The sequence below is a fragment of the Meiothermus ruber DSM 1279 genome, assembly GCF_000024425.1.
Classification (GTDB): domain Bacteria; phylum Deinococcota; class Deinococci; order Deinococcales; family Thermaceae; genus Meiothermus; species Meiothermus ruber.
Genome location: NC_013946.1, coordinates 2,449,004 through 2,504,236 on the forward strand (window position 1 = coordinate 2,449,004; position 55,233 = coordinate 2,504,236).

At 61.7% G+C, this 55,233-nt stretch carries 57 protein-coding genes and 1 pseudogene (2 of these 58 only partly in view); 23 read left to right on the plus strand and 35 right to left on the minus strand.

Translation table 11 applies throughout. From position 1 onward, the window contains the following. Positions 1-411, plus strand: partial view of a uracil phosphoribosyltransferase gene (upp, locus tag MRUB_RS12060; RefSeq protein WP_013014643.1) — the 3' portion only. It extends 216 nt beyond the left edge of the window; 411 of the gene's 627 nt are visible here — the last part of the coding sequence; the start codon falls outside the window, past its left edge; the stop codon is at positions 409-411. 46 nt (positions 412-457) lie between these two features. Next, the gene (locus MRUB_RS12065) at positions 458-1,576 is read left to right on the plus strand and encodes an MraY family glycosyltransferase (protein WP_013014644.1); all 1,119 of its coding nucleotides are present in this window, start codon (positions 458-460) and stop codon (positions 1,574-1,576) included. A gap of 12 nt (positions 1,577-1,588) precedes the next feature. Here MRUB_RS12065 and MRUB_RS12070 read toward each other — a convergent pair whose 3' ends face one another. Continuing rightward, positions 1,589-1,993: an NADH-quinone oxidoreductase subunit 15 gene (locus MRUB_RS12070; RefSeq protein ID WP_013014645.1), complete on the minus strand. Its 405-nt coding sequence runs from the start codon at positions 1,991-1,993 to the stop codon at positions 1,589-1,591. Positions 1,994-2,111: 118 nt separating this feature from the next. Between MRUB_RS12070 and uvrC the strand changes: the two genes are divergently transcribed. The 6 genes from uvrC to MRUB_RS12100 all read left to right on the plus strand — a co-directional run bounded on the left by uvrC (position 2,112) and on the right by MRUB_RS12100 (position 9,323). Then, a complete protein-coding gene (uvrC, locus tag MRUB_RS12075) occupies positions 2,112-3,908 on the plus strand; it encodes an excinuclease ABC subunit UvrC (protein ID WP_013014646.1) in 1,797 nt (598 codons plus the stop codon). 11 nt (positions 3,909-3,919) lie between these two features. Further along, complete coding sequence (locus tag MRUB_RS12080) at positions 3,920-4,846, plus strand: DNA-methyltransferase (RefSeq protein ID WP_015586750.1); 927 nt, start codon at positions 3,920-3,922, stop codon at positions 4,844-4,846. Continuing rightward, positions 4,843-5,391 (plus strand): BglII/BstYI family type II restriction endonuclease, encoded by a 549-nt coding sequence (locus tag MRUB_RS12085; protein WP_013014648.1) that lies wholly within the window; start codon positions 4,843-4,845, stop codon positions 5,389-5,391. The genes MRUB_RS12080 and MRUB_RS12085 overlap by 4 nt, the downstream gene beginning before the upstream one ends. Positions 5,392-5,449: 58 nt before the next feature. Next, entirely contained in the window at positions 5,450-6,466 is a 1,017-nt protein-coding gene (locus MRUB_RS12090) for a homoserine dehydrogenase (RefSeq protein ID WP_013014649.1), read from the plus strand. A 169-nt stretch (positions 6,467-6,635) separates the two neighbouring features. Beyond that, on the plus strand, positions 6,636-7,934 hold the full coding sequence (gene thrC / locus MRUB_RS12095; RefSeq protein ID WP_013014651.1) for a threonine synthase: 1,299 nt from the start codon (positions 6,636-6,638) through the stop codon (positions 7,932-7,934). Positions 7,935-8,120: 186 nt separating this feature from the next. Beyond that, positions 8,121-9,323, plus strand: a complete 1,203-nt coding sequence (locus MRUB_RS12100) for a methyltransferase C-terminal domain-containing protein (protein ID WP_013014652.1) — start codon at positions 8,121-8,123, stop codon at positions 9,321-9,323. Between the two features lie 353 nt (positions 9,324-9,676). Here the strand turns inward: MRUB_RS12100 and MRUB_RS12105 are convergent, their stop codons facing one another. Beyond that, complete coding sequence (locus MRUB_RS12105; RefSeq protein ID WP_013014653.1) at positions 9,677-10,024, minus strand: winged helix-turn-helix domain-containing protein; 348 nt, start codon at positions 10,022-10,024, stop codon at positions 9,677-9,679. A 196-nt stretch (positions 10,025-10,220) separates the two neighbouring features. On the opposite strand from MRUB_RS12105, the gene MRUB_RS12110 reads away from it, so the two are divergent. Beyond that, positions 10,221-12,086: a hypothetical protein gene (locus tag MRUB_RS12110; protein WP_013014654.1), complete on the plus strand. Its 1,866-nt coding sequence runs from the start codon at positions 10,221-10,223 to the stop codon at positions 12,084-12,086. A 70-nt stretch (positions 12,087-12,156) separates the two neighbouring features. Here the strand turns inward: MRUB_RS12110 and MRUB_RS12115 are convergent, their stop codons facing one another. The 4 genes from MRUB_RS12115 to MRUB_RS12130 form a co-directional block, all read right to left on the minus strand. Next, the gene (locus MRUB_RS12115; RefSeq protein WP_013014655.1) at positions 12,157-13,203 is read right to left on the minus strand and encodes a chymotrypsin family serine protease; all 1,047 of its coding nucleotides are present in this window, start codon (positions 13,201-13,203) and stop codon (positions 12,157-12,159) included. 87 nt (positions 13,204-13,290) lie between these two features. Continuing rightward, positions 13,291-13,524 carry a hypothetical protein gene (locus MRUB_RS12120; protein ID WP_013014656.1) on the minus strand — a complete coding sequence of 78 codons (234 nt, stop codon included), beginning with the start codon at positions 13,522-13,524 and terminating at the stop codon, positions 13,291-13,293. Between the two features lie 251 nt (positions 13,525-13,775). After that, the gene (locus MRUB_RS12125; protein WP_013014657.1) at positions 13,776-14,927 is read right to left on the minus strand and encodes a pyridoxal phosphate-dependent aminotransferase; all 1,152 of its coding nucleotides are present in this window, start codon (positions 14,925-14,927) and stop codon (positions 13,776-13,778) included. A gap of 43 nt (positions 14,928-14,970) precedes the next feature. Continuing rightward, positions 14,971-15,495: a ribonuclease FAU-1 family protein gene (locus MRUB_RS12130; RefSeq protein ID WP_013014658.1), complete on the minus strand. Its 525-nt coding sequence runs from the start codon at positions 15,493-15,495 to the stop codon at positions 14,971-14,973. Positions 15,496-15,637: 142 nt separating this feature from the next. Here MRUB_RS12130 and paaA point away from each other — a divergent pair, with 142 nt between their 5' ends. The 5 genes from paaA to MRUB_RS12155 all read left to right on the plus strand — a co-directional run bounded on the left by paaA (position 15,638) and on the right by MRUB_RS12155 (position 19,118). Further along, on the plus strand, positions 15,638-16,609 hold the full coding sequence (gene paaA, locus MRUB_RS12135) for a 1,2-phenylacetyl-CoA epoxidase subunit PaaA (protein ID WP_013014659.1): 972 nt from the start codon (positions 15,638-15,640) through the stop codon (positions 16,607-16,609). An 18-nt stretch (positions 16,610-16,627) separates the two neighbouring features. Then, positions 16,628-17,191 (plus strand): phenylacetic acid degradation protein, encoded by a 564-nt coding sequence (locus MRUB_RS12140; RefSeq protein ID WP_013014660.1) that lies wholly within the window; start codon positions 16,628-16,630, stop codon positions 17,189-17,191. Beyond that, a complete protein-coding gene (gene paaC / locus MRUB_RS12145; protein ID WP_013014661.1) occupies positions 17,181-17,939 on the plus strand; it encodes a 1,2-phenylacetyl-CoA epoxidase subunit PaaC in 759 nt (252 codons plus the stop codon). Before MRUB_RS12140 ends, paaC begins: the two co-directional genes overlap by 11 nt. Before the next feature lies 1 nt (position 17,940). Next, positions 17,941-18,435, plus strand: coding sequence for a 1,2-phenylacetyl-CoA epoxidase subunit PaaD (gene paaD, locus MRUB_RS12150; protein WP_013014662.1), 495 nt, complete (start codon positions 17,941-17,943; stop codon positions 18,433-18,435). Positions 18,436-18,530: 95 nt separating this feature from the next. Next, positions 18,531-19,118, plus strand: coding sequence for a type II secretion system protein GspN (locus MRUB_RS12155; protein ID WP_013014663.1), 588 nt, complete (start codon positions 18,531-18,533; stop codon positions 19,116-19,118). Positions 19,119-19,283: 165 nt separating this feature from the next. Here MRUB_RS12155 and MRUB_RS12160 read toward each other — a convergent pair whose 3' ends face one another. From MRUB_RS12160 to MRUB_RS12225, 15 genes and pseudogenes are all read right to left on the minus strand, one after another. After that, a complete protein-coding gene (locus tag MRUB_RS12160) occupies positions 19,284-20,285 on the minus strand; it encodes a FecCD family ABC transporter permease (protein ID WP_013014664.1) in 1,002 nt (333 codons plus the stop codon). Positions 20,286-20,289: 4 nt separating this feature from the next. Next, a complete protein-coding gene (locus tag MRUB_RS12165; RefSeq protein WP_013014665.1) occupies positions 20,290-21,225 on the minus strand; it encodes an ABC transporter substrate-binding protein in 936 nt (311 codons plus the stop codon). Further along, a complete protein-coding gene (locus MRUB_RS12170) occupies positions 21,222-22,046 on the minus strand; it encodes an ABC transporter ATP-binding protein (protein ID WP_013014666.1) in 825 nt (274 codons plus the stop codon). The genes MRUB_RS12165 and MRUB_RS12170 overlap by 4 nt, the downstream gene beginning before the upstream one ends. Further along, positions 22,043-23,050, minus strand: coding sequence for a FecCD family ABC transporter permease (locus MRUB_RS12175; RefSeq protein WP_013014667.1), 1,008 nt, complete (start codon positions 23,048-23,050; stop codon positions 22,043-22,045). The genes MRUB_RS12170 and MRUB_RS12175 overlap by 4 nt, the downstream gene beginning before the upstream one ends. Before the next feature lie 34 nt (positions 23,051-23,084). After that, positions 23,085-23,615, minus strand: coding sequence for a flavodoxin (locus MRUB_RS12180; RefSeq protein WP_013014668.1), 531 nt, complete (start codon positions 23,613-23,615; stop codon positions 23,085-23,087). 16 nt (positions 23,616-23,631) lie between these two features. Continuing rightward, positions 23,632-23,997 (minus strand): hypothetical protein, encoded by a 366-nt coding sequence (locus MRUB_RS12185; protein WP_013014669.1) that lies wholly within the window; start codon positions 23,995-23,997, stop codon positions 23,632-23,634. A 3-nt stretch (positions 23,998-24,000) separates the two neighbouring features. Next, the gene (locus MRUB_RS12190) at positions 24,001-24,930 is read right to left on the minus strand and encodes an ABC transporter substrate-binding protein (RefSeq protein WP_013014670.1); all 930 of its coding nucleotides are present in this window, start codon (positions 24,928-24,930) and stop codon (positions 24,001-24,003) included. Between the two features lie 16 nt (positions 24,931-24,946). Then, a complete protein-coding gene (locus tag MRUB_RS12195; RefSeq protein WP_013014671.1) occupies positions 24,947-25,849 on the minus strand; it encodes an ABC transporter substrate-binding protein in 903 nt (300 codons plus the stop codon). Beyond that, the gene (locus tag MRUB_RS12200) at positions 25,846-26,253 is read right to left on the minus strand and encodes an SRPBCC domain-containing protein (protein WP_013014672.1); all 408 of its coding nucleotides are present in this window, start codon (positions 26,251-26,253) and stop codon (positions 25,846-25,848) included. Before MRUB_RS12200 ends, MRUB_RS12195 begins: the two co-directional genes overlap by 4 nt. 2 nt (positions 26,254-26,255) lie before the next feature. Beyond that, positions 26,256-27,212 (minus strand): ABC transporter substrate-binding protein, encoded by a 957-nt coding sequence (locus MRUB_RS12205; protein WP_013014673.1) that lies wholly within the window; start codon positions 27,210-27,212, stop codon positions 26,256-26,258. 163 nt (positions 27,213-27,375) lie between these two features. Next, positions 27,376-28,233, minus strand: a complete 858-nt coding sequence (locus MRUB_RS16285; RefSeq protein ID WP_327037107.1) for an ABC transporter ATP-binding protein — start codon at positions 28,231-28,233, stop codon at positions 27,376-27,378. Continuing rightward, positions 28,234-29,082 (minus strand): annotated as a pseudogene (locus MRUB_RS16290) (ATP-binding cassette domain-containing protein); the annotation flags it as partial. 10 nt (positions 29,083-29,092) lie between these two features. Further along, positions 29,093-30,028, minus strand: coding sequence for an ABC transporter substrate-binding protein (locus tag MRUB_RS12215; protein WP_013014675.1), 936 nt, complete (start codon positions 30,026-30,028; stop codon positions 29,093-29,095). Further along, entirely contained in the window at positions 30,025-30,768 is a 744-nt protein-coding gene (locus tag MRUB_RS12220; protein WP_013014676.1) for a VOC family protein, read from the minus strand. The genes MRUB_RS12215 and MRUB_RS12220 overlap by 4 nt, the downstream gene beginning before the upstream one ends. 317 nt (positions 30,769-31,085) lie before the next feature. Then, positions 31,086-31,688 (minus strand): nitroreductase family protein, encoded by a 603-nt coding sequence (locus MRUB_RS12225; RefSeq protein ID WP_013014677.1) that lies wholly within the window; start codon positions 31,686-31,688, stop codon positions 31,086-31,088. Positions 31,689-32,021: 333 nt separating this feature from the next. On the opposite strand from MRUB_RS12225, the gene MRUB_RS12230 reads away from it, so the two are divergent. Both MRUB_RS12230 and MRUB_RS12235 read left to right on the plus strand, forming a co-directional pair. After that, the gene (locus MRUB_RS12230) at positions 32,022-33,443 is read left to right on the plus strand and encodes a sigma 54-interacting transcriptional regulator (RefSeq protein ID WP_013014678.1); all 1,422 of its coding nucleotides are present in this window, start codon (positions 32,022-32,024) and stop codon (positions 33,441-33,443) included. 14 nt (positions 33,444-33,457) lie between these two features. Further along, positions 33,458-34,678 carry a vWA domain-containing protein gene (locus MRUB_RS12235; protein ID WP_013014679.1) on the plus strand — a complete coding sequence of 407 codons (1,221 nt, stop codon included), beginning with the start codon at positions 33,458-33,460 and terminating at the stop codon, positions 34,676-34,678. 132 nt (positions 34,679-34,810) lie between these two features. On the opposite strand, the gene MRUB_RS12240 is transcribed toward MRUB_RS12235, so the two are convergent. Beyond that, positions 34,811-35,086, minus strand: coding sequence for a Txe/YoeB family addiction module toxin (locus tag MRUB_RS12240; RefSeq protein ID WP_013014680.1), 276 nt, complete (start codon positions 35,084-35,086; stop codon positions 34,811-34,813). Beyond that, complete coding sequence (locus tag MRUB_RS12245; protein WP_013014681.1) at positions 35,070-35,357, minus strand: type II toxin-antitoxin system Phd/YefM family antitoxin; 288 nt, start codon at positions 35,355-35,357, stop codon at positions 35,070-35,072. The genes MRUB_RS12240 and MRUB_RS12245 overlap by 17 nt, the downstream gene beginning before the upstream one ends. A 95-nt stretch (positions 35,358-35,452) precedes the next feature. Between MRUB_RS12245 and MRUB_RS12250 the strand changes: the two genes are divergently transcribed. Together MRUB_RS12250 and MRUB_RS15825 are read left to right on the plus strand one after the other, a co-directional pair. Next, positions 35,453-35,698: a hypothetical protein gene (locus MRUB_RS12250; protein ID WP_013014682.1), complete on the plus strand. Its 246-nt coding sequence runs from the start codon at positions 35,453-35,455 to the stop codon at positions 35,696-35,698. Between the two features lie 84 nt (positions 35,699-35,782). Further along, a complete protein-coding gene (locus MRUB_RS15825; protein WP_156113856.1) occupies positions 35,783-37,072 on the plus strand; it encodes a hypothetical protein in 1,290 nt (429 codons plus the stop codon). Between the two features lie 180 nt (positions 37,073-37,252). Here MRUB_RS15825 and MRUB_RS12260 read toward each other — a convergent pair whose 3' ends face one another. The 3 genes from MRUB_RS12260 to MRUB_RS12270 form a co-directional block, all read right to left on the minus strand. Beyond that, on the minus strand, positions 37,253-39,463 hold the full coding sequence (locus tag MRUB_RS12260; protein ID WP_015586744.1) for an FTR1 family protein: 2,211 nt from the start codon (positions 39,461-39,463) through the stop codon (positions 37,253-37,255). 20 nt (positions 39,464-39,483) lie between these two features. After that, positions 39,484-40,512 carry an EfeM/EfeO family lipoprotein gene (locus MRUB_RS12265; RefSeq protein ID WP_013014685.1) on the minus strand — a complete coding sequence of 343 codons (1,029 nt, stop codon included), beginning with the start codon at positions 40,510-40,512 and terminating at the stop codon, positions 39,484-39,486. A 418-nt stretch (positions 40,513-40,930) separates the two neighbouring features. Further along, the gene (locus MRUB_RS12270) at positions 40,931-41,515 is read right to left on the minus strand and encodes a LutC/YkgG family protein (protein WP_013014686.1); all 585 of its coding nucleotides are present in this window, start codon (positions 41,513-41,515) and stop codon (positions 40,931-40,933) included. 62 nt (positions 41,516-41,577) lie between these two features. Between MRUB_RS12270 and aroQ the strand changes: the two genes are divergently transcribed. Beyond that, positions 41,578-42,018: a type II 3-dehydroquinate dehydratase gene (aroQ, locus tag MRUB_RS12275; RefSeq protein WP_013014687.1), complete on the plus strand. Its 441-nt coding sequence runs from the start codon at positions 41,578-41,580 to the stop codon at positions 42,016-42,018. Beyond that, complete coding sequence (locus MRUB_RS12280; protein ID WP_013014688.1) at positions 42,015-42,242, plus strand: hypothetical protein; 228 nt, start codon at positions 42,015-42,017, stop codon at positions 42,240-42,242. The genes aroQ and MRUB_RS12280 overlap by 4 nt, the downstream gene beginning before the upstream one ends. Positions 42,243-42,261: 19 nt before the next feature. Here MRUB_RS12280 and MRUB_RS12285 read toward each other — a convergent pair whose 3' ends face one another. The 7 genes from MRUB_RS12285 to MRUB_RS12315 all read right to left on the minus strand — a co-directional run bounded on the left by MRUB_RS12285 (position 42,262) and on the right by MRUB_RS12315 (position 47,845). Next, positions 42,262-43,074, minus strand: coding sequence for a heme ABC transporter ATP-binding protein (locus MRUB_RS12285; RefSeq protein ID WP_013014689.1), 813 nt, complete (start codon positions 43,072-43,074; stop codon positions 42,262-42,264). Between the two features lie 15 nt (positions 43,075-43,089). Beyond that, on the minus strand, positions 43,090-44,118 hold the full coding sequence (locus tag MRUB_RS12290) for a FecCD family ABC transporter permease (protein ID WP_013014690.1): 1,029 nt from the start codon (positions 44,116-44,118) through the stop codon (positions 43,090-43,092). Between the two features lie 15 nt (positions 44,119-44,133). Further along, positions 44,134-44,760 (minus strand): DUF3386 family protein, encoded by a 627-nt coding sequence (locus MRUB_RS12295; protein WP_013014691.1) that lies wholly within the window; start codon positions 44,758-44,760, stop codon positions 44,134-44,136. A 9-nt stretch (positions 44,761-44,769) separates the two neighbouring features. After that, positions 44,770-45,684: a heme/hemin ABC transporter substrate-binding protein gene (locus tag MRUB_RS12300; protein WP_013014692.1), complete on the minus strand. Its 915-nt coding sequence runs from the start codon at positions 45,682-45,684 to the stop codon at positions 44,770-44,772. Positions 45,685-45,725: 41 nt separating this feature from the next. Continuing rightward, entirely contained in the window at positions 45,726-46,055 is a 330-nt protein-coding gene (locus MRUB_RS12305; protein ID WP_013014693.1) for an antibiotic biosynthesis monooxygenase family protein, read from the minus strand. Positions 46,056-46,328: 273 nt separating this feature from the next. After that, the gene (locus MRUB_RS12310) at positions 46,329-46,925 is read right to left on the minus strand and encodes a biotin transporter BioY (RefSeq protein WP_013014694.1); all 597 of its coding nucleotides are present in this window, start codon (positions 46,923-46,925) and stop codon (positions 46,329-46,331) included. Next, a complete protein-coding gene (locus MRUB_RS12315) occupies positions 46,922-47,845 on the minus strand; it encodes a biotin--[acetyl-CoA-carboxylase] ligase (RefSeq protein ID WP_013014695.1) in 924 nt (307 codons plus the stop codon). Before MRUB_RS12315 ends, MRUB_RS12310 begins: the two co-directional genes overlap by 4 nt. A 161-nt stretch (positions 47,846-48,006) precedes the next feature. On the opposite strand from MRUB_RS12315, the gene MRUB_RS12320 reads away from it, so the two are divergent. The 3 genes from MRUB_RS12320 to MRUB_RS12330 all read left to right on the plus strand — a co-directional run bounded on the left by MRUB_RS12320 (position 48,007) and on the right by MRUB_RS12330 (position 51,773). Further along, positions 48,007-49,206: a DUF1800 domain-containing protein gene (locus tag MRUB_RS12320; RefSeq protein WP_013014696.1), complete on the plus strand. Its 1,200-nt coding sequence runs from the start codon at positions 48,007-48,009 to the stop codon at positions 49,204-49,206. 21 nt (positions 49,207-49,227) lie between these two features. Continuing rightward, positions 49,228-50,400, plus strand: coding sequence for a DUF1501 domain-containing protein (locus tag MRUB_RS12325; protein WP_013014697.1), 1,173 nt, complete (start codon positions 49,228-49,230; stop codon positions 50,398-50,400). Between the two features lie 155 nt (positions 50,401-50,555). Further along, on the plus strand, positions 50,556-51,773 hold the full coding sequence (locus MRUB_RS12330; RefSeq protein ID WP_015586740.1) for a Gfo/Idh/MocA family protein: 1,218 nt from the start codon (positions 50,556-50,558) through the stop codon (positions 51,771-51,773). Between the two features lie 69 nt (positions 51,774-51,842). Here MRUB_RS12330 and MRUB_RS12335 read toward each other — a convergent pair whose 3' ends face one another. Then, on the minus strand, positions 51,843-54,962 hold the full coding sequence (locus tag MRUB_RS12335) for a type I restriction endonuclease subunit R (protein WP_241476953.1): 3,120 nt from the start codon (positions 54,960-54,962) through the stop codon (positions 51,843-51,845). Between the two features lie 29 nt (positions 54,963-54,991). Next, a protein-coding gene (locus MRUB_RS12340) for a transposase (RefSeq protein ID WP_013014700.1) crosses the window boundary here: on the minus strand, positions 54,992-55,233 show its 3' portion. It continues 364 nt past the right edge of the window; 242 of the gene's 606 nt are visible here — the last part of the coding sequence; its start codon lies off the right edge, out of view; the stop codon is at positions 54,992-54,994.

Genomic DNA, 55,233 nt, shown 5'->3' on the forward strand with positions numbered 1-55,233 from the left:
GTGGTGGCCATTTTGCGGGCCGGCCTCATTATGGTGGATGGCATTCTCAAGCTGGTTCCCGCGGCCAAAGTGGGCCACATCGGCCTCTACCGCGATCCCAACACCTTGCAGCCGGTGGAATACTACTGCAAGCTACCCTCCGACATTGCCGAGCGGCGGGTCTTCCTCACCGACCCCATGCTGGCCACCGCAGGCAGCGCCGTGCACGCCCTTTCAATCCTGAAAGCCAAAGGAGCCCACCACATCAAACTGATGAGCATCATCGCTGCCCCGGAGGGGATCAAGCGGGTACAGGAGGCCCATCCCGACGTCGAGATTGTGGTTGCCGCCGTAGACAGCCACCTCAACGACCACGGCTACATCGTGCCTGGCCTGGGCGACGCCGGCGACCGAATTTACGGAACCAAGTAAAGCAGTTACATTCCTCACCCATTCGCGGTAGGCTGGGTCAATTGGGATGATCGAGTTTCTGAAATCCATTGGCATTGCCAACCCAAGCGGTTCGGGCTGGCTAATCGTGATTTTTACCTTTGTGGTGGCCTGGGTGGTCACCTGGCGGTTCATGCCCAGGGTGCGGCAGTTTGCCCTCAAGGTGGGCTGGGCCGACCAGCCCAATGCCCGTCGCCTGAACAAAGAACCCCTACCCAACGCGGGCGGTCTGGCTATCTTTTCAGGTGTGGTCGCTGCTTTGATTGTAGCCACCACCTTACGCCCCATACTGATTCAGGAAGTACAGGTTCAGGTACTGGCTATTTTGCTGGGTGGGGCCATCCTGGTGCTGGTGGGCTTTGTGGATGACCAGTTCGGCCTGCCACCACTGTTTAGGCTTTTGGTGCAATTGCTCGCCGCTTTACTGCTGGTCGCAGTGGATATCCGCTTTCACGCCGCTTTCGGCACTGCGCTCGACCCCTTCTGGGGCGTGATGCTAACAGTGGTATGGGTCATCGGCGTCACCAACGCAGTTAATCTGATGGACGGCATAGACGGGCTGGCTGGCGGCATCGCCTTTATTACCGCTATGAGCCTGCTGGCAGTATCAGCCCAGAACCCCCAGTGGGCTGCGGCCACACTGGTGCTGGCTGCACTCGCAGGGGCCGCGCTGGGCTTTTTGCGGCACAACTTCTATCCCTCTAAGATCATCATGGGCGATGCCGGAGCTTACTTCTTCGGCTACGTCCTGGCTGCCACGGCCCTGCTGGGCAGTCTCAAAGTTACCACGGTATTCTCGCTGGTTCCCACCGCGCTTTTTTTGCTGCTGCCCATCCTGGATACCACCCAGGTCTTTGTTCGCCGACTGCTCAGACAGCAAAACCCTCTATCCACCCCAGGCAAGGACCATATCCATCACCGACTGCTGGCCCAGGGCTTCTCACAGCGCCGCACCACTGTCACCTTGTGGGTGGTGACCCTGCTGTGCAATCTGATTGCCATGCAGGTGCAGGGGGTCAGCCCGCTGGTTATCGGGGTCACCGCCGCAGGGACTACCTCCCTGCTGGGGTTTACCGTTTGGCGTAGGCTCAGGGCCGTCTGGAAAGAAGCCAGGCCTGCGCCAATTAACCCTGGCCAGGTGCCCTAAAGCAGGCCCTGGCTATGCCCGCACCAGAGCAGCTCGAGCCCGGTCGGCCATCTGGTAGAGCTTCTCTTTGGTTAGGGGAAACTTGCCCTCGAGCACCAACCCCTGGCCTTCTTCCCAGTGGGCGTGGTAGTGCACGTGCCCGCCCGGCACCCGGAAGGCCACGTGCTTGAGCTTGGCATGGCGGGGCGAGACCGAGGCGAAAAAGAAGGGTTCCCCTCGTTCGTCCGACAACGAAACCGCCATCATGGTGGTGGGTAGTTGGTAGGGGCGCTCCATGCGGTAGATGAAGTCGGGGAAGTCGGATTCCTTGCTGAACTGCACGCCTTTTTCGGCAGCGTATTCCTTCATCCACTCGATAACCTGCACCCAGGCCCGGTAGAGCATTTCCTCGTGTTTGTGGTCGTGCGCAGCACTCATGGCCCTTAGTTTAGCGGTTTGGGGGCATAAAGTCTAAAAAACACCGGCATTTTCTTACAGCCCAGCTCCAGAGTCAGGTCACACAAAGCCCGGAGGGCTGTACTAGGATAGGGCTCAGATGCGGCTCGAAGACCTCCCCCCACTCCCCGAAACGCCGGGCGTGTACCTTTGGAAAACCGGTGAGCGCATCGTTTATGTGGGCAAAGCCAAAAACCTAAAGGCCCGCGTGACCAGCTATTTCCACGCCGAGGGTAAGGGCCTGCGCATCTGCCAGGAGGCCACCCAGCTCGACTTTATCGTGGTGCGCGACGAGGTGGAGGCGCTTTTGCTCGAGGCCAACCTCATCAAGCACCACCGCCCCCACTACAACGTCCTGATGAAGGACGATAAGCACTACCCCTTCCTCAAGCTCACCCAGGAGGAGTGGCCCATGCTGATGGTGGTGCGCCGGGTGCAGGACGACGGGGCCCGCTACTGGGGGCCCTTCCCCGATGCGTCGGCGGTGCGGCGGATCAAGCGCCTGGTGGATCGCTTCTTCCCCTTACGCAAAAACTCCGGCTTCCCCTTCAAGAAAAGGCGCTACCCCTGCCTGAACCACGCCATGGGCCGCTGCCTGGCGCCCTGTGTGGGCCAGGCCGACCCAGCGCAGTATCAAATGACCGTGCGGCAGGTGGAAAACCTGCTGGACGGCAAAATTGAGGTCCTCTACGAGAGCCTCGAGCAGCAGATGCGCCAGGCGGCCAGAAACCAGGACTTCGAACGGGCTGCAGAAATCCGCGACCAGATCAGTGCGGTGCGCAGCTTTTTTGGTACCAGCCAGCAAGCCTACGACCCCGAGCTGGGCGACCTGGACTTCCTGGGCTTTGCCCGGGCGGGCGACTACGCCCTGATCCAGCACTACCAGGTGCGCGGGGGCCAGATGCTGGGGCGCATCAGCCGCTTTGTGGAGGGGGTTAAGGAGGCCAGCGACGCCGAGTTGCTGGAAGCCTTCCTGCGCGACTACTACCTCGAGGCCACCCCCCTGCCGCCGCTGGTGCTGCTCCCCTTCGAGCTGGAAGCTCAGGAGGCTTTCTCGGCATTCCTGAGCTCCAAAGGGCGCAAAGTGGAGGTGCGCGTCCCCCAGCGCGGCGAAAAAACCCGCCTGATCGAGCTAGCCCAGCACAACGCCCAGACTGCCTTGCAGACCGAACTCAAGCTGATGGAGCGCAAGGGCGACCACCCCGGCCTCAAGGGGCTGATGGAGGTGCTGGGGCTCACCCGCCGCCCCTATCGCATCGAGGGCTACGACATTTCCAACCTGTTGGGCGAAAGCGTGGTGGGTTCCATCACGGTCTTTGAAGGGGGCCGCCCCAAGAAAGCCGAGTACCGCCGCATCAAAATTAGGGGCCTGAAGGGCCAGCCCGACGACTTTTTCTCGATGGAGCAGACCATCCTCCGGCGCTTCACCGGCAGCCTGGCCGAACAGATGCCCATCCCTGACCTGATTCTGATTGACGGTGGGCTGGGCCAGGTGCGGGCCGCGCAAAAAGCCCTGCAGCAGGCCGGGCTGGAGATTCCGCTGGTGGGGCTGGCCAAGCGTGAAGAAACCCTGGTCTTGCCCGACGGAAAAACCATCGCCCTGCCCCTGAATCATCCTGCGCTGCAACTGCTCATCTACCAGCGCGACGAGACCCACCGCAACGGCCTCGAGTTCCACCGCAAGCTGCGCAACCAGAAAGCCCTCAAGAGCATCTTCGACGATATTAAGGGCATCGGCCCGGCCCGTAAGCTGGCCCTGATGAACCACTTCTCGACCCTGGAAGAGCTCAAAGCCATGAGCGTGGAGGAGCTGGCCAAACTGCCGGGCTTCGATAAGCGCAGCGCCCAGGCCGTGCTAAAGGCGCTGAGCAATCTGCCGATGGAAACCAAGGTATGATTAGTAGGGCTATGACAGAACTGAGCATCAAAAACAGGTTTGATTCAGAAGCATACGTGGTTATCTATCCTGGTGACTGCACAGAGTTACTCAAACAAATCCCAGATGCCAGTATCTCTTTGGTGATCACCTCGCCACCCTACAACATTGGAAAGCCCTACGAAAGCCGTAAAGCCTTGGATGCTTATCTGGCCTGGCAAGAGGGCGTTGTCAAGGAATCTGTCCGCGTGCTCAAGCCAACCGGCAGTCTGGTGTGGCAGGTTGGGAATTACGTGGATAACGGTGAAATCCTCCCGCTTGATATGCTTCTTTTCCCTATCTTTACCAATTTGGGATTAAAGCTTCGCAATCGCATTGTATGGGCGTTTGAGCATGGGCTTCATGCAAAGCGCCGTTTTTCCGGGCGCTACGAGGTGGCTTTGTGGTTCACCAAAACTGACGAGTACACCTTTAATCTGGACAGTGTACGGGTTCCGCAGAAATATCCCAACAAAAAACATTTCAAGGGCCCCAAAAAGGGTGAGCTTTCAGGCAACCCCTTGGGCAAAAATCCCGGTGACGTGTGGGTATTTCCCAATGTTAAGGCCAATCACGTAGAAAAAACCGGCCACCCTGCGCAGTACCCCGTGGAGCTGGTGGAGCGTTTTGTCCTAGCCTTAACAGAAGAGGACGACTGGGTTTTGGATCCGTTCGGTGGATCGGGAACCACCCTCATTGCTGCTTTGATGCACAGAAGGCGGGGGGCTATGGCCGAGATAATCCCCGATTATGTTGAAATTGCTCAGCAACGCCTTCGCGAAGCCTGGGAAGGCCGTCTGCGGGTGAGGCCCATGGAGCGCGAAGTATATGACCCTTCCGGTAAAGGCGCTTACATTCCCCCTCGTGCCGTTGACCTACAAGCCATCTGGAACCCTCCCTTACTGGTAGAACCCAAATGAGAATCGTCTATGAGTACTCCCATTTAGGCGGTCGAGAGATTCTCCAGGTGCGTTTTCCAACAGTGCTGGAAGAAATCTATGCCGTTATCAAAGAAGTAAGTGCTGTTCGGGGCAAAAAAAGTAAAGAAAAAACCAAACTGGGTAAAGAACTCTACGCACCCAAAATCATAAACCAACGCCTGAAGGAGGCCTTCCACAAGCGAGGTTTTCACGAACTCAGGGACTACTACGACATTCGGCTGCCAGGCCAGGAGGAGCCGGTGGTTCGCGGAGCCTACAAGCAGATAGATTTCTTCAAAGAACGGGTTCTCGTCGAGGCTCAGTTTGGGAAATACGCATTTATGTTCTACGACATGGCTAAGTTTCAGTACTTCTTCAACGAAACCAGGGCCGATGTGGGGGTCGAAATTGTACCGGCTTATGCGCTGCACAAGGAAATGTCCTCGGGCGTGGCTTACGGTGAGCAGCTCATCTACGATATCGAGCGGCTAAAACGACACTTTCCCGCCGTGCCCGTTCACATCATTCTGATTGATGCGGGCTGATTTATTGTCATAGGCGCGCCTCTTTCACAACAAAGCCAGTAGCGGTAGGCTTACCCCTATGGAAACCGTGCGTGTGGCCCTGATGGGGGGCGGAACAGTCGGGAGCGCTTTTGCACAGCTTTTGCCCGCGCACCAAGCCCGCTTTAGTGCGCTGGGCGTCAAGGTCGAGCTGGCTCGAGTGCTGGTGCGCGATATAGAGAAAAGCCGCCCTGGCATTCCCTCGAGGCTCCTGACCAACAACCCCAAAGGTTTTCTTGACGATGTGGACGTGCTGGTGGAGGTGGCCGGGGGCACCACCACCGCCGGCGACCTGGTCTTGCAGGCCCTGGAGATGGGCCTGCCGGTGGTCACGGCCAACAAAGCCCTGCTGGCCGAGCGCTGGGACGAGCTGCGCGAATACGCCGAGCAGGGCGACCTGCATTACGAGGCCAGCGTGATGGCCGGAACACCCATCATCGGGGCCTTGCAAAGCCTGTGGGGCAACCAGACCCTGGAGATGCACGGCATTGTCAACGGCACCTGCAGCTACCTCATCCGGCGCATGGAAGAAGGCGCTAGCTACGAACAGGCCTTCAAGGAAGCGGGCGACCTGGGCTACCTCGAGGCCGACCCCAACCTGGACGTGGGCGGCATTGACTCAGCCCACAAGATTTGCGTGCTGGGGCGGCTCACGGTAGACCCTGGGCTCTCCTGGGAAAAGGTCTTGCGGCGCACTCGAGGCATCCAGCACCTCACCCCGGAGCTGCTCCGGCAAGCCCGGGCCGAAGGCTACGCCATCAAGCTGGTGGCCAGCCTCTACCCCGAAAACGGCGAATGGGTGGCGGCGGTACGCCCGGTGCGCCTGCCCGCGTCGCACCCGCTGGTCACCATGGGCAGTGGGCGCAACGCCATGGTCTACCGGGGCGAGCCGGTCGGGCAGTTGGTCTTTGCCGGGGCCGGGGCCGGCGGGGGTGTGACGGCCAGCGCCGTGCTGGGTGACCTGTACCGGGTTCTGCTCGGTACGCCCGGCCACCTGCCCATTCCCAGCGCGACCCCCCTACCCCAGCAAGCCGTGGAGCAGCTCGAGGAGGTGTGAGGCCTTGGTTGGTGTTTGATCACCGGAGCTACCCATGCACACCCGTATGTTCGTAAAAGAGGTTTTGTGCGAAAGCCAGGAAATACATGCCCCATTCACCCAGGCCCAAACCCCCCAGGGGCGGTTGAGCGGTTCGAAGGAGCATAGGGCTTTATCATAAATACCCATCATGGTTCGCTACCACAGCACCCGCGATCCCCATAAAAAACTGGTAACTTTCGAGGAAGCCTTGCTCAAAGGGCTGGCCCCCGATGGGGGGCTGTACATCCCCGACCGCATTCCCCACATTGCACCGGAGGCCTGGTTGGGCGCCCGCTCCCTTGCCGAGGTGGGCGTGGCGGTTCTGGGAGAATGGCTCAAGGGGGATATTCCTGTCTCCGACCTGGAAGCCATCGTCCACGATGCCCTGAACTTCCCCTGTCCGCTGGTAAAGCTATCGGACGACCTGTACGTCCTCGAGCTCTTCCACGGCCCCACCCTTTCCTTCAAAGATTTTGGGGCCCGCACCATGGCCCGCCTGATGCAGTATTTTCTGCGCAAGCGCGGTGAGCGCCGCATCATCCTGGTAGCCACCTCGGGCGACACCGGCAGCGCCGTGGCCGATGGCTTTGCCGGGCAGGAAAACATCGAGGTGGTCTTGCTCTACCCTAAAGGCAAGGTAAGCGAGGTGCAGGAGCGCCAGCTCATCACCCAGCGCCCGGGCGTACGCAGCTTCGCGGTGGAGGGCACCTTCGACGACTGCCAGCGCATGGTCAAGGAGGCCTTCGTAGACCCCGAACTGGCCCACCTACCCCTGAGCAGCGCTAACTCCATCAACATTGGGCGCCTGCTCCCCCAGGCCCTCTACTACCTGTGGGCCGTCGCACAGCTTCACCGCCACACCCAGATCACAGAGGTGAATTTCTGCGTCCCCAGCGGCAACCTGGGCAACCTGATGGCCGGCCTCCTGGCCGCGCTGATGGGGCAGCCTGTCCACCGCTTCATCGCTGCCCATAACGACAACCACTTCTTCCCCGACTTTCTGCAAGGCAAGGCCGAAGCCTACCAGTTCCACCCCACCATCGCCACCCTCTCTAATGCCATGGACGTGGGCGCCCCCAGCAACTTTGAGCGCCTGTACACCCTGCTAGGGGCAGAAAAGCTGCGGGCCTGGATCTGGGGTACTACGGTGACGAATGAGGCCACCCTCGAGCGCATGCAAAAAACCCACGAGACCTACAGCTACGTGGCCTGTCCGCACACTGCCGTCGGCCTGGAGGCCCAGGCCCGCTACCGCCAGCAGACTGCCGACCCCACCCCCATTATCAGCCTGGCCTGCGCCCATCCAGCCAAGTTTCCCGATGTGGTGCTGAAAGCCCTGGGCCAGGAACCCCCCCGCGAGCCAGCGCTGCAAGCGCTCTACAGCCGCCCCACCCAGGTGCAGGCCATCGGCCCAACCCTACAGGCCCTCAAAACCTTCCTGCTTTAGGGGGTGGGGCCCGCTTCGTTAAACGGCCCGTTACGGGCACGTTGTGCCAGTCATAACCGCCACAATCGCCCTTAACGAAGCCACGCAATCTGCAACCAAAGCAAGCCAGCGCCGATAACGGCCCGATTACGGCCGAATACGTACCCTTTTCATCAAACAGCCGTATATGCAACCCAGGGGATTGGTATGAAAAAACTCAAGGCCTGCCGCTCGTGTGGTTCAGGTGAGCTGATGAATTTTTTAAGCCTGGGAAGAATTCCACTCTCGAGCATCCTGAGCAGCGACCAACTGACCACCCCCGAAGAACGCGGCAGCCTCGAGGTCGCCTTTTGTCGGCGTTGCAGCCTGGTGCAGCTTGCCGGCGACACCCTCGAGAGCCCCCGGCCGGCTCCCCTACCCTGGGCGGAAGGCTTGCTCGAAGGGCTTCCAAACAGTCACCGGATCGGCCCACGAACGGTGGTGGTAGCCCTTGAAGGCAGCCATCCAGCCCTGTTGCATCAGTTCGTGGAGGAAGGGGCCAGCGTGCTTTACCTCGAGCCCCATCCCGGGCAGGCCCGGGCTGCCTCCGGCAAAGGTATCCACATCCGCGAGGAGGCCTTCAATCGCAGCTACGCTAAAGCCCTGCTCGACGAAGGTATCCAGGCGGAGGTAATCCTGGCCAACCAGCTACCCGCCCACAGCAGCGACCTTAACGGCTTGATCGAAGGTCTGGCCGCCCTGCTCGATCCGGGGGGCGTGGCCGTGCTGGAACTGTCCTACGTGCGCGCGCTGCTCGAGGCCCGGCAGTTTGGGCATTTTGCACACCACCGGCTCCACTACTTCTCGGTACATGCCCTCCACCAGCTCGCCAGCCGCCACGGCTTGCGGCTTCTGGCGCTCGAAGAGCTAGCCGCAGGCTACCTGCGATATTTCCTGGGCAAAAACCAACCAACCGAAACCCTGGTAGACCGGTACCTGGAAAAAGAACAGCAGCTTGGTCTGACCGATTCAACCTATTACCTGGAGTTTGCCTCTCACGTCGCTGCGGTACGCGAAGCCCTGGTCGCCCTGCTCACCGAGTTGCGCGCGCGCGGCCAAAGGGTGGCGGCTTTTGGAGCCAACTCCTACTGCATGACCCTGCTCAACTACGTGGGACTGGGTCGTGAGGTTATCGATTTTGTAGTTGATGAGGATACGAGCACGCACGGGCGCTTTCTGGCCGGGGTGCATATCCCCATCCACGCAGCAAAAAAGCTGCTGGAAGCCCGGCCTGACTATCTGCTGCTGGGCTACCTACCCGACGAGCTCCCCGCGGCGCTCGAGGCCTATCTTCAAGGGGGCGGCAGGCTCGTGGTGGCCGCCCCCTACCCCAACATTCTGAAATCCCTCATTATGCAGCCTGACCGATAAACCGCAGGCTCCGTACCACCCCGAGAACCTGGGCGCGGATGGGGTCTGGGAACCTCGTTCCCAGGCTTTTCATTCGGCAGTACCGCTCACTTTGACAAGCCTAAACGATGCTACCGATGTGCATGGCGGTGAAGGGTTCAAGCAAAACAATACCAGTCGTTCGTAAGCAGGCCTGGTTTAAAAGGAGGATCCCCGGCTGGCAACCGGGGAGCTACATGAAGCGTCTGGCAGATTTATCATAACATATGACGCATTTTTAATCAACATACCGCAAGTTACTGTGACTAATGTGAATATTGTTCACATAAAAACGGTCATATGTCACGTATTTAGTTTACACTTTGCATTACACGCTATGCGCCTCTCCAGCCTTCAAATGCTTCCTGGAAGCGCGCCTCAAGCATCGGCTGAACGCCTGTAACAAACCGCTGGTATCGCTCAAGCAGTTCCAACGCCTCTGCCGTGAGGGCGCTGCCCCCACCCCCTTCACCGCCCGAGAAGCGCTCGAGCAAAGCAAACCCCAAGCCGGTCTCCGCTTGCCTAAGGCGATCCCATGCCGTGCGGTAGCTTAGCCCAACCGCTTTGGCCCCAGCCTTGAGGCTGCCTTGCTCAGCCACCGCCTGCAGTAATCGTAAGGTGCCCGGGCCCAGCATAAAGCTACCCGAATCGGACTCAAGCCAGAATTTCATCCTGAGCCGCATGGCCTAAGCCTACACGAGGGCGGGGTAATCCGCAGCCTTTCGTTATCTGCCTGCGTTATCACATCGTTTCGTACCAGAATGCCCTGGGTATGCAAGTAACGTCGGAAATTGCTTGTGGTTAAGGGCAGTGTTCCCCAGGCTTCACGTAGGTGTTATGGGCAGTTAGATACAGTTTAGATAGCCGCGTGGTCTGCAAATGAAAAGCCTCAAGTCTTCGCTCCACCAGATTCAAGACCGCTTTACAAAAGACGTGTTGTATGGCGAAGTGGTCGGTAGCGCCAGCGACTGCGGGGTCATCCGGCTGGGGGTAGATGCCGAGGCCAGAATCTCGGTGGAGTCGGGCGCTCTGCGCTTCGCACCACTGGACACCCCTGGCTGGGGCCGGCAGGGCATCGCCTACGGGCCTTTCGTGCGGCAGGCTGGCCTGGCCTTTGGGGTTTTCATGCTCAACGGGCACAACAACTCCCAAACCTTCCCCCAGCACGCCGGGACTCCACATCGCTCCTCCAGAGGACGGCCCTGCCCCAACCTCAAAAGCCCCTTCAAGACGCATTTTTCATCGACGCTGCTGCAAGAGAATCTGGCGGTGGGCTGGTTTGACCACCCCGTACCCATACAGCCCCTCGAGACCGGCCAGGCCTTCGTGATGCAAGGCCATCCCACCGCCAACGGCAGGCTATGTGCGGCCACGGTACAAGGACTGCATCACCTGCTTTTGGACATACCAAACATTCCCATCTATTTTCTCTCGGTGCTCCGCGAGAAAGGGGTCATCTTTTACGCCGGTTCCATCACGGGTAACCGACACCTACCCGCACTACCCAGGCTACGCCCGCTGGCTATAGACCCCTACGATCTGGGCCCGTCAGCGCTGTACGCTGGAATTTACCAGTCCATCCTGGGAGAAAATGGGGCGCAGGCCGATACCCGGGTGTATGGGGTGCGGGTGGTGCACGTGCCCGAATGGCAGGGGTACGGCACGGCCCTAATTGTAGACCCACAGCCCCAGCTTGGGCGCAAGGCCGCCCTGGGAGGGGTCTGGCAGCTAGAAGGGCCGGGCAGGCTGCTAGATCCCAAGGAACCGGGGGGGCTGTTCCATGTACGGCTTACAGCACCGGCCAGTCTCATCTGGCGCTACCGTGACCCGGATCACTACCTGGCCCTCGAGCTAAGCCCTCAGGAGGTTCGGCTGCACCTGCGGTATGGGGGCAAGCTGTATGTGCTGGCCAGAGAACCCCACCCCTACCCCACCCAGGATCCCCACTGGGTGCAGGTGCTGGATGACGGTCAGGCCCTGAACATCACCCTGGACGGCAGCCCGCTCTTCAGTGAAAAACCTGTGCTCGAGCCCCGTCTAGGCCAGGAAACCGGGGTTGGTTTGAAAGGACAGGCCGCCGACCTCGAGGTGCACCCCAGAGAAATAACGCTGCCCCCCACACTGGAGCTGGGCCAGCCATGGCAGGCAAAAGGCCAGCAAACCGTCTTTGCACCCTACCTCAACCAGGCTGCCGAAAACCTATTGATCACCTGGGAGCCCACCATGGGGCCCGGCACCTTGATGCCCGCCGAGGGCGGCCTAACCATCGAAGCTGCGGGCCTCGAGCGCACCGTCTACACCATCCCCTGGAATCACCCCAACTTTGCCGACCTGGAATGCGAAATTCTGCCCCCCGAAAAAAATAGAAAACGGCAAGCGCAGAGCCGGGCTGGGGTCTGCTTCTGGCAGGACGCCCAGCACCACCTGCTGGTGGCCTTGTCCCTCGACGAAACCGAACAAGCGGTGGTGGGGCTGCTGCGCTTTGCCGGCTACGAAGATCCCCACAGCAAAGTCTGGACGCAGGTGACCGGCAGGCTCTATTACGGCGTGCCCGTAAGACTTCGGGTGGTCTGCGACGGGGGGCAGTTTCAGGTCTACCTCGACGATGAACCCGTGCTGTATCGGGCCCTTCGCGACATCTACCCAGGTGCCGACCGCTTGCAGATTCGACGGGTAGGACTGGCCCTGAGCGGCTACGGCGAAGATACCGGCAGTATCTTTCGCACCTGGATTGCACGAAAATAAAGATTCAACCACAATCGGGGCCGAACGAAGCTCCAGCGTAAGCTTACGCTGGAGCCCTTTCTGTCAAAAATCAACCGATGCCTTCGGCTACTTCTATGCGCAGCAAGGCGCGCACATGCTCGAAATGGTTGACGATGGTGGCCACCGAAGAACCGGCAAACAGCAGCCCGAGGGCCAGGTTACCGCGTTCACTTAGCACCAGCGAACCCGAGTCGCCCGGCGCCGAGATATTGGTGGTCACGATCTGGTCAATAAACCGCGCGACCCGTCCGGCGCCGTAGTTGACGTCCACCGTAGCCCCCAGCACCGTAATGCGGCCGGTGGTCAGGTTGGTGGTACGGCCGGTCTTCTTGACCCGCTGCCCCACCAAGGTCTTGGAACGGGGCTGCCAGCCCTGCACGTAGCCATTCCAGTAAATCTCCCGGTCAAGGTCGTGGAACTGTCCCTCGGCAATGGCTGCATCGACCAGGTTGCGATGCAGGCCCCGTGGCACCGGGGGCTCGAAGGTGATGGGAACAAAGCGGCTCAGGCGGGCGATGAGATCCGCCGGTAGACCCCCCCCATCGAAGACCCCTGGCTGCAGGATTGGGTCGCCCGGCCTGGCATCGTTGGAGTTGGCCAGCACATGGTTGTTGCTGAGAATGTAAAAGCGCGGTGGAATACCCAGGCCGTGCGCGGGCGGGCTCACGCTAGCCCCGGGCAGAAAATCGTACGCCGCCGTGGCCATCGTACCGGCAGTAATCTTAAAGTGGCCCACGCTATAGCCGCCCTCCACAGGCCGTACGCGCCGGGTCAGGGTCTGTATACCGGGTTCTTCGGCGTTCCCTGCGAACACCTCCCCAATAGCCAGCACATCGGTCTGCATATCCCCCAGCTTGGCTGGAATCAGATCAGCCCGGCTGAGCTGGCTGCGCTCGAGTTTTTGGCTGACCAGCACCACCAAAGCCGGCTCACCGGTCGGCTCGCCGTTCTTCCACTTGACACCCACCCCCATCCCACGCACGTTCGAACGCATGGCCTCGGGCGCCAGAAAATCGTCCTGTACAGCCAGCTTAGCCTTCTCCGCTTCGGCCTGGGCGCTGGCCGAAAGCATGGCTTTGGCTTCATTAATCGCCATACCTACCCCCTACATTTAGGTAGTACTCGGTAAATTCAAGATGCCAATAATCCAGACCTAAAGCCGATGACCCTGAACCAGGACGCCCTACTTGTGAGCCTCGAGCGCGCCTGCTTCGCGCACCCGCACCGGCACCCCCTCGAGGTAACTGGGCACCCGCTCGTGTGGTTGCAAAGCCTCGAGCGGCAGCTTGCGGCTTACCAGCACCACCACCACCTCCCGGCCCTGCTCCTGCCCCCACCCCACCCCCACCACGTTGGGTAGGGCCATCAGGCCAGGGGTGTGCCGCTCGAGCAGCGCTTGTAGGGCTTCCTTGGTCATACACCCTCCATTTCTCCCGGTGTGCTTTCGCGAGCAAGCCACCAAAGAGGCAATTCGGTGCTACCGGCTTACACCGTGCACCTATGCTAAACGCCCTGTCGTTACGTAGGCGTTACAAAACCCCCTTTTGGTCTTAATACAAGACACCTCAACCGCACACGCCTGCACCTGCACGGTATATCGAGACGCGGGCCCAGCGCGTCTGGTATCGAGGTCAACAGCAACCGAATGGACTGGGCGGTCTCCTGGAACTACAGAATGGAGGCGATGCGCTCGAGGGCCTTGCGGATATTCTCCTCGCTGGTGGCGTAGCTGAAGCGCACATGGTGCGGTGCGGCGAAGTCGGTGCCTGGCACGACCGCCACCCGGGCCTCATCCAGCAGCTTGAGGGCTGCCCTGTTCTCGTCGGGGTCGATTTTGGAGACATCCGAGAGAACATAAAAAGCCCCGCTCACCTTGGGGGTGGGCAAGCCCAGCGCGTTCAGGCCGTCCACAATGATGCCGCGGCGGGCCCGGTAGGCTTCACGGGCCATAGAGATGAACTTTTGCGCTTCCTCCACGTTGTTCAGGGCCTCCACCATGGCCCACTGGGCGATGGTGTCGGGGCTGGTGGTGGACTGGCTGGAGACATCAATGATGCCCTTGATGACGTCTTTGGGGCCTCCGGCGTAGCCGATGCGCCAGCCGGTCATGGCGTAGGCTTTGGCCGCACCGTTGACGGTGATGGTGCGGTCGGGGGCCACGTGGGCAGGCGAGAAGTGTTCGCCCTCGTAGATGAGGTGCTCGTAAATTTCGTCGGAGACGATGTAGCAATCGTACTTATTGGCTAGCTCGGCAATGGCCACCAGCACCTCTTTGGGGTACACCGCCCCGGTGGGGTTGCCGGGGGAATTAACTACGATGGCCTTGGTACGGGGCGTTATCCTGCGCTCAATTTCGGCGGGGTCGGGAATAAAGCCCGATTCGGGGCCGGTATTGACCTCCACCGGCACCCCTTCAGCGAAGCGAACCATCTCGGGGTAGCTCACCCAGTAAGGGCCAATTACAATCACTTCGTCGCCGGGGTCGAGGATGGCCTGGAACAGGTTGAACAGGGCCTGTTTACCACCCACGGTCACCACGGTCTGGTCGGGGGGAATCTCGAGGCCGTTTTCCCGTTTGAACTTGGCGCTGATGGCCTCGCGCAGCTCAGGGATGCCCGCCGGTGGGGCGTACTTGGTTTTGCCAGCGGCCATGGCCCGGGCGGCGGCGTCTTTGATGAATTGCGGGGTATCGAAGTCGGGCTCGCCCGCGGTCATGGCGATCAGGTCTACACCCTGGCGGCGCAGCTCGAGGGCCTTGGCATTGACCGCCACGGTGGAGGACGGCTTCATGGTTTTGACGCGCTTGGAGAGGCCTCGCATATCCGTAGATTGTCTCGAGTTTGAGGCCCCAGGTCAAGGGCAGCTAGAGCCGCTCGAGCCAGCCCATCGCCCGCCCCGGAGGCTTCACCGGCCAAGCACCCCGCCGCATGTGCTCCTCAACCTGCTGCGCTGCGCGCAGGGCCTGCTCCACCCATTCAGCCGGGTAGAGCGGGGCTTTGGCTGCGAACTCCTCGAGGTCGAAGGTCTGGCAGGTGTGGTCGGCCTTGCACTTGACATCTATTTCCAGGTCGTACTGCCAGATGCGATCGGGCTCGAAGCGCGGGGGCGTCTGGATGTTCCAGTAGTACTCGAGCACCCTTCCCTCCGCGTCCAGGTCGGGGCCGCCCGAGTACCAGCGGCCTACAAAAAACGCGACGTAGGCCTGGTGGTTCACCCGCAGCACCCGCCGCTTGCTCTCGTGGTGGAACTCAAAACCCAGCGGCATGTGCACAAGCAGCCCTTCTTCGCGCTGTTCACACACCCGGGCCTCCCACCAATAGTGCAGGGTGTGGGCCGGGTATTTCCAGAACTCGATGCGCACAACCTGTCCCGTCGGGTAGCGGATCATTTGGTATCCCCAGAGGTCATCCTAGCAGGCCATCAATATCACGACCGTTCTGGGTCTGTGCGCAAATCACTTTGATTTTTGAGGTGCCTCGAGCTAAACTAGCAAAAACTAACGAGCGTTAGTTTGGTAGGTGGGAGGAGATATGCCAATCAAGTACGGAGTACCCAGCGACCCCGACTACAACGAGCGCCTGCGCGAGTTTGAGGCCCGCATCGCCCGCGGGGAAAAGATCGAGCCCGGCGACTGGATGCCCGAGGAGTACCGCCGCCAGCTCATCCGCATGATTTCCCAGCACGCCCACTCCGAGGTGGTGGGGATGCTGCCCGAAGGGGCCTGGATCACCCGCGCCCCCACCCTCAAGCGCAAGATGATCCTGGTGGCCAAGGTGCAGGACGAAGCCGGCCACGGCCAGTACCTCTACCACGCCGCCGAGACCCTGGGCATATCGCGCGAGGCCATGCTGGAAGCCCTGCTCTCGGGCAAGGCCAAGTACTCCTCCATCTTCAACTACCCCACCCTGACCTGGGCCGACATCGGCACCATCGGCTGGCTGGTGGACGGGGCCGCCATCAAGAACCAGACCATGCTGGCGGCCTGCTCGTATGGCCCCTACAGCCGGGCCATGGTGCGCATCTGCGCCGAGGAGACCTTCCACCACAAGCAGGGCAAGGAGATGGTGCTCCTCTACGCCAAGGGCACACCCAAGCAGCGCCAGATGGCCCAGGACGCCATCAACCGCTGGTGGTGGCCGGCCCTGATGATGATGGGCCCCCACGACAAGGACAGTCCCAACACCGAGATTCTGGTGCGCTGGGGGATCAAGACCAAGACCAACGACCAGGTGCGCCAGGAGTTCATCAACGAACACGCGCCCGAAATCCTGGAAGCGGGCCTCACCATCCCCGACCCCGCGCTGCGCTACGACGAGGCCACCGGCAACTGGTTGCACGGCCCCATCAACTGGGACGAGTTCTGGCAGGTGGTGGGGGGCAACGGCCCCATGAACAAAGAACGCCTGGAAGCCCGTCGGCGGGCCCATGCCGAGGGGGCCTGGGTGCGCGAGGCCCTGGAGGCCTACGCCGCCAAGAAGCAAAAGACCGCCGTCGCGGTGTAGTGCTGCGGAGGAGGCTCTATGGATACACAGTGGCCCCGCTGGGAAGTCTTCAAGCAGGACACCCCCCACAAACCCCATCAGGCGGTGGGCTCGGTGCACGCCGCCGACCCCGAACACGCCCTCCTGACCGCCCGTAACGTCTTTGCCCGGCGGCCCCAGGCGGTGAGTATGTGGGTAGCTCGAGCCGAAGACATCTACGCCTGGACCAGAGAGGAGATTCTCGAGGGCCTGGCAACCGCCAAAGCCGATACCGGCCTGGGCACGGCCTGCCGATACCTGGTTTTCCGCAAAACCAGCCACAAGCGCTCCATGACCTTTGTGGACCATGTGGGCGAGGTGGAGGCCACGAGCCCCGAGGAGGCCCTCCAGCAGGCCCAGGCCCGGTTCACCGATACCACCGCCCTGGCCTGGTGGGTGGTGCCCGCCGATAAGGTCTACCAGAGCGACCCCAGCCCGGAGACGGTGGAAAGCTGGTTTGCCCCAGCCAAAGATAAAACCTACAAGCAGCAGCAGTACTACGCCACGGTGGGTTCTCATATTAGCAAGCACAAACGGGGGCGGGGGGTGGAAGATGAGGAATGAAGTCCGCGAGGCCCTGATCGCCAAGCTAACCGCGCTGGCCGACGACGAGGTCATCCTGGCCCACCGCAACAGCGAGTGGGTCGGCCACGGGCCCATTCTGGAAGAAGACATTGCCCTGGCCAACATCGTGCAGGACGAGCTGGGCCACGCCACCCTGTGGTACGGCCTGCGCCAGCAACTCGACGGCTCCGACCCCGACCAACTGGCCTTTTTCCGCGACGCCAACCAGTACCGTTGCTGCGAGCTGGTGGAGCTGCCCAAAGGCGACTGGGCCTTCACCATGCTGCGGCAGTACCTGTTCGACCTTTACGAGGCGTTCTGGCTCGAGGCCGCCCGGCACAGCACCTACCAGCCTCTGGCCGATGCCGCGCAGAAGATTATCCGCGAGGAGCGCTTCCACCTGCAGCACACCCGAGCCTGGATAGAACGGCTGGGCCAGGGCACCGAGGAGTCCAACCGGCGCTTGCAGCAGGCCCTGGAGATGCAGTGGGGCTATGCCCAGCAGCTTTTTGTGCCCATCCCCGGCGAAGAACTGCTGGTAGCCGAGGGCATTGTGCCCGACCTGGCCTCTGTAAAAGAACGCTGGCTCGAGCACAGCACCCGCCACCTGCAAGCCGCTGGCCTCAAGCTGCCCATCAACCCCGGCTACCAGCCCACCTCCCGCACCTACCACACCGAGCACCTGTGGAGCATCCTGGCCGAGATGCAGTCCACTGCCCGCTGGGACGCTGAAGCCAAGGTTTGGTAACATGACCGCCCTACCCAGTACCGAGCAAGTCTGGAAGGCCCTGGCCCAGATTCCCGACCCCGAGATCCCGGTGATCAACGTGGTCGAGATGGGCATTGTGCGGGGGGTGGAGATTGAAGGCCACAAAGCCACCATTACCATGACCCCCACCTTCTCGGGCTGCCCGGCTCTGCACCTCATCCGCGAACAGCTAACACAAACCGTCCGCTCGCTGGGCTTCGACCCAGTCGAGGTTAAAACCGTGTTATCGCCGGCCTGGAGCACCGACTGGATTAGCCCGGAAGCCAGGGAGCGCCTGCGCCAGTATGGGATTGCACCTCCCAAACCCAGAGGCGCGCAGGACTTTTTGATAGAGCTCGAGGCCGCCCCCACCCCCTGCCCACGCTGTGGTTCCCTCAACACGTCCGTCAAGAACACCTTCGGCCCCACCCTGTGCAAGGCCATCTACGTCTGCAACAACTGCCAGGAACCTTTCGAAAGCTTTAAGACCGTGTAGACAACAAAAAACCCCGCTTTGGGTCAAATCTAACCAAGCGACCCCCGGGCGGGGGTGTACAATTCTCTTGCTCCTAAGAGCAAAGGGGGGTATTTATGAAGCGTATAGCACTACTTGGCGGCGTTCTGGCTTTGGCTTTGGCTGGTTGTGGACTGGTCAGCAGCCCGCCCATCACAAACCCTTTTGGGCTCGAGGGACAGCAAACCTCCATCAACCTCGGCCCTAGCTCGGCTGCCACCGGCAACCTGAACGTCACTGCCACCTTCAACGACACCACCCTCAATCTTCCGGTCACGCCCACCGGATTCAACTACAACCTGGCTATCTCGGGGGTTTCGCTAAGCGGCAGCAGCTGCCCTTCCCCACTGCCCGCCAGCGTCAACGTCTCGATGAATTTGAGCCTCACGGTCTCCGACAACCCTTCATCTGGGCCACGGCAGGCCTCTGCCACTGCCAACAACGTGCAATTTACCCTAAACCAGTCGGGTAGCAGTTATACCGTTGCCAACTTCAGCGCCACATTGAGCTTCTCCAACCTGCAAACCCTGCTGGATATCCTGCAAAACGGCGGGCAGAACGACGCAACTCTTAGCGGAACGGTGAATACCACCAGCAACCCCGATCTGGCCGGCTGCACCCTTACCATCACCTGGGGTGGCGGTCAGGGGATTTTGCGGTTCTAGCCTCCAGCCCAAAAAAACCGGGCAACGCGGGCGGCGCAACTCCAGCCTGGCTTGCTTGGTGCACAGGCGGCCCCGGGCGGGCCGCCTGTTGTTTCAAAAGGGCGGCCGAAAGCAGTTCTATCTTCAACCAGGCATGGCCAAAAGGGGTGTAATGTATCTCGGCAATTAATCCCGCACGGCCATGCGCCGGGCCACATACACCAGGAACGGCGCTCCAATTCCGGCAATCAGAATTCCCACAGGCGTCTCCAGCGGCTTGTCAATCAGGCGCGCCGCCAGATCTGATAGCAGCATTAAACTCGCACCTAGAATCGCCGATAAAGGGATCACTTGACGATAATCCGGGCCCACCAGGCCCCGGGCCGCGTGGGGTACCATCAGCCCCAAAAAACCAATCGGCCCTGCCACACTCACCGCAGCACCGGCCAGCAACACAGCCAGGGTTGTGCTCACCAGTCGAACAACTTCCACCCTGGTTCCCAATCCACGGGCCACATCCTCTCCAAGGCTAAGCAAGTTGATCTGATGAGACAAGATCAGGGCTAGCAGCAAAGCGGGCACAGCCCAAGGTAGCAGCGTCCAGACGTGTTCCCAGGTACGGCCGGCCACACTGCCCGACAAGCTGAATAAAACCCCTCGAGTGCGGTCTTCAAAGATAATCAGTAAGAAGCTGGCAGCAGCGCCCAGCATGGAGCCCACAGCGATACCGGCCAGGGCCAGGCGAACCGGCGTAAGGCCCACGCTCAGGGTGATGCTGTATACCAGCGCTGCAGCACCAACCCCACCCAGGGCGGCCACCACCACGGTACTCCAGGGCGGCAGGCCCGGGAAAAAAACCAGGGCCACCAGTATGGCCAGCACGGCCCCAGCATTAACCCCCATAATCCCAGGCTCGCTGAGCGGGTTGCGTGTAATGCCTTGCATCATAGCCCCGGCCACGCCCAGACAAGCCCCTACCAACGCAGCCACGATCGCCCTTGGAAGACGCAATGTGTGCACAATAAGGGCATTGTTGCTGCCCTCCGGATGGAACAGCAGGCGCCACACCTCATCCAGTGGAATGTTGGCGGCCCCCAGGGAGATGGCTAAAAGAAAGGAAAACACCAGCAGTCCTAGGGCCAGCAGATATACCAGCAGCGTTGGGGCTAACCTTCTGGAATAGATCATGGGTTTATGGGGTGGGTATCTTGAAGCTATAGGCTCCGCTAGCGGGTTTATCAGCCAGCAAACCGCTGTCAATCAACTCAGCCAGGATAAAGCGGGTGGCCAGGGGCCCTCGACCACGGGTCCAGTTATCCCGATCGAACTCGTAGACCCGCCCTTGCCTGGCTGCTTCCAGCCGAGACCACAAGGGGTTGCGCGCCCAGCTTCGCACGATGGGGGTTTCATCAGGCGCGGTGAACACCACCAGGGTGGCCGGATTAAGGGCCACCAGACCTTCCAGCCCCACCTGGTACTGGGTTTGGTTGTTTTGCGGTTTAGCCAGGCTCTTACGGCCGAGGCGTTCTAATAGGGAGCCGATGAAGCTCTCGCTGGAGTGCACGGTAAAACTACCGGGTGTGGCCACCGCCAATAGCAGCGGGGGTGCTTTGGGGTTTGTAAAGGCGCGCGCCTTGAGGAGCAAGCGCTCCTGATCCTGTAGAAGTTTCTGCGCCTGGGCCTCGCGCCCTACCAGGCGACCAATCTCTAATACCTGTTTGTTGAGGTCATCGAAGCTTCCGCGCCGTGAGGAAAAGGCCACCACCGGGGCAATACGCTGAAGCTGAGGTATCAAGTCCTTGTGCACAAAGGTATCGGCGATGATGACCTGCGGTTGCAGCGCCAGAATGGCTTCCAGGCTTGGCACCGCCCTCGAGCCAACCGAGGTTACACCCACCACCCGGTTGCGCAGGTACGGTGGCACCCCCCGATCCCCCCCTTGCGTTCCGATGGCTGCACCCACAGGGGGTACGCCCAGGGCTATCAACGTGTCCAAAAAACTATACTCCAAGGCCACCACCCGTTTTACGGGTGTTTCCAGGCTCAGGGTGCCCAAATCATGGCTAACCTGAATTTGGGCCAGAGCCAAACCGCTTAGAACCAGCAGCGCCAGCAGGCGGCTTATCATGCTTTCTCCTCCACTCGTTCGTCCACTATTAGAGGCTCTTTACGTGCAAGGGCATAGGGAATGCAGTAAGGCCGGCCGGTTTCGGGATCCCGCAAGAAATGCGCCTTAAGGCCAAATACCTCCCGGAGTATTTGCTCGTTCAGCACCTCCTCCGGCACGCCCTGGGCCACCACCCGGCCCCCATTCACCACAATCAATTGATGAGCAAAGCGGGAGGCCTGATTAAGGTCGTGCAGCACCATAACCACCGTCTTACCTTCCTCCCGATTGAGCCGCACCAACAATTGCAGCACCTCCAATTGGTGGCTGAGGTCTAGGTAGGTGGTGGGCTCATCGAGCAGCAAAATAGGGGTCTGCTGGGCCAGGGCCATTGCTATCCAGGCCCGCTGGCGCTGCCCCCCCGATAGGGTCTCCAGGGCGCGGCTGGCAAAAACCGTCATGCCGGTCTGGGCCAGGGCCCACTCCACCGCTTCTCGATCGGACTTAGTGCGTCCGCCCAGGGTAGACTGGTAGGGGTAGCGTCCGAACCATACCAGCTGCTCCACGCTCAGGCCCTCGGGGGCCTGTGGCATCTGGGGCAGTATCGCCAGTTTTTTTGCCACCACCTTGGTCGGAAGGTGCTGGATCATCTTTCCATCCAGCAGCACAGAACCCTGTCTGGGCGGTAAGAGCCGGGCCAGGGAACGCAAAATGGTGGACTTCCCGCAGCCGTTGGGCCCAATCAAGACCGAGATCTGCCCCTGTGCAATGGAAAGATTAAGATCCTCGACGACCAGGCGTCCGTCGTAGCCCAGGTATAGCTGATTGGTGGATAGATTCATCGTGCTCGTCCCACCCTTCGCATCAGGTATAAGAAGTAAGGTGCGCCCACCAGGGTGGTCAGCAGTCCGGCAGGTATCTCTAAAGGCGGCACCAGCCCTCGAGCCAGCGTATCTGCTACAACCACCAGGATGGCCCCCAGCAGCAAAGAGACCGGCAGCAGCAAATGGAACCTCGAGCCCACCAGCAGCCGGGCCGCATGGGGTGCAATCAGTCCCACAAACCCCAGAATGCCTGTTCCTGTCACCGCCACGGAGGCCAGGGCTACTCCCAGCAAAAGGGCCACCAGCCGGCCCAGCTCCAAACGCATACCCAGGCTCTTGGCGGTGGCATCACCAAAACTGAGCACATCCAGCTTCTGGTGAAGCACCAGCGCCAGCGGGATAAGGAGAAGCGCAAAAGGCAGCACCCTCCAAAGGCGTTCCCAGTCCGCCCCATACACCGTGCCCACCAGGAAAGTTAGGGCTTGGGCCACCCCATCGTCGGCCCGCACCAGAATCAACCGGCGCAAAGCGTCCAGCGATGCTTCTACCGCCACGCCAATCAGGGCCAGGCGTATAGGCAGCACCTCCCCGGTGCGGATAGAGAGCAGGTAGACCAGCACAAAAGCCAAAAACCCGCCCAGGCAGGCCCCCACCGGCAGGGCCCAGAGCGGGGCCTGTGGCAGCAGAATCAGGGTAAAGACTGCGGCCAGACCTGCCCCAGCCGCTACGCCCACAATGTCCGGCGAGGCCAGCGGGTTCCGCACCACACCCTGCAAGATGGCCCCGGAGGCGGCGAACATAGCCCCGCAAAGAGCCCCCACCAGGATGCGCGGCATGCGTAAATCGTAGAGAATGCGGGCATGGGTATCCTCGGCATGGCCCAGGTGGCCAAGCGCTTGCAGCACCTCGGCAAAGCTCATGCGCACCGCACCAACCCCCAGCGCGGCGATACCGACCACCACCAGCCCCAGGGTGAGCAGGGGAATGATTGCAAGTTTCAGGCCAGCCCATGCGGCCTTCATAGGGCCAACACCCCTGCGGTGCACAGCCCGGCCTTCACCCGCTAACCTCCGCCACAAGCCCCATCTCCTGCACCACCTGCGCCACCCAGCGCTGGATGCGCGCGTCGGTCAGGTGGGACTGGTTATCATCGTCCAAAGCCAGGCCAACGAAGTATTGGCCGCGCTGGCCTCTGGATTTGAAATGCTCATACCCTTCAACCGGCCAAAAGCCCACCAGCTCGGCCCCGCGCTCCTCGAGCGTATCGGCCAGTATGCCCAGCGCGTCCTGGAAGCTATCGCCGTAGCCAAGCTGGTCGCCGGTGCCGAAAAGCGCGACCTGCTTACCCCGGAAATCCAGGCGCTCGAGCTGAGCCCACTGGGCCTGCCAGTCATCCTGCAGCTCACCGATGTTCCAGGTAGAACATCCCAGCAGCAGCTTGTCGTAGGCTACCAGCTCCTCCACCTTGCTATGGGCGATGTCCTTCAGGTCGTGCTCGAGGCCCATCTGCCCCAGGTAAAAACTTATCTTTTCCGCCGCCGCAGCAGTATTGCCGTAGGTGGAACCGTAAAAAATGGCGATTTTCATCTGACTTTCCCACCTCTCAGTTGGTCATGCGCCAAGCCGCTTCCGCCTGAGCCATCGGAGGGGATTGACGCAAGCGCTGCCGGGCCACAAAGCAAAGGTGCCGAAGTTCGGCCCACTCGAGCGGCTCCAATCGAAGGCCGACATTCCCCACCCACAACCGGGTGGTACGGGCCTGTGGGCTGGCCTCGAGGAAGCCGTCCTGCCTGGGCTCCGACAGGGTGCGGTTGGAGCCCAGGAAGTCCTCGAGGCGGGCGAAATCCTTGGGGGCTAGGTGTAGGGTGAGGTTATCCCAGGCCAGATGAATGATGCCGTCGCAGCAGTTGCAATAGCCGACAAAGCGGTACTCTGAAAGCTTTGCGATGATCCGGGTGTGGTTGCACATAGCTCACCTACGCAACATAGCAGTGATGACCGCATTCACCAGGGTCTCGGCCGAGAGAGGGCCGCCAAAGGTCCAGGTCTGACCCGAAAGCCGGTAAGCCCGGTTATTCTTGACAGGTTCCAGGTTCTTCCACAACGGCTCCACACTGGGGTTTAAAAAGACATTGTCATCGTCTTGCACGATGTAGAAGAAGTTATCGGCCCTAATGGAGGCCAGACCTTCCAACCCCAACGTGCTGTAGCCATACAGTTGGGGGCGATCCGACCAGGCGTTTTTCAAACCTATGCGCTCGAGAATTTCAGAGGCAATGCTGTTGCGGGTAAAAAGCCGCATGGTGCCCACGTTCTGGCTGGTAAAAGCCTGTACCAGGACAAAACTCTCACCGCTGCGCTTGGCCTGTTGCAGGAGCTGCCGGGCCTGGGCAAAGCGGGCTTCCATCTGAACCCGCACCCGGCGGCCCTGATCGCCCTTGCCCACCAGCTCTGCTACGGTCTGGAAATCCTGCAAGACGCGCGCAAACTGGCTGCTGCCATCCTCTGGGAACGGGTTAAAAGCAATGGTAGGCGCGATTTGGGAGAGCCGGCCATAGGTCTGGGTGATCCGAAAGCTGGGTGCCAGAATCAGGTCGGGCTTGATGGCCGCAATTCGCTCGAGGCTGGGCTGCTGGCGCGTACCCACATCCGGCACACTGCGGTCGAGCGCAACCGGGATCTTGACCCATTCGTGGTAGCCGCGAATATCAGCCATGCCCGCTGGCTGTAGCCCCAGCGCCAGCAGGTATTCGGCGTAGGTCCATTCCAGGGCCACCACCCGTTTGGGGGTACCCACCACACAGGTCTCACCCAACGCATGTTGGACAAGCCGACCTGTGCAAGCCTGGGCAGCAGTCAGCGAGGCCAGAATAAACAGAAACCCGGAAATTAATCGCTTCATACAGCCTCCTTACAAACTAGGGGGTTCTCAACAAGAACCGTTCCAGGTCATCCAGCACCTGGCTGGCTGCCAGCGGCCCTATGCCCAGATACCAGTGGTCGTCCTCAACCCGTATAGCCCGCCCACGCTGCACCGCGGATAAACGGCGCCATAGGGGATGGTTTAGCACCGCGTTCAGCTCAGTTTGGTTGGGATCCCCATAGGCGGCGTAAAAGATGTAGTCGGCATCCATATCGGCGATGCGTTCTTGAGAGATAAACTCGGCGAACTTGTCGCTGTCCTGGCTCTTGGGCCTGGGCAAACCTATATCCGCCAGGATGGTGCCGATGAAGTTGGCCTTGCAGTACAGGCGAATCTGGCCCGGAACGAAACGTACCATGCTCACGCTTGGCAGGTGCCCACGACCCCCCAGGCGGTTGCGCAACTGGGTGACCCGCCGCTGGTACTGGGCCAGCAACACCTTGGCCTGGGTGCTTCGTCCCAGGGCTTCTCCCACCAGAAGCAAGTTCTCCTTCCAAACCACCCCCACCGTCTCGGCCATTACAGTAGGGGCGATGCGCGAAAGCTGCGGATAAATCTGACCGTGCCGCAGCTTGTTACTGAGAATAAGGTCGGGCTTTAGGGCCAGTATTTTCTCCAAATTAGGCTGCTGGATGGTGCCCACCGACTGAATCCCCTCGGTTAGGCTCAGCAAGTAGCCTTGAAATGGCTGGCCCGGCGCGGTGACCGCCCCAACCGGTTTAACGCCAAGGGCCAGCGCGCTGTCGAGTTCGCCGGTGTCCAGCACCACAACCCGCTGGGCTACCTTGGGCACGCAGGTTTCGCCCATTGCGTGCTGAATTAACCGGCCCTGGCAGGTCTGTCCCAGCGCTGTTGTGGCCAGGCTCGCCACAAAAAGTAGCACCCAGGCTCTTTTCATACGGTTTCCTCTACCAGGCTTTTTAGATGCCTGAGCATGGCTTGACAGATCTTTTGATTGCCGCGCTCCAGGTTCTCGAGGGTGTATCTGGCGTAATGCGGGGTTTCCATCGAGCAGCGCACCTCGGTATGGCCGTCCACCTCCCGCAAGGTAAACAAGAAATCCCTTGTGGCAAAGCTCAGCCCAAATACCTCAGGCGGCTGTAGGCGGGTGAGCCTACCGGGAAAGCGTGGGTGCTTGGGAAAGCTAAAGTAGAGCTCAGCCCCCTCGCATAAAGAACCCTCGAGGCGCAGGAGGGTGTTTTTGATCCAACGTGGGGCCAGCTCAAAATCGGTCAGAACAGCCCAAACCCGGTCGCGCCGAGAGGCGATCACCAGACTGCTTTCGACGTGAACGGAAGCCATCGCTAGCGTACCTTCTCCAGGATCAGCCGGGTCAGGTCGTTGGAGTTGCGCAAGCTCACCAGCGGTCCGCTGTAGGGGCTATAGGCCTCGGGAAGGTAAAGAATGCTCTGGTCTTTCAAGCGTTTGCCCACAGGGCTTTCAAAAAACGCTTTGGAGCCGTCGTACTGACCACCCGGAGGAAACACCACCACCAGGGTCTCTTTATCTAAGGAGAGCAGGGCCTCATCGCTGATAGGGGCTCCAACGTTGAGGGTGATCTTGTCCGGGGTAAAGCCATCCTTGAAACCCAGCTCGCGCAGGTCTGGCATCAGCCGCACCCCGGTGTAAATCCAGTTGGCCCCGCCCGCAAAAGGCGCGATAACCACCACCTTGGGGTACTTCTGGAAGACACCAGCAGCCCTCAGCCGGGCGGCGTTGCGCCGGTTGTTCACCGCCACCTGCTCGATAATCGCCTCGGCCTGGGCGGTGCGGCCAAAAATCCGCCCCAGATCGCGCAGCCCCCGCTGCCAGAACCCCTCGCCCCCCTCCTGGTAGCCGATAGTGGGCGCGATGGCCGAGAGCTTGTCGTAGTGTTGGTTGCCCTGCCAGGTCAGGCGTACGATGAGATCGGGTTTCAAAGCCAGAATGGTCTCGAGGTTCGGCTGGATCCAGCTACCCACATACACCGGGTTGTTCAGGCGGGCACGGGCCAAAAACCCCTTCCTCAGAACCTCTGGCTTTACCCGCCCGGCCTCGACGTCGGCGGGTGTAAGGTAGGCGCTGCCTAGGCCCACAATTCGGTCGGAAACGCCCAGCGCCGTCAGCCAACCCAGGGCTTCTTCATCCAAAACCACCACGCGCTGTGGGGTTTTATTTAGAGTCACGCTGCCTTCGTCGTGCTTGATGGTTAGGGGAAAGGTACCCTGGGCCAGCGCCACAAACAGAAGACCAAAAAGTGCTACCAAGACTGCTTTTTTCACTGTCTGCTCCTCTTCGCAAGCGCATCTGTGCTGCGCTCGAGCGGCATTCGCAAAGGGAAGTCTATTGGGTGTTGCTTTATAAAGTCAAGTATTCCACTCGGATTTATCGGCCTTACTCCAGACCAGGCGCCGTATTAGCTCAGTCTGCAACCCACACAAGGCCCTAAGCCGACGTCGTATCCAGCCTGCGCTGATAGGCTTCGGGATCCCAGGGAACACGGGTTCGCTTTACGGTTGGATCGGGGATGGGCACCGCCGAGAGCAGGGCTTTGGTGTAATCGTCCTGCGGGTTGCGGTAGATGGTGTGGGCATCGGCCAGCTCTACCAGACGCCCCCTGTACATAACCGCCACCCGATCCGAGATGCTCTCCACTACAGCCAGGTCGTGTGAGATGAAAAGCAGGGTTAGCCCCAGGGTTTTCTTTAGTTCCCTGATGAGATCGAGAATCTCAGCTCGAATGGAGACATCCAGCGCAGACACGCACTCATCGGCCACAATAAAGTCGGGGTTGAGCGCCAGGGCTCGAGCAATACCGATGCGCTGGCGTTGCCCACCAGAAAACTCGTGTGGGTAACGGCGGGCCATATCGGGGTTGAGCTGCACCATCTCCAGCAGTTCGGCCACCCGCTGGTTACGCGCTGCGGCTGTTTTGTGGGTGTTGTGAATTAGCAAAGGCTCGGCCAGGATATCCCCCACGGTCATGCGCGGGTTGAGGCTGGCGAAGGGATCCTGGAAGATTATCTGTAGCCGCCGGCGCAGCGGCCGAAGTTCGTGTTTGGGCAGATGGGTGATGTCCTGTCCATCAAATATGATGCGGCCGCCCGTGGGTTCAATCAGCCGCAGGATGCACCGGCCTACCGTGGTTTTACCGGAGCCGCTTTCGCCTACCAGTCCCAACACCTCTCCCTTGTGTATTTTCAGACTCACGTCGGACACAGCCTTTACATAGCCCTGAACACGGTTTAGAAGACCACCCCGCAGCGGGAACCACTTTTGCAGGCGCTCAATTTCCAGCAGCACAGGTGGCTCTTCCGGTTTGGGCGGGGCCGGTTTAGCCATATCAATGCGCGGGACAGAAGCGATAAGACGCTGGGTGTAGGCTTCCTTAGGAGCTGCAAAAATCTCTCTAACCCCCCCCTCCTCCACCTTGACCCCGTGCTGCATGACCACCACCCGATCGGCCATCTCGGCCACCACCCCGAGGTCGTGGGTGATAAAGAGCACACTGGTCTGAATCTCCGACTTAAGCTTGTTGATCAGCTCCAGAATCTGGGCCTGAATAATCACGTCCAGGGCGGTAGTGGGCTCGTCGGCAATCAGCAGGCTGGGCTTGCAGGAAAGCGCCATGGCGATCATAACCCGCTGTCGCATGCCCCCAGACATCTGGTGGGGATAATCTGCGAATCGCCGGTGTGGATCGGGAATTTCCACCAGGTTGAGCATCTCTATAGCCAGGGCCTTGGCCTCCTGGCGGCTTTTTCCTTGATGGAGCCGGATGGCCTCCACAATCTGTTCACCCACGGTGTAGACCGGGTTTAGCGAGGTCATCGGTTCCTGAAAAATCATGGCGATGTCGTTGCCGCGGATCCGGCGCATCTGCGCCTCCGTCAGACCGATTAGATCCTTTGGCTGCCCATCCTTGCCCCGAAACCAGACCTGGCCGGATACAATCCGCCCCGGCGGGCTGGGTATGAGCCGCATAATGGCTAAACTGGTTACACTTTTACCCGACCCCGACTCCCCAACCACCGCCAGCGTCTCGCCTTTATCGATGTGAAAGGACAGGTCGCGCACGGCCTGAATCACCCCGTTATCGGTGGTGAACTCAACTGTTAGCTGGTTGACTTCCAGTATTCGATCCTGTTTCATGCAGCTCCTTTCAGCGTCCCAACAGCAAGCGGGCAATTTTTTCCGCCCTGCGCAGGTCGGTGATGGGGCCCCCTTGGGGTTCTTGAAGATCCAGCTCGTAGCGGTACAAGGGCACCTGTGTTGTTTTGAGTACGCGCTCGCTGGTTAATTCCGGATACCGGCCATCGGGGGTTTTGGCTCGTATGTACAGCACAAAGTCGGTATTGCTTCGGCTTATGGTAGCCAGGGCCTCCGGCGAGACCGGCTGGTACGAACCGTCTTTGATCTCCACACCCGGTACGTTGGCCAGGCGAAAACCCAGTCGGGCCAACGCGATGGAGTAGTTAAACTTTGGACCAAACACCCCGGTAAACTGCTCGTTGTACAGGAAAAGCGAGGTAACGCGGGGGTTCTTAGCCACAAAAGGAGCCAGCCGCCCACGCCAAACCCGCATCTGGGCATCGTAATCGCGCAGAACTTTCTGAGCCTGCTGGGTTTGATTGAGGGCTCTTGCCGTTTCTAAAAAAGCCGTACGCCACCCTGTAACTGGATCGCGGTTAAACTCCCAAGCCAGCACCGGGGCTATTTTCTTCAAGCCCTCTATGGCCTCCGAGGTTCCCCAGACCAGTATTAGGTCGGGCTTGAGCGAGAGCACGGCCTCTAGCGAGGGTTGCATGGAGTTGCCCACATAGATGGCTGGGCCAAGCTGGCTGGGCGAGTAGTAAGTAAGGCCGCTGACCACTTCGCCCAGCCGGGCGGCCTGTATTCGGCTAGAACCATAGCCAACCGGCTTTACTCCCAGCGGTATCAAGAGTTCTAATAACTCCTCTCCCAGGGCCACCACACGCTCGGGCTTTTTTGCGATTGTGGTTTCGCCCGCATCGTGTCGGATGGTCAGCGGGTAGGCGGTCTGAGCGCCGGCGAGCAGGCTCCAGCAAAAAGCTACGATCATCAGGTTCCGTATCATCGTTCTCCTTTCTCATCCCCAAGAACGGGCTCGAGGATGGGGTCACCCAGAAGGTAAATGGCCACGCCCTGGGTCTGGGCTCGATCCAGCCCGCCCTCGAGCGGATGCCGGGTGCGCAAGATAAGCGTTTGCAAACCCTCTTCAATGGAGGTCTGCAAGTACAACAGGTGAGATCCAATGGTAAAGACGGCGCGCCGCCCCTGGGCGGTATTCTCAAAAAAACCCGACTGCCCCAAAAGCCGGCGGAAGCGAAGCGTTTGACCCAGCAGGTTAGGGGTATGCAAACAAAGCGCATGCAAACCGACCACCCCATTGGGGTGCTGGGATGGAAGGTGGATGGGTTGTGGCATCAGCGGGTTGAAAAGTAAGGGCAGTGGAAACCAGGGCAGGGCCAGGTGCGGACACCATCCTCCCAGGGTCTCATAGCTCAGATCCTGGGCCCGGAGGTGGGCCTCGAGCTCAGCAAAAGAAGCTTTCGGGGTAAGGCAAAAGTCCAGCAAGCGGCGTTGTTTGTATTGAACCAGGCGGCTTTGCAGAATCTCCCCTCCTTTAGCCAGGAAGCGCTCCAGCCCACCTTGGCGCGGTAAAAACTCCAGCAATACGCCATCGGGCAGGTATATCCAAGCCCCGCCCCAATGGGGGCTGCTCACCACTGCAAAACCGAGGTCGCGAAAGCTTTGCACGGCCGCCTCGAGGTTCTCAAAGCGAAGCAAGATATGGGAAACGCGAAATTCAAGCATTCACACCCCCCACGCCAGACCAGGTTGCAAACCCCCCAGCAAGCGCATCTTCCTGAGACCTCCTTCACTCAGAGCACCCTGCCGCCCCGCCTCAAGGCAGGCCGATCGCCGTGCGGCCGCGTGGCCGTGGTAAAGAAAATGCATTTCTCCGCCCAGATTAGTCGGATTTTGGGCTCGAGGCGCACCCTTCCCATAGGAACAATCCCTACCTGCAAAGGCTTGAATCCAGCAAGCCACCTGGGGGTTTAGCCATCGCCGAGCGACCGTCTGCGAAGGTTCAGGAGGTTGCAGGGCTTGGCTTAGCACCACCAACACCCCTACTCCCTCCAGACCACCTTCTCTTCCCACGGCTTGCGGCGGGCTTTTGGCCATGGAATTGCCGGTCGGCCAACATATAGGAAACCCAGCAGTTTGTCGGGCGGCTCCAGGCCCACAAAGCGGGCGGTGTTTTCGTGCCGCACTGGCAGCCCAGAGGTCCAGAAGGCCCCCAAACCCAAGCTGGCCGCAACCAGATGGGCATTCTGTACAGCGCAGGCTACAGCCGCTATCTCTTCCCACTCAGGAATCTTGGGATGGGTGCCTATCCGCACACCGATCGAGATCCAGACCGGCGCTTTCCAGACCCGCTCCTTCTGGGCGATCCAGGCCGACTCCTGAAAGGCCTCACCCGTAAACGCCAGGCGGTAGCTCTGGGCAAAGGCTTCGCCTAGGGCGCGCCTTGCTTCGCCGCTAAAAACCGTAAAACGCCAGGGCTCGGTTAAGCCGTGGGTTGGGGCATAGTTTGCGGCCTCGAGCATCCACTGGATGTATTCCATCGGGATGGGCTCGGGGGAAAGCTGGTCCTGATGGATGCTGCGGCGCCTACGGATCACATCCATAAGCATTTCCAACTCGGCGGGGAGGGCCGTATCTTCTATCATTAGAACACCTCCGGGGCCCGCGTTCTGCCTCGAGCACAGATGGTTTTGAGGATGGTTTCCCTTCAGGGCAGACCGTTGGGGTTGGGACGGCTTTTCAGCATGCGGGTTGTCAGGCCCAGCAAGGGTATTCAGCCTTCACAACGACCACAGTCTAAAATCGTCAACCCACAAAGTCAACTATTCCAGTCGGATTTTATCAATATAAAAACGATAACCAATCTCAGCAGGGGAAAGCACCCAAGCCCACGCCTGGCATGTTTCGCATCAAAAACGGTTTGCGCAATACCAATCTGATTTACACAGTCTTGGAGCAGGCAGGACTAAACTTGACCCATGACCAAGGCCCGAACCCTCGGCGAACTCAAGCGCACCTACCCCCTAGAGAAATTGCGTCGCAGCGTAAAGGACGAAGCGCGGGAGAACCTGATCGCCAAACTCCGCGCGGGTGAGCGGCTTTTCCCCGGTATTCAGAGCTACGACGACTCGGTGATTCCCAGCCTGGTCAATGCCATCCTGGCCCGGCACAACTTCATTCTGCTGGGCTTGCGCGGGCAGGCCAAAAGCCGCATCTTGCGCCAGCTCACCGAACTTTTGGACGATGAAGTGCCGGCCCTGCCCACCGAGATCCGCGACAACCCCCTCTTTCCCCTCTCGGCCGAGGCCAAGCGCCTGCTGGAGGAGGCCGGCGACGACGCTCCCATCGTCTGGATTCCTCGCTCGGAGCGCTACGTGGAAAAGCTGGCCACCCCCGACACCACCGTGGCCGATATTCTGGGCGACATTGACCCCATCAAGGCCGCCAAGCGCGGCACCGGGCTGGCCGACCTCGAGGCCGTCCACTACGGCCTCTTGCCCCGCGCCAACCGGGGCATCTTCGGCATCAACGAGGTGGCCGACCTGGCCCCCAAGGTGCAGGTGGCGCTTTTCAATATCCTGCAAGAAGGCGACGTGCAGATCCGGGGCTATCCGGTGCGCCTTGAGCTCGACGTCTGGATTGCCTTCACCGCCAACCCCCAGGACTACACCGCCCGCGGCAAGATCGTCACGCCCCTCAAAGACCGCATCGGCTCGGAGATCCGCACCCACTACCCCCGCACCCTCGAGGAGGGCCTTTCCATCACCCGCCAGGAGGCCTGGGTCGCTCGTGCGGAAGGAATGTACATTCCCGCCTACGTGGCCGAGGCTTCGGAGGCGGTGGCCTTTGTGGCCCGCGAGGACAAGCGGGTGGACAAGACCTCGGGGGTCTCGCAGCGCCTCTCCATTAGCTTGCTGGAACTGGTGGCCTCCAATGCCGAGCGGCGGGCCCTGCTGGCGGGGGAGCGCCCGGTGGCCCGGCCCCTCGACCTCTACGCGGCGCTACCGGCCATTACCGGCAAAATCGAGCTGGAGTACGAGGGTGAGCTGCAGGGCGCCGAGCGGGTGGCTAAAGACCTCTTGCAAAAAGCCTTTGGCCTGGCCTACGGCGAACGGGCCCGGGGCCTGCAGGTAGACGAGATCGTGCAGTACTTCGCCGATGGCAACCTCCTCACCCTGCCCGAGGGCAGCGCCAAAGCGGTGCTTAAGGAGATGGAAAAGGTGCCGGGGCTGATCGCGGCTGCCCGGAAGCTCGAGCCCCAGACCACCCCCGAGGCCCTGGTGGCCGCCGGGGAGTTCATCCTCGAGGGTCTGGCGGGCCGCCGCAAGATCGCCCGCGGCGAGGAGAGCTACAGCGCCCCCCTCGAGCGGGAACGCGAACGCTGGGGCAGCGGCAACTGATCGGGGGTAAACCCATGCGCGTCCGATACTCCAAATACGAACCGGGCTTCGACGACCTCACCGGCGCCGACCTGATGGAGATGATCCAGGACTTCCTGATGGACTCGGGCTTTTCGGATCCCTACAACCGCTACCAGCCCGACCCCAACCGCGGCCCCACCGCCGAAGACCTGATGGACGCCCTGCTGCAGGCCCTGCTGGAGCAGGATCGCATCCCCGAAGAGTGGCTGCGCGAGGCCCGGAACGCCCAGAACTTTCAGGAAACCCGCCTGGGCCGGGAACTGCGGCGCCTGATGCAGCGCCTGCAAGACGAGGGCTACATCCGGTTGCCCGGCGACGACCCTACCAACCCCCAGGGCCAGGGCATGCAGGGCGAAGCCCAGGAAACCCGCCTCGAGCTCACCAACAAGTCGGTGGACTTTCTGGGCCTCAAAAGCCTGCGCACCCTGCTGGGTTCGCTGGGCAAAAACGCCCCCGGCGCCCACCTCACCCGACACTTTGCCCCGGGGGTGGAGTCGAGCGGCGAGACCAAGCCCTACGAGTTCGGCGACCAGCCCAACATCAACATCGGCGAGACACTCAAGCAGGTGGTGATGAAGGGGCTGGAGAACATCGAAGAACGCGACCTGACCATCGAGCTGTCCGAGTACACCGCCGCCATGAACACGGTGGTACTGCTGGACTGTTCCCACTCCATGATTCTCTACGGCGAAGACCGCTTCACCCCGGCCAAACGGGTGGCTCTGGGGCTGGCGCACCTGATCCGCACCCAGTACCCCGGCGACCAGGTGCGCTTCGGGGTCTTCCATGACAGCGCCGAGGAGGTGCCGCTGGGCCGCCTCCCCACCGTGCAGGTCGGGCCCTACCACACCAACACCGCCGAGGGCCTCAAGCTGGCCCGCAAGATGCTCAGAAAGATGAGCGGGGAGATGAAGCAGATCATCATGATCACCGACGGCAAACCCTCCGCGCTCACCCTGCCCTCGGGTCAGATCTACAAAAACGCCTGGGGTCTCGACCCCGTGATCCTGGCCGAGACCCTCAAAGAGGCCACCCTGGCCCGCAAGGAGGGCATCCCCATCCACACCTTCATGCTGGCCCGCGAGCCCGAGCTGCTGGCCTTCGTCAAGAAAATCACCCAGATCACCAGGGGCAAGGCCTACCTCACCACCCCCGGCAACATCGGGCGGTATGTGCTGATGGACTTTTTGAACCGCAAGGTGAGCCGGAACTAGACAGCACCTGACCAGGCCTGTAGAGCACCTTTTGCCAAGCTTGTACTCTCTGGGATCAAAAATTCCCCCGCCTCCGAGAAGCGGTTATACACATTTTGACAGCATCGTTCACTTTTGAAGGCGGAAACGGCATTAGTAATGGTATCGCGCTTGCAGGAAATCAATCCGCTCGTCTGAGACGCGGTAAACCAGGCGGTGCTCCTGGGTGATCCGGCGTGACCACATGCCAGGGCCAAGGTATTTGAGGGGTTCGGGCTTTCCGATCCCAGCAAAGGGTTCGCGCAAGACCGATTCGATCAGGTCGAAAATTTTGAGCGCAACCTTTCGGTCGGTATCCACCCAGAAGCGAAGATCCTCGAGAAAGACCGGCGTGAATAGGGCCTCGCGCGGCCTATTTGCCTTGGCCACCCAGTACCTCGAGCCGCAGATCTGCGGTGCTGCCCTTCAGACCCTCACCTTTTTGAGCCTGCTCGAGTGCCTTCAACAGCCGCTCGGCGTTCTTGGGAGAGCGCAGCAAATGCACGGTTTCCATGAGGCGCTCGTACTCATCGGCGTCAATCATAGCCACGCGCTTCCCGTTGCGGCGGTTGATGATGACCACCTCCAGATCGTTGGTCACGCGATCGAGCAGGGTAGCAAGCTGCTCTCTAGCCAGGCTGTAACTCGTTTCAATAGCCATAACCCTATTGTACAGTAAATCTGTACAAGTTCGAAGGCGATGATCACTGGTCGGCACTCATGCTTTGCCCTTCGCTTCCGGCTACATTACCCTTTATGAAAACGGCCCGAGCCTGGGGAATCGCGGCCTACCTGGCCCTCCTCATCGAACGCCTCTCCCAGGCTGTGCAGTTCCGGCCCAGGCCGGCCTTCAACCCCGCGCAGATCCGCCGCTGCGAAGAGGAGCAGCGGGAGTTGAGCCTCGAGGTGCCCTACTACCCCGCGCGAAGCTCGAGGGGCTATGTGCTGATTCCCAAGGATGGCTACTTCCAGCAAACCGAGGAGATTCTGGAACATCTTTAGGACGCGCAGGGCGCGCTCGTACTGGCGGCGTCATGGTGTACTGCATCCTATCTGAACTCAACCCTTCCCCAGTACCCTGTACCCATGCACCGGGCATGGGCCGCAAGACGGGCCTGGCGGGTACGGCTCTGGCTAGCCATAGGGCTGGCCCTGCTGCTGTTTCCGCTGGCCTGGCTGGTGCACCCAGCCTGGGTGCTGGGGTCGTTGCTGGGTCTGCTGTACCCCTCCCGCTGGGAGGAAGGGCGCGCCCTGGCCGACCTGGATCGGCGGTATGGCCTGGCCTACCGCAGCGCCCTGGAGGCCCCTCCCCACCACCCCTGGCGTAATCAGTTGCAGCTCGAGGCGCAGGCCAGCCTGCGCGGGGCCCGGCTGCCGGTTTTCCCTTGGGCTTTTGCTGCCCTTTACGTGCTATTGCTGGGCTTGGTCTGGGTACTGCCACCCCTGCCCCCGCCCTCCTCCTCGCCTGCGGTGGCCTCTACTCCGAGCTCGAGTCCCCCCTCCCCTGCTGCGCCACAAACCACCCCAGCCCAGCAGCCAGCCGAACCCCTTCCCCCGCCGGGGAGCTCATCCGAAAGCCAGCCACCCGGTTCGGAGCCGGGGACAGCCCCCACCCCAGCCGAAGAGACGCAGCCCACGCAACCAGACGCACCTGTACAGCAAGCGCAGGGAAGGGACGTACAAAGCCAGAACCAGCCGCAGGATGTCACACGCCCCGGTCAAACGGACGAAGACCTGCAAGGCCGCGAACAGCCTTCATCCAGTCCAACCGGGCAAGATCCCGCGCAGTCTGGGCAGACCCCCCCCAATCAGACAGGACGGCCGCAGACCAATCAGCCGGGTCAAGCGCAGCCGTCCCAACCTGGACAGGCGCGGTCTGGACAAACCCAGCCCTCGCCCTCGGAATCAGCCCAGCCCAGCCAGGCGGGGCAGCCGCCCCAGAACCAACCTGGGCAAGCGCAGCCATCCCAACCTGGGCAAGCACAGCCACCTCAACCTGGGCAAGCACAGCCACCTCAACCTGGGCAGGCACAGCCATCCCAACCTGGACAGGCACAGCCAGGGCAGGGCCAGCCTTCGAGGGATAATCCGGCCCCGGGCCCGACCCGCAGCGGCGAGGGCGGCAGCGCCCAGGGACAGGCCCTGCAAACCCGCCCACCCCAGAATCCGCCCACGAGTGCGGAGCGCCCCGCCGGTGAGGCGCCGCTGGGACGAGGAGAAAATCGGCAGGGAAGGCCGGTTGCACTGCCCAGCCCCTGGGCCTCGGGTCAGCCCCCGCAGAACGTGCAGCGCCAGGCTGAAAAGTACCTCGAGTCCGAGCCCCTGCCCCCGGAGGTGCGCAATCTCGTTCGTCGCTACTTTGAGCTACCCCCATAGGTCACCGGGGCCACCCGCACCACCGGATCGCCGATTAGAAGGGTATGCGCACTTCGGTAGTATCGTTCACTTTGACAAGCCTAAACGATACTACCGAAAGGCTTTTCTACTCCCTTCGGTCGGCTTGAATCCTTCACCTCTGACTGCGTCCTACAGTGAAGGATTCAAGCGGAAACGGTATCAGGCGGTTTTTAGGCGCCCCAGGTGATTGCGCTTGATTCGCTCTGCCCAGAAATAGCTTCCAAGCACCACACCCGCTGATAGCGCCTGCAAAACGATGCCCTCCCAGGTCGCGTATAGACCAAACCAGCTACTCAGCCAGAAGGGCACCTCGAGGGGAAAAGCGTGTATGGGCAGCCAGCCCACCACCTGCATGACGTGGGCGGTCTGGCCCACCATAACCACCAGCACCATCAGGATCAGCACCCCGGTGAAGATCAGCATCTTTTTCTGGGGTAGCTTAATTTGAAAACGGAAGATGGCGATTCCCAGGAGAATTACGCTGCTCAGGCCCACCAGGATGCCCCAAAGCACATCGCGGAACCCTCCCTGAAGCACCAGCGACTGCAAAAACAAAACCGTTTCAAAGCCCTCGCGGTAAATGCTTTCAAAGCCCACCGCAACCAGCCCGAGTATGGCGGCCCAGCCCGTCTTTTGCACGGCCTGCTGCTTGTGCTGATGAAAGTCGGCCAGGCGGTCGGTCCAGTACACCTTGTGGTAAAACCAGTTCAGGATTAGCAGCAGCACGCCAATGGCCAGCAAGGAGACCACGGCCTCCACCCGCTCGCCGAACCGCGCGAACTGCTGGATGGTTCCCCACATGGCGGCCCAGGTAAGCAGGCTGGCTACCAGCGCCAGGCCCACCCCCCACCAGACCGGTCGGCGCAGGTGCAGGTTTTCTGGGCGACGAAAGGAGGCCAGCAGCGCTGCAATGATCAGCACCGCTTCCAAACCCTCTCGGAATACGATGATGGCCGCATTGATGCCGATGGTGGTTGGCGAGGTTTCGCGCCCCAGTATGCGGGCGGCCTCGCTGAGCTTGCTCTCCAGTGCACGACGGGTGCTGCGCACCTCGAGGGGGCTGGCTTTATCCCGAATCAGGCGGGCCAGGCCTGGGGGGTTCACCCCATTCCAGAACAGCGATTCCAGATCGAGGGCAAGCTGGGGGTTGAAAGCGCGCAGGCGGGCCTCGGCGCCCGATTCCAGCATGGCGTAGGCGTCCAGGCGGGCCGTTTCGGCCAGATCGTAGCGGCCGGCCGCCACCGCGTTTTCCAGCGACCGCAACTGCTGACGTATGACCTCGAGGTCGCCGGATGGATCGGCCCGCCGCCAGGACTCGGGCAGCATCTCCGATAGCAGGCGCACGGTCGCGTCTACCTCGTCCGAGAGCCTGTCGGCTGTGGGGGGGGTGTGGGCGTACAGGGCCTGCTCGAGCCAGGCGAAGCGCTGGTTAACCAGGTTCACCTGGGCCTGCTGATCTTTTATAAGCAGCGGCTCGAGCACCTTCCAGGCACTCTGGGCGCTGCGCAAAAAGCTGCGCGCTTCGATGATTTCAAGCTCGTTGGTAACGCGCACCTCGCCCTCGGTGCCCCGCACACCCCGGCGGTACTCCACGGGCACCAGTTGTAAAAAGCGCAGGGTTTGATTAGCCCGTTTGGCCCGCTCGCGCGGCGACAGGGGGGCCGCTTGAAAACCCTCGAGCGCCTTTAGCATGGCAGCCGGCTGCCCAGTGGCAAACGCCTGCTGGGCCTGGGCCAGGGCAGCTTCCCCACGCTGCTGGCGGTATGCGTCGGCTAGAATTGCAAAATAACCCTGTGCCAAGGCGATCTGCTCGGCCAGGCGCACCTGGTAGCCCTGCTGCTGGGCCTGCTGCGCGGCCTCGATGGCTTGCGCCAGGCGCGCCTGGTATGCGCCGAGCAGATCCGATTGCACGGCGGTCAGGGCTTCCTGCACGTCCAGCTTGTTGTGCGCAAGCTCTTCCAGCGCCAGGGTGGCATCGTAGGCGGGGGGGGCGTAGGGGGTGGCTGGACGGTACTCCCGCAAGCTGATCCAGTTCCTGGCCTCCTCGAGGTTCCCCGCCCGCAGGGCCTCCTCGAGCCGCTGGTAGCTCTGGGCCAGTAGATTCGTCCAGAGCCGGGCCTGTAGCTGGGCAAAACCGGCTGGGTTTTTCTGGACAACCTGCTCTTTGAGCTGGGCAAAAGTGTTCTGTTCGAAGCGAAGGCCCAGCTTTTCTAGCTGTAGCGCAGCCTGTTCCGCTTCCTGCAGAAGACTCCCGGCCGCAGCGGAATCGAAGTTGAGCTCGAGGGCAGCCTGACTTAAGGCAGCCCGCAGTTGCTCGGCCGCCTCAGCAGGGCTTTGCTGGGCAAGCGCCCAGCATCCAAGCACCACCATTATTGTTGTTATCCAGCGCATTACTCCACCTTGATGCCCAGCAAGGCAGCAGCCTGAACGATTTTTCCGGTCACAGCCGTGGCGCGGTTATCACCCTCTTTGAGGATCATCTCGGCTTGCTCAGGCGTGAAGCGACGGGTTTTCTCCTGGGCGGCGAGGCGCTGCACCCAGGTTCTGAGGCTGGCCAGGCCATCACGAATCTGCCGGTCAAGGGAGGGGTTTTTGGCTTGCACGAGCTGCGCCACCCCCCCATAAAGCTGCTGCCAGGAGGTGATGTTGTTGATCAGGTCGTCCAGCGAAGAGATCACGTTAAAGTCCCGGCGGGTGGCCTTGTCGCCCAGCACAAACCGACTGGTTTTCCAGCGCTCGATAAACACCGATGCTGCCGTGGGGACGTTGGCGGCTAAAGCCCTGAACACATCCTGCGCGGTGGGCTTCCATGTGCGGGCGGTAGCCAGCAGCTCCCCGGTCATGGCATCCAGTTTTTCTGCCGCAGCCCGCAGGATAAGCGCATCGGGTAACTGATCGCCAAACCCTATGCGCCCATCACCGTCCACATCAAAGGCAACCCCGGAGGAGAAAGCGCGCTCACTGCCCCACAGGCTGCCCTCCAAAACGCCAAAAAGATTACCGGGGCGGGGCAGAACCTTGCCGTTGGCCAGCTTGAGGTCGAAGGTGACCACGGCGTCGCCCCCCTCGGCCCCCGAAGCACCGGCGTCCAGATTGAGGTCGAAATCGCTCAGCAACTCGACCCCAGCCACAATGCCCTCCACGCTCTCGTAAATCGGGCTGGCTTTAATCCAGGCTATCCGCGCGTCCCGCAGAGCGTTGCGAATAGCCGGGCCGTGCTGCTGGGCTAGGCTGGCATACTTGAACCCGGCATTGCGAACGATGGCCTCATAGCGCCCGGCGGCCTCGGCCAGTTGAGCGGTGGCGGCTTTTTGCTGCGTCACCCGCTCGATCAGATAGCTTTTTACGCTTTCAACCTGGGCCTGGGCTGTGGGTAACCACAACGATAGCGATAGCAGCGCGAGAATAGGCCATCTCATGGCATTCCTTCCTTTTCAAGGCCCAGTCTAGGAAGCTGTTGTTATAAAGTCAAGTAATCCGGTTGGAATATATGTATATTTGTATTGATAACTAGTTGCAATAGCGAAACCGCCGCAACGGTGCCAGGCCGGTTGTAGCGTGCGTAGCCGCTTATGCTCATTCGGGCAAAGCTTTTTGATTTTTGCAGATGGCTGGACTCGTTCCTATAATACCGTTTTTTGCTTGAATCCTTCACCGCCCTGCGTAGTCAGAGGTGAAGGATTCAAGCCGACCGAAGGGAGTAGAAAAGCCTTTCGGTAGTATCGTTTAGGCTTGTCAAAGTGAACAATACTACCGAAATGCGTATGAAGTCCGCCCGTACGAAGCTGCCCTGCGTGCACCCGCGGGATGGAAGCGAGCCGGCAGCCTGGCCCCGTGCTAAACCAGACCCGCACCCTGCAACACCGCCACCACCAGCCGCCCTGGCCCGTGCACCCCTTTGACCATAATCTGGCCGATATCGGCGGACTTGCTGGGGCCGGAGTGCAACCCGATGGCCGAGGGCAGCCCAGGTCGCAGGGCCTGTAGGGCCTGCAAAAGGGTCGGGTAAACCTCCTCCTGCGGTACAAACACCAGGTGCGTGGGCGGTAAAAGCTGGGTGCGGCGGCCCTCCTGGCTGGAGAGGATAACCGTACCGGTCTCGGCCACCGCACCCAAAGCCCAGGAGACCCCCAGGGGGGCTTCTTCGGGGGGTAGGAGGGGCCGCCTGGGTTGCAGCGCTTCGGGAACAGTCCGGCCCACGGCCACGCCAGCAAAAGCCTGAGCGAAGTGGCCCAGCCACTCCTGGGCTGCCTCGAGCCCTTCCAGCCGCACCACCTCTCCCCCGTTTCCCGTCAGGCGCTCGCTGAAGAGGGCCAGGGCTTCCTCGGGCGAAAACGCCGACCCGACCAGCGGCTCCGGCAGGGCAACTTTTGGGCGGTGCTCGAGGCCCCGCCGGATACGGGCCAGGATGCGTTCGCGCATGGCTGGAGTATACCAGGCCCTCGTTGCCCAATAGCCCCTGGGGCCTTTACCATTAGGATCAAATGATCCTGATTCTCAACGGCCCCAACCTGAACCTACTGGGCAGGCGCGAACCCGGAATTTACGGCCATACCACCCTCGAGGAGCTCGAGGAGCTGTGCGAGGCCTGGGGGGCCGAGCTGGGCCTGGGGGTGGCCTGCCGCCAGTCCAACTTCGAGGGACAGTTGGTGGAGTGGATCCAACAGGCCGCCGACGAGGGCTTCCGGGCCATCGTGCTGAACCCTGGGGCCCTCACCCATTATTCGGTTGCCCTGCTGGACGCGATACGGGCACAGACCTTGCCGGTGGTGGAGGTGCACCTCTCCAACATCCACGCCCGCGAGGAGTACCGCCGCCACTCGGTCACGGCCATGGGCGCCAAGGGCCTCATCTCGGGCTTTGGGCCCATGTCCTACAGGATGGCGCTGGTCTACCTGGCCGACCTGCTGGAGGCCCAGCCATGAAGGTGCACTGGCAGGAAGTCGCCATGGTCGCGGCCGTCGCCGGCATTTTTACCCTGGTGGCCCAGATTCCACAGGTGGGCTTCTGGAAGGCGTTGTGGCTGGGGCTTCCGGTGGCCCTGCTGGCCGGGGGGGCCTACGGGCTGCTGATGCCCTGGATCATTCGCTGGGCTGCCAAAGGGGCCCGGCCCAAAGAGACACCCCCCGATGATGAAACCAGAGTATGAAGGCGCAGCTTGCAGGCTTTTAGCAAGCAAGGCGTTCTTTGTCTTGGGGAACCACCGCATCCACCTCGACCTCGGCCAGGGGCATCACCCAGGGCCTACCGCTGGGGTGCTGGGTCTGGATAAACGGCAGACCATAAACCGCCTGAAGGCGCGCGGGCTGTAAAACCTCGGCTGGCTGACCCCACGCCTCCACACGCCCCTGGTGTAGCAGCAAAATGCGGTCGGAGAACAGCCCAGCCAGGTTGAGGTCGTGCAGCACCGTCAGCACCCCCCAGCCCATCTGGGCCAAACGCCTGCACAGGGCCAGCACCTCTACCTGGTGTTTGGGGTCGAGGTGATTGGTGGGCTCATCCAGCAGCAGCAGCCGTGGTTCCTGGGCCAGCACCCGGGCCAGATCCACCCGGCTCTGCTCCCCGCCCGAGAGGGTTTGGTATCGGCGGGTGGCGAAGTGCAGCGCACCGGTCTGGCTCAACGCGCGCTCGGTGGTCTGGTGATCCTGGGGGTTTTCGGCCCGGCGCTCGAGGTGGGGTAGGCGGCCCAAAAAGGCCACCTCATAGGCGTCAAAGGGGAAATTGATCTCGCGCCGCTGGGTGAGCACCGCGCGTTCGAGGGCCAGCTCGAGCGGCCGGTAGCTGGCTAAGGGTCTGCCCATCAGCTCGATCTGCCCCGAGTCGGGCTTCACCTCGCCCGATAAAAGCCGCAGCAGGGTGGATTTGCCAGCGCCGTTGGGCCCGATGACGCTCAGCATCTGGCCGGCCTCGAGGCGGAAGGAGATGTTCTCAAGAAGGGTTTTCCCTCCTACAGCATAGCGAAGCGAGCGAGCCTCCAGCATCACACCACACCTTCCCTAGCGGGCTGCCCCCTGCTTGAAGCGCAGCAGCAGCCAGATGAAGAAAGGAGCCCCCAGCAGGCTCGTCACCACACCCACCGGCAACTCGGCGGGCGAGGCCACGGTGCGGGCAATAAGATCGGCCAGCACGCTCAGACCAGCCCCCAGGAGCATCGAACCGGTCAACAGGTAGCGATGATCCGGCCCAGCCATCAGTCGGAAAAGATGGGGGGCCACCAGCCCGATGAAGCCCACCCCACCCGCTGCTGCCACCGCAGTGCCCACCGCCAGTGCGGCCAGGGCCACTGCCTGGCGCTTGAAACGCTCGAGGTGCACCCCCAGATGAAAGGCCTCGCTCTCGCCAAGAACTAGTGCGTTCAGCGGGCGGGCCAGGCGCATCAGCCCCCAGAAGGCCAGCAGCGCGGTAGGGGCCATGGCAGCCAGCCCGCCCCAGGTAGCCCCGCTGTAGCCACCCAACGTCCAAAAGGTGAGGCTGCGCAATTGCTCATCGGTGGCACGGGTGATCAGCAGGCCAATGAGGGCCCCTGCCAGGGCATTGATGGCGATCCCCGCCAGCAGCAGGGTCAGGGTCTGCACCCGCCCTCCACTGCTAGCCATGAACCAGACCGCCAGGGTAGCCAGCAGCCCGCCCACAAAAGCCGCGAGCGGCAGGGCGTACACTTCCAGGATGCCCGCGCCCGGAACCAGGATGATAAAGATGGCAGCCCCCAGGGCGGCCCCGGCGCTCACGCCGATCAGGCCTGGGTCGGCCAGGGGGTTGCGAAACAACCCTTGCATGACCGCGCCCGAAAGGGCCAGCAACGCCCCCACCAGCAAAGCCAGCAAAACCCGGGGGAAGCGAACCGATACCAGCACCGCATAGGCCTGCTCCGAGCGCTCCCACAGGATGCGGGGAATCTCCTGGGGTGGGATGTAGTAGGCCCCGAGGCCCGCCGAGATGAGCACCACCAGTGGTAGCAGCACCCCCAACGCCAGCAGCGTCGAGCGGTAACGGCTGGAGGCTTTATAGAAAGACGAGGGTTGCATGGCAATTGATGCGCCCTAGGTCAGCAGGGCGTGCTGGTCGAGCTGCAACTCGCGCACGGTTAGGCCATCCCTATCGTGGCGCACCACCTGGCGCCGGCTGGGCAACCAAACCCCCTCAACCTGAACATAGCGATCGTCGAACGATTCCACCGCTTCAATCAAACCCTGGGCATTGCGGTAGGTGACGGTAAAGTGCTGGGGCAGGTGGTGCGCTCCAGCCGGCACATGGCTGTGGATGTGGATGCGAAAGGAGCTATCGGGCAGGTTGCGCTCAACCATCCGGATGTGGTTATCCTGCACCCACAGAACGGAGCGCATGGCATCCTCGAGGCGCACCCCCACCCCCAGCGGGGTTTCCCCCTCGAGGTGCATGGGGTACTGGCCCTCGTTCTGCGCGAAAGGCCGGGGGCTGCGGTGGGCCAGCATCGAAGCCAGTTCCCGACGCGGCCAGGCCTGCAGGTCTTCGGGCAGGTGCAGCTCAATCTCCCTGGGCGAGCGGGCCACCAGGCCGCCCTGGTACCAGCTACCCGCCAGGTATACCCTCAGGCGGGCCCTGAACCCAGCGAACCCCTCTGGTAGGGTGTAGGCCTGGTTGCGGGCCGCTTCCAGCAGGGCGTAGGCTTTCTCCTGAACCGATGGCATATAGCTCACCTACTCCTGGGCTCCGGCGATATAAAGTCCGCTGCGTTCATAAGCGCCCACAAACAAATCCAGCGCAGCCCGCCCCGCCCTGGGCCCAAAACCGCCCAGGTACAGGTCGTCGATAGCCACCACCCGGCCGTTCTGACCGGCGGGGGTCTGCATTACCCCGGGCAGCTTACGCAAACCCTCCAACCCACCAATGCTCTCCAGACCGGCGGTGAATACCACAAAAACATCGGGCTGGGCGGCAATCACCGCCTCTGCGGTCATCTGCTGGCAGTTCTGGATACCTTTGGCCGCATTGGCAATACCAGCCAGCTCCATCATCCCCACCGGGTTGGAACCCTGGCCGCAAACATAGGTGACGTTGGTGCCACGCAGGTACAGGAAGATGCCTTTAAGCTGTTTGCGTGTGGTGGCCTGGCGTTGCTTGGAACGCAACACCAGCAGGTCGCGCTCGAGACGACGCACCAGCTCCTCGCCGCGCTCAACCCGACCCACCGCCGCTGCAATCGTGCGGATTTTCTCCTTGGCCCCCTCGAGGCTGGGCTTGTCCGGCACCCGCACCACCGTGACCCCAGCAGCCGCTAGCTGATCAAAAACGGTTGGGGGGCGCACATCCTCCCGGCCCAGCACCAGGGTGGGGCGCAAGGAAAGAATGCCTTCCGTGTTGAGCTGGAACTGGTAGCCCACCGTGGGCAGCTTATTTACGCTGGCCGGGTAGTAGCTGCTGGTATCACGGCCCACCACCCGATCCCCCACCCCCAGGGCAAAGAGAATCTCGGTGGTAACCCCGTTGAGCGAGACGATCCGCTCGATGGAACGCACCGTGATGGTTTGACCCCTTGCATCCTTGACGGTAAAGGGCTGGGCCAGCCCGCAGCCCAACAAGCAAAGCCCCAATCCGATAACGATCTGTTTCACAAAACCCACCTCTTTTTCTGGACTTCTACACTGCTCCTCAGCTAAGAAGTTGTGGCCTCGAGCGCGGCCGAATCAGTGAACACCTCAAAGGTTTCCAGCGAGCTATGCCCCATAAACACTTCGCGGGGCAGGGTTCCACTTCTGGCATGCCCCTGCTTGAACTCGGGGCTTTCCACCCAGTTTTTGAAGTGCTGTTCGCTTTCCCAGAAGGTCATGACCACATAGGGTTGATCGGGCTTCTGCGGGCGCAGCACCAGGTTGCGGATAAAGCCCGGCATGCGGTCGACCAGACGGGCCCGCTCGCGGAAATTTTGCTCAAACAGTTCGGCATACGCGGGGTTGACCGGTATGCGGTTCATGGTGATGAACATCCTCTTCCCTCCTTAGCTTCGTCGGGTCGCTCCTCAGGCCTCGCCTCCAGTACAAGAGGAACAACCCCATCCCGGCGTCGCTGTGCAAGCCCGGGGGACACGCTTTCTGCACGATTCTCTTCCACCATTCTGGCCGTCAGTTTATACAGGCCACGGCCCTAAAGTCAAGTAATCCGGTCGGAATACATTTATTTAGTAAAAAGAACTATTCGCAACACTGCCCCCCAAAAACAAACCTCCCCCATGGGGTGGGGGAGGCGCACAACCTCGAGGCTACCGGCCGATCAAGCGCCAGGCGGTAGGGAGCAGGGCCGCAGCGATGGCGGCTTTGATCAGGTCACCCAGCAAAAAGGGGATCATCCCGGCTTGTAGCACCCCCCAGACCCCGCTGTAGCGCCCCGCGCCTGCCAGCGCGAAGCCCAGCCAGGTCACGCCGATGGCGTAGATGAGCAGGCTGGCCAGCAGCATGGCCCCAAAGGTCTTGAGCGCGCTGCGGTCGGTGCCGTAGCGCTCAACCAGGTAGCCCACCAGGTAGGCCGCCAGGGGGAAGGCCAGCAGGTAACCGGCGGTAAAGGCGATGCGCGGGTGGAACCAGGTGGCCCCCCCCGCAAACACCGGCAGCACCAGGCCCTCGAGCAGGTACGCCACCACCGCCAGAAAGCCCAGCCGGCTACCCAGCGCAGCCCCCACCAACAGCACCCCCAGGGTCTGCAGGGTGATGGGCACCGGCTGCAAGGGGATCACCGCCTGGGACAAGAGCGCCAGCAAAAAGCTACCTCCCAGTACCAGCAGCAGATCGCGCTGCCAGCTCCGGGCCGGAAAAAGCGACTTCGAGAGGGGTAGATAGGGTAGGCTTTGGGTTGGGTTCATCTGCTTCCTCCTAAAAAACCGATCAGTTCCACATCACCCGCCCCGATGTGGTGGGTTGTGTCTGCGCTTTGCACCACCAGGGCCCCATCCGCGGCAATATCGATGGCCTGGCCCTCGAGCACACCCCGCGCGGTAGCCACCCGCACCCGCTGCCCCAGGGTGTAGCTCATGGCCCGGTAGTCCCGCAAAAGTGCCGGCGGGTCGCGAAGCTGGGTATAGCGGGCCTCCAGATGCTCCAGCAGGCGCGCCAGAAGCTGGACGCGGCTCACCTCCAAGAACTCCTCCAGGGCCGCCGCGCCATCGGGAAGCACCCCCCGGTGCACATTGAGACCGATGCCCAAAAGCACCCAGGCCACCTCTTCCCCACTCACCTGGGCTTCCAGCAGCACCCCTGCCAGCTTGCGGCCATCGGGGCTCAGGAGGTCGTTGGGCCACTTGAGCCCCCCCAGCCCACAGGCCTCGCGCAGGGCCAGGCCCGCGGCCAGGGGCAGCAGGGGCAGCGCAGACAGGGGCAACGCCGGGCGCAGCAAAACCGAAAAGGTCAGGCTCTTACCCGGTTCGCTGGCCCAGGCCCGCCCGCGGCGGCCCCGGCCTTTGAGCTGCCGCTCGGCCAGCACCACCGCCCCTTCCTCGGCCCCGTCCAGGGCCCAGTTTTTGAGTACCTCCTGGGTGCTTTCCACCGTACCCAGATAGGCGTAAAAGGCCCCAAAGCTACCCTTTCGCAGGGCCTCGAGGGCGGCTGGGGTGGGGCTTCCCGGGGCCAGGCGGTAGCCCCGGCCCTTCTGGGTCTCCACCGGGTAACCAGCCTTACGGAGCTCCACTACCTGCTTCCAGACCGCCGTGCGGCTTACTCCCAAGGCCGACGCCAGCGCCTCACCGCTCTGGAAGCGCTCGTGCAGGTGGTTCAGCAAGGCCGACACGTCAACCAAAATACCCCGTCTTGGTTGACAAAGACAAGCCCATACAAAATTAGTCGGACTCGGTGCAAAGAGGCCTCGAGCAGCGTGCGCCGGGTGGGTTTGCGTGGCTTAAGGCTGGCTTCAGCTTGGGTGGCTATGTTTGATGCATCAGGAGTTTCGCTATGGCCCGTCCCCTCAGTTTTTCCAACGCCACCCACCTGCTACGCCGCGCTGCTGCACGGGGGCGCAAGGAGGAAGCCCAGCAGTTGACCGAAATGGGCCTCGAGCCTGCCGTAGACTTCCTGCTGCGCGACCCGGCCCCGGCCCCCAGCTACCGCACCGCGGCAACCCGCAACGAACGCGGTCAGCAGCACCGCGAGATCAGCCAGCTCTGGCTCAACCACTGGCTCACCACCCCCACCCCGGCCGCCGAGCGCCTGGTGCTGTTCTGGCACGGCCACCTGACCTCCGAGTTTCGCGAGACCATGGGGGCCCAGGGCATCGATTTCTGGCAGCAGTTCGCCACCTTCCGGCAACTGGGGTATGGCCCCTACGGCGACCTGCTGAAGGCCATCGCCCGCAACCCGGTGATGCTGCTCTACCTCAACAACGCCCAAAGCCGCAAGGAACACCCCAACCAGAACTGGGCTCGAGAGCTTCTGGAGCTTTACACCCTGGGGCCCGGCCACTACACCGAGCAGGACATCCTCGAGGCCGCCCGTGCCTTCACCGGCTGGACGGTGCGCCTCTCCGGCAACCAGCGGCCCCGTGAGGCCAGCGCCAACGTGGCCTTTGAGTTCGTCTTCAACCGCAACTGGCACGACCCCGGCGAAAAAACCTTCCTGGGCCGACGCGTCCGCACCGGCGACGAGGTGCTCGAGATCCTGATTGAGCACCCCCAGACCTACCTTTTTGTGGCCCGCAAGCTGCTGCGCTTCTACCTGTGCCCCGAGCCACCCGAGAACCTGGTGCAGGAGGGGGCCCGGGTCTTCCGCGCCGAGGGCACCCGTGGGTTCTTGCGCTGGCTCTTCACCCACGAGGCGTTCTATAGCCCGGCCTACCGCAACGCCCTCATCAAAAGCCCCCTGGAATATCTGATTGGGCTGTGGTACGCCGCCGGTATCGAACAGGTGAACTTTGAAGAACGGCCCGGACGGGCCCTCTACCTGTCCCTGGCGGCTATGGGTCAGATTCCCTTCGACCCACCCAATGTGGCCGGATGGGATGGCGGGCGGGCCTGGCTGGCTGAGTCGCCCTTCCTGACCCGGCTCAACCTGCTGGCTGGCTTTGCCGGCCGCGAACGGCGCCTCGACCTCGAGGTCTTCATGGACGGCGCCGACGGGGCCTTGTCGCTGGTCAAACCGGAAGCACAGCTACTGTAAATCTGCTTTTTCGAGGCCGATATGAACCGACGCGACTTTATCCAGAAATCCTTGCTCACGCTGGCCCTGGGCCAGGGGGCCCCTTCGCTGCTCTCGAAAACCGCCCTGGCCGCCCAGTCCAAAGACAAAATCCTGGTGGTGGTCAACCTGTTTGGCGGCAACGACCAGCTCAATACCCTCATCCCCTACCGCAACGAGCTCTACTACCGCCTGCGCCCCAACATCGCCATCAAGCGAGAGGAGGTGCTCGACCTGGGCGCCAACGGTGAGCGCCTGGGCCTGCACCCCGCCCTGAGGCCCCTGATGCAGATGTGGAACAACGGCGAACTGGCGGTGATCCCCCAGGTGGGCTACCCCAACCCCAACCGCAGCCACTTTATCTCCACCTCCATCTGGCACACCGCCGACCCCAGCCGCCGGCTGGAAACCGGCTGGCTGGGCCGCTGGGGCGACCTGCAGGACGACCCCTTCTGCGATACCTTTCTGGGCGGGGCCACCCCCCAGGCCCAGACGGGCGAGCGCCGCAGCGCGCCGGCCATCAGCAGCATCGATACCTTCAGCATCCGGCTGCCCCGGCCTTTCGAGGAGGCCTTTGAGCGGGAGGCCCAGCGGGTGCGCAGCGGCACCGCCGAAGAGGTGCGCCGGGCCATGCTCTCGCTGCGCGGCGCCCTGGACAGGGTGGGGCAGCTACGCCAGGTTCGGAACCAGGCCCAGTACCCCGACAACGCCTTTGGCCGCAGCATGGCCGATATCGCCCGCATGATTGCCGGCGGACTGGGCAGCAGCGTTTACTACACCACCCTGGGGGGCTGGGATACCCACGCCGGGCAGCCCCCGCGCCAGGCCGAGCTGCTGGGGTATGTGGCCCAGGCCCTGGCCGCTTTCAGGGCCGACCTGAGGGCCATTGGCCGGGATAAGGACGTCATGGTGATGGTGTTTAGCGAGTTCGGGCGCCAGGTGGCGGAAAACGCCTCGTTTGGCACCGACCACGGGGAGGGTGGGCTGATGCTGGTGCTGGGCGGTGGTATTCGGGGCGGGCTGTACGGCAGCGAGCCCAACCTGGAAGACCTCGAGCTCAACGCGCTCAAGTACCAGACCGATTTCCGCAACGTCTACGCCACCGCCTTGCAGTGGATTGCCGCCAACCCCCAGCAGGTGTTGGGGGGCGATTTCCAGCCCCTGCGCCTGATTTAGGGTAACACCAGCACTGCTCAGTTTTATCCAGTATGGGGTCGGGCTCAGCCGACCCTTTCCTGTAACGGCTGGTACAGCAAAAAGAGCCGCCCTGTTCAGTTAGACAGGCCGGGCTGCTATCATTAGTCAGATTTTAGATTTATAATCTAAAAACTATGAAACGCAACAAGGAGTTTGCCAACCGCCTCCACGCGCTCACGCCCAAGTTTGCCTACATCCCGCAGGAAGACCGCTTCCTGATGAACCCCGGCCCCCTCAAGTACCGCTTCAACGTGATTGGGGTGGGGGTAAACGGGCAGGAGCACATCCGGGTGACGCTGCTCGAGGGCCGCTGTACCGTTCACGGCGTCTACGATCCCAACCCCAGTAGCGTGGAGGCCGCCCGGCGCATCAAGGCCCAGTTCACCGAGGAACCCCTGGTGGTCTACGAGAGCCTCGAGGCCGCCTGCCACGACCCCGCGGTGGACGGGCTGATCATCTGCACCCCCAACCACACCCACCTGGAGGTGCTGAAGGTGGCCGCCCAGTCGGGCAAGCACATCCTCTTGGAAAAACCCATGGCCACCAACCTACCGGACGCCTACGAGATCTGGCAGATTGCGCAGAATTACCCCAGGGTGCTGCAAATCGGCCTGCAGTACCGCTTCAAGCCCATCTACGTGGAGGCCATCCACGAGGCCAAGGAACGCAAAAGCCTGGGCGAGATCAAGACCATCACCATCCTCGAGCACCGCGAGCCTTTCCTGGACAAAGTGAAGCAGTGGAACAAGTTTTCCAAGTACTCCGGCGGCACCCTGGTGGAGAAGTGCTGCCACTACTTCGATTTGTTCAATCTGTTCGCCGAGTCGCGCCCGGTGAGCGTGTACGCCTCGGGCAGCCAGGCGGTCAACTTCCGCGACTTCGAGTACGGCGGGGAGAAGTCGGACATCCTGGACAACGCCTTTGTGATTGTGGAGTACGCCAACGGCATCCGGGCCAACTTTAATCTGTGCATGTTCGCGCCCATGGTCTACGAGGAAATTGTCATCTGTGGCGACGAAGGCCGGCTCAAGGCCAGCGAGGGCGTGAACGGGCAGGCCTACTCCAAGTGGGAAAACTACCTCGAGGTCATCTGCCTCCCCGACCGCACCTCCCGCACCATGACCCCCAGCTACCCCGCCCTGATCGAGGAGAGCGGCCACAGCGGGGCCACCTACTACGAGCACCTGCGCTGGATCGAGGCCATGGACGGTTTACCCAGCAAGGCCGCCACCGCCGAAGAGGGCTTCTGGAGCGTGGTGGTGGGGGTGGCCGCCGAGGAGTCGGTGAAGCGGGGGGAGAAGGTGTGGGTGAAGGAGTTGCTCGAGGCAAATGGGTTGGGGCATCTGGTCTAGGTTGCGACGCCATTCGTCCCGCAGCCCAAGTTAACCGCCGGGCATACTGGGATGCTATCCGTGTTGCGCCTAGGCTGCCCACTGCGCCGACAGTAGCGCAGCTTGCTCCAGTACCGTCTGGGTGGCTTTCTCCTGCTTGTCGGGTGGGTAGCCGTATTTGCGCAGCGTGCGTTTGACCAGCACGCGCAACTGCGCCCGCACATTCTCACGCAAGGTCCAGTCGAGGGTTACATTGTTGCGCACCGTCTGAACCAGTTCACGGGCAATTTCCCGCAAGGTTGCGTCGCCCAGCACCTTGACCGCGCTGTCGTTGGCCTCGAGGGCATCGTAGAAGGCCAGTTCGTCCTCGGATAAGCCGAGTTTCTCGCCACGGGCATTGGCTTCGCGCATATCCCTGGCGAGCGCGATGAGTTCTTCAATCACCTGGGCGGCCTCGATGGCCCGGTTCTGGTAACGGCGGATGGTTCGCTCGAGCATCTCGGCAAACGACCTGGCCTGCACCAGGTTCTTCTGTCCTCGAGCCCGAATCTCTCCTTTAAGCAGCTTTTGCAATAGCTCTACCGCCAGGTTTTTCTGCGGCATCCCCCGCACCTCGGACAAAAACTCATCGGAGAGTATGGAGATGTCCGGCCTCTTGAGCCCCGCTGCTGCGAAAATGTCCACCACACCCTCGGGTGCCACCGCACGGGCGATTATCTGGCGCACGGCCTGCTCGAGTTCCTCCTCGGGCCGTGCCTGGCCTGGCGCGCGTTTAGCCAGCACCGCTTGCACGGCCTGGAAGAAGGCCACGTCGTCTCGGATGCGCAGGGCCTCTTCATGCGGCACAGCCAGCGCGAACGCTTGTGACAGCTCGCGCGCCGCACGCAGCAGCCGATCCTTGCCGTTCTCCTGAGCGAGGATGTGCTCCTGCGCGGCAGGCAGAAGGCTCAGCCGTTCCGCCGGCGTGCCCGTAACCCACCTCGACCAGTCGAAGCCGTAAAAAAGGCCACGGCAAATCTCGTATTTCTCGCGCATGAGCGCCACCGCTTCTTCCTGATTGAGCGCGGTGCGTCCGGTGCCGCCGCTCTCGGTGTAGGTAGCCAGCGCGGCTTTTAGCTCGGTAGCCAGCCCCAGGTAATCCACCACCAGCCCGCCGGGCTTGTCGCGGAAGACCCGGTTTACCCGCGCGATGGCCTGCATCAGGCCGTGTCCACGCATGGGCTTGTCCAGGTACATGGTGTGCAGGCTGGGCGCGTCGAAGCCGGTAAGCCACATGTCGCGCACAATGACCAGCTTGAAGGCATCTTCGGGATCGCGGAAACGCTTAGCCAGCGCTTCGCGGCGGGGCTTGTTGCGGATGTGCGGCTGCCAGTCGGGTGGGTCGGAAGCGGAGCCGGTCATCACGATCTTGATCGCGCCTTTGTCGTCGTCGTCGTGATGCCACTGGGGCCTCAGGCGCACAATCTCGCGGTAGAGTTCCACGCAAATGCGACGGCTCATGCAGACAATCATGGCCTTGCCGTCCAAGGCCTCGAGCCGCTGTTCGAAGTGCTGGACAATATCCTTCGCCACCAGGCGCAGCCGCCTTTCCGCACCCACGATGGCCTCGAGCTGCGCCCACTTGCTCTTGAGCTTCTCCTTGCGCTCGAGTTCCTCCCCCTCGGTAACTTCCTCGAATTCCTCATCAATCTTCGGCTTGAGTTCCTCAGGCAGGTCAAGCTTGGCCTGGCGGCTTTCGTAATAGATGGGCACGGTGGCCCCGTCCTCCACGGCGCGCTGGATGTCGTAGATGCTGATGTAATCGCCAAACACCGCGCGGGTATTGGCATCCTGAAGCTCGATGGGGGTTCCGGTGAAGCCGATAAAAGAGGCGTTGGGCAGGGCGTCGCGCATATGGCGGGCAAAGCCATCTATGAAGTCGTACTGGCTGCGATGGGCTTCGTCGGCAATAACCACGATGTTGCGCCGCTCGGAAAGCCGCGGGTGGCGGTCGCCTTTCTCTTCGGGCATGAACTTCTGGATGGTGGTGAAGACCACCCCGCCCGACTGCACCGAGAGCAGCTCGCGCAGGTGGGCGCGGCTTTCGGCCTGCACCGGCGGCTGGCGCAGCAACTCGTGGCAACGCGCAAAGGTGCTGTAAAGCTGGTCGTCGAGGTCGTTGCGGTCGGTGAGCACCACCAGGGTGGGGTTCTCCATGGCGGGTTCGCGGATGATGCGCCCGGCGTAAAACGCCATGGTCAGGCTTTTACCCGAGCCCTGGGTGTGCCAGACCACGCCGATGCGCCGGTCGCCCGACTGGCCCCCCCTACCCTCGCGCAAGGCCAGGGCCGCCCGCAGCGTTTCCTGTACTGCCACCTGCACCGCGTGGAACTGGTGATAACCCGCCATTTTCTTGATCAATCGTCCGCTGCCGTCATCCTCAAACACGATGAAGTCGCGCACCAGGTCGAGGAAGCGCCGCGGTGCGAACACCCCCTCGAGCACCACCTGCAACTCGGGCACGTGGCTGTCGGCCAGGCGATCGCCAGCCACCGTGCGCCAGGGCTTGAACCACTCCCGCCCTGCCCCCACCACCCCCACGCGCGCCTCCACCCCATCGGAAATCACCAGCACCGCGTTGGGCACAAAGAGCGAGGGGATTTCGGCCTGGTAGGTCTGGAGCTGCTGCCACGCCGTCCAGATTGTCGCGTCTTCGTCGGCAGCGTTCTTCAGCTCCACTACTGCCAGCGGTAGGCCATTGACGAACAGCACCACGTCGGGGCGGCGGGTTGAGGCACGTTGCATAGATGGGGCACGTTGCAACGTACCCCTCTCCACAACGCTGAACTGATTGACCGCCAGCCAGTCGTTGTTGGCTGGGTTGTCAAAATCAATTACTCTGGCCTGTGCGCCGCGAATCTCGCCGTCCTTGTCGCGGTACTCCACGTTTACGCCATTCACCAGCAGGCGGTGCAGGGCGCGGTTTCGTTGGATTAGGTCTGAACCCTCAGGCTGGGTGAGCTTGCGGGAGGCGTCCTCCAGCGTCTCTGCAGGCAGCCCAGGGTTAAGCCGCACCAGCGCATCGCGCAGCCGCTGCTCGAGCACCACCTGACCATAGTCGGCCCGCTCGGCCTGGGGCTGGTCGGGGGCAATCTCGGGGCCGTGTACCACCTGCCAACCGGCGGCCTCGAGCCAGGCCAGGGCGGCTTCTTCAACGACAGATTCGGTCATTTGCGCCATAACTGACCTCTCGTGGGGGCCTATTCCAACCCCACCCCGACAACCGGATTTTCCCTATCCAATCCCCATTTTATGGGGTTATTCACGATGTATTGGCGAATGCGATTCAGGGATGCATCGTTGCGGATGATGTGTTCGTAATAATTGCGTTGCCAAACGGGCATACCGGGCGTGCCGCGGTGTTCGTTGATGCGTTTGGTTGTGGCGGATTTGAATAAACGAACGATTGTCGGAATGGAATTCGATGTGGGTTTGCCGAATT

Coding starts and splice junctions, on each gene's coding strand:
- aroQ (WP_013014687.1), top strand. CDS start 41,578: ATGATCCTGATTCTCAACGGCCCCAACCTGAACCTACTGGGCAGGCGC.
- MRUB_RS12270 (WP_013014686.1), bottom strand. CDS start 41,515: ATGCGCGAACGCATCCTGGCCCGTATCCGGCGGGGCCTCGAGCACCGC.
- MRUB_RS12115 (WP_013014655.1), bottom strand. CDS start 13,203: ATGGCGATTAATGAAGCCAAAGCCATGCTTTCGGCCAGCGCCCAGGCC.
- MRUB_RS12195 (WP_013014671.1), bottom strand. CDS start 25,849: ATGAAAAGAGCCTGGGTGCTACTTTTTGTGGCGAGCCTGGCCACAACA.
- MRUB_RS12065 (WP_013014644.1), top strand. CDS start 458: ATGATCGAGTTTCTGAAATCCATTGGCATTGCCAACCCAAGCGGTTCG.
- MRUB_RS12090 (WP_013014649.1), top strand. CDS start 5,450: ATGGAAACCGTGCGTGTGGCCCTGATGGGGGGCGGAACAGTCGGGAGC.
- MRUB_RS12180 (WP_013014668.1), bottom strand. CDS start 23,615: ATGAAAATCGCCATTTTTTACGGTTCCACCTACGGCAATACTGCTGCG.
- MRUB_RS12335 (WP_241476953.1), bottom strand. CDS start 54,962: ATGACCGAATCTGTCGTTGAAGAAGCCGCCCTGGCCTGGCTCGAGGCC.
- paaA (WP_013014659.1), top strand. CDS start 15,638: ATGCCAATCAAGTACGGAGTACCCAGCGACCCCGACTACAACGAGCGC.
- uvrC (WP_013014646.1), top strand. CDS start 2,112: ATGCGGCTCGAAGACCTCCCCCCACTCCCCGAAACGCCGGGCGTGTAC.
- MRUB_RS12310 (WP_013014694.1), bottom strand. CDS start 46,925: ATGAACCCAACCCAAAGCCTACCCTATCTACCCCTCTCGAAGTCGCTT.
- MRUB_RS12165 (WP_013014665.1), bottom strand. CDS start 21,225: ATGATAAGCCGCCTGCTGGCGCTGCTGGTTCTAAGCGGTTTGGCTCTG.
- MRUB_RS12235 (WP_013014679.1), top strand. CDS start 33,458: ATGCGCGTCCGATACTCCAAATACGAACCGGGCTTCGACGACCTCACC.
- MRUB_RS12260 (WP_015586744.1), bottom strand. CDS start 39,463: ATGGTGGTGCTTGGATGCTGGGCGCTTGCCCAGCAAAGCCCTGCTGAG.
- MRUB_RS12080 (WP_015586750.1), top strand. CDS start 3,920: ATGACAGAACTGAGCATCAAAAACAGGTTTGATTCAGAAGCATACGTG.
- MRUB_RS12130 (WP_013014658.1), bottom strand. CDS start 15,495: ATGATCCGCTACCCGACGGGACAGGTTGTGCGCATCGAGTTCTGGAAA.
- MRUB_RS12175 (WP_013014667.1), bottom strand. CDS start 23,050: ATGAAGGCCGCATGGGCTGGCCTGAAACTTGCAATCATTCCCCTGCTC.
- MRUB_RS12105 (WP_013014653.1), bottom strand. CDS start 10,024: ATGCGGCTCAGGATGAAATTCTGGCTTGAGTCCGATTCGGGTAGCTTT.
- MRUB_RS12190 (WP_013014670.1), bottom strand. CDS start 24,930: ATGAAGCGATTAATTTCCGGGTTTCTGTTTATTCTGGCCTCGCTGACT.
- MRUB_RS12140 (WP_013014660.1), top strand. CDS start 16,628: ATGGATACACAGTGGCCCCGCTGGGAAGTCTTCAAGCAGGACACCCCC.
- MRUB_RS12225 (WP_013014677.1), bottom strand. CDS start 31,688: ATGATAGAAGATACGGCCCTCCCCGCCGAGTTGGAAATGCTTATGGAT.
- MRUB_RS12280 (WP_013014688.1), top strand. CDS start 42,015: ATGAAGGTGCACTGGCAGGAAGTCGCCATGGTCGCGGCCGTCGCCGGC.
- MRUB_RS12285 (WP_013014689.1), bottom strand. CDS start 43,074: ATGCTGGAGGCTCGCTCGCTTCGCTATGCTGTAGGAGGGAAAACCCTT.
- MRUB_RS12155 (WP_013014663.1), top strand. CDS start 18,531: ATGAAGCGTATAGCACTACTTGGCGGCGTTCTGGCTTTGGCTTTGGCT.
- MRUB_RS12125 (WP_013014657.1), bottom strand. CDS start 14,927: ATGCGAGGCCTCTCCAAGCGCGTCAAAACCATGAAGCCGTCCTCCACC.
- MRUB_RS12230 (WP_013014678.1), top strand. CDS start 32,022: ATGACCAAGGCCCGAACCCTCGGCGAACTCAAGCGCACCTACCCCCTA.
- MRUB_RS12160 (WP_013014664.1), bottom strand. CDS start 20,285: ATGATCTATTCCAGAAGGTTAGCCCCAACGCTGCTGGTATATCTGCTG.
- MRUB_RS12245 (WP_013014681.1), bottom strand. CDS start 35,357: ATGGCTATTGAAACGAGTTACAGCCTGGCTAGAGAGCAGCTTGCTACC.
- MRUB_RS12220 (WP_013014676.1), bottom strand. CDS start 30,768: ATGCTTGAATTTCGCGTTTCCCATATCTTGCTTCGCTTTGAGAACCTC.
- MRUB_RS12120 (WP_013014656.1), bottom strand. CDS start 13,524: ATGACCAAGGAAGCCCTACAAGCGCTGCTCGAGCGGCACACCCCTGGC.
- MRUB_RS12250 (WP_013014682.1), top strand. CDS start 35,453: ATGAAAACGGCCCGAGCCTGGGGAATCGCGGCCTACCTGGCCCTCCTC.
- MRUB_RS12100 (WP_013014652.1), top strand. CDS start 8,121: ATGAAAAAACTCAAGGCCTGCCGCTCGTGTGGTTCAGGTGAGCTGATG.
- MRUB_RS12330 (WP_015586740.1), top strand. CDS start 50,556: ATGAAACGCAACAAGGAGTTTGCCAACCGCCTCCACGCGCTCACGCCC.
- MRUB_RS12215 (WP_013014675.1), bottom strand. CDS start 30,028: ATGATACGGAACCTGATGATCGTAGCTTTTTGCTGGAGCCTGCTCGCC.
- MRUB_RS12070 (WP_013014645.1), bottom strand. CDS start 1,993: ATGAGTGCTGCGCACGACCACAAACACGAGGAAATGCTCTACCGGGCC.
- MRUB_RS15825 (WP_156113856.1), top strand. CDS start 35,783: ATGCACCGGGCATGGGCCGCAAGACGGGCCTGGCGGGTACGGCTCTGG.
- MRUB_RS12325 (WP_013014697.1), top strand. CDS start 49,228: ATGAACCGACGCGACTTTATCCAGAAATCCTTGCTCACGCTGGCCCTG.
- paaC (WP_013014661.1), top strand. CDS start 17,181: ATGAGGAATGAAGTCCGCGAGGCCCTGATCGCCAAGCTAACCGCGCTG.
- MRUB_RS12290 (WP_013014690.1), bottom strand. CDS start 44,118: ATGCAACCCTCGTCTTTCTATAAAGCCTCCAGCCGTTACCGCTCGACG.
- thrC (WP_013014651.1), top strand. CDS start 6,636: ATGGTTCGCTACCACAGCACCCGCGATCCCCATAAAAAACTGGTAACT.
- MRUB_RS12085 (WP_013014648.1), top strand. CDS start 4,843: ATGAGAATCGTCTATGAGTACTCCCATTTAGGCGGTCGAGAGATTCTC.
- MRUB_RS12295 (WP_013014691.1), bottom strand. CDS start 44,760: ATGCCATCGGTTCAGGAGAAAGCCTACGCCCTGCTGGAAGCGGCCCGC.
- MRUB_RS12320 (WP_013014696.1), top strand. CDS start 48,007: ATGGCCCGTCCCCTCAGTTTTTCCAACGCCACCCACCTGCTACGCCGC.
- MRUB_RS12185 (WP_013014669.1), bottom strand. CDS start 23,997: ATGTGCAACCACACCCGGATCATCGCAAAGCTTTCAGAGTACCGCTTT.
- MRUB_RS12110 (WP_013014654.1), top strand. CDS start 10,221: ATGAAAAGCCTCAAGTCTTCGCTCCACCAGATTCAAGACCGCTTTACA.
- MRUB_RS12265 (WP_013014685.1), bottom strand. CDS start 40,512: ATGAGATGGCCTATTCTCGCGCTGCTATCGCTATCGTTGTGGTTACCC.
- MRUB_RS12170 (WP_013014666.1), bottom strand. CDS start 22,046: ATGAATCTATCCACCAATCAGCTATACCTGGGCTACGACGGACGCCTG.
- paaD (WP_013014662.1), top strand. CDS start 17,941: ATGACCGCCCTACCCAGTACCGAGCAAGTCTGGAAGGCCCTGGCCCAG.
- MRUB_RS12200 (WP_013014672.1), bottom strand. CDS start 26,253: ATGGCTTCCGTTCACGTCGAAAGCAGTCTGGTGATCGCCTCTCGGCGC.
- MRUB_RS12305 (WP_013014693.1), bottom strand. CDS start 46,055: ATGTTCATCACCATGAACCGCATACCGGTCAACCCCGCGTATGCCGAA.